The 53,593-nt window shown below is 69.3% G+C and carries 47 protein-coding genes (2 of these 47 cut by a window edge); 27 read left to right on the top strand and 20 right to left on the bottom strand.

Annotated features, from left to right (window positions below):
- Together UC35_RS12065 and UC35_RS12060 are read left to right on the top strand one after the other, a co-directional pair.
- Positions 1-482, top strand: partial view of an ATP-binding cassette domain-containing protein gene (locus UC35_RS12065; protein WP_061499856.1) — the 3' portion only. It extends 1,390 nt beyond the left edge of the window; the window shows 482 of its 1,872 coding nt (coding positions 1,391-1,872); its start codon lies beyond the left edge, outside the window; the stop codon is at positions 480-482.
- 83 nt (positions 483-565) lie between these two features.
- On the top strand, positions 566-2,230 hold the full coding sequence (locus UC35_RS12060) for a phospholipase D-like domain-containing protein (RefSeq protein WP_061499853.1): 1,665 nt from the start codon (positions 566-568) through the stop codon (positions 2,228-2,230).
- Between the two features lie 19 nt (positions 2,231-2,249).
- On the opposite strand, the gene UC35_RS12055 is transcribed toward UC35_RS12060, so the two are convergent.
- A complete protein-coding gene (locus UC35_RS12055) occupies positions 2,250-3,671 on the bottom strand; it encodes a PLP-dependent aminotransferase family protein (protein ID WP_061499850.1) in 1,422 nt (473 codons plus the stop codon).
- A gap of 130 nt (positions 3,672-3,801) precedes the next feature.
- Between UC35_RS12055 and UC35_RS12050 the strand changes: the two genes are divergently transcribed.
- The 8 genes from UC35_RS12050 to UC35_RS12015 all read left to right on the top strand — a co-directional run bounded on the left by UC35_RS12050 (position 3,802) and on the right by UC35_RS12015 (position 9,616).
- The gene (locus tag UC35_RS12050) at positions 3,802-4,698 is read left to right on the top strand and encodes a DMT family transporter (protein ID WP_061499848.1); all 897 of its coding nucleotides are present in this window, start codon (positions 3,802-3,804) and stop codon (positions 4,696-4,698) included.
- A gap of 19 nt (positions 4,699-4,717) precedes the next feature.
- Positions 4,718-5,911 (top strand): PLP-dependent aminotransferase family protein, encoded by a 1,194-nt coding sequence (locus tag UC35_RS12045; protein WP_061499830.1) that lies wholly within the window; start codon positions 4,718-4,720, stop codon positions 5,909-5,911.
- Positions 5,912-5,916: 5 nt separating this feature from the next.
- Entirely contained in the window at positions 5,917-6,537 is a 621-nt protein-coding gene (locus UC35_RS12040; RefSeq protein WP_061499827.1) for a glutathione S-transferase family protein, read from the top strand.
- Between the two features lie 4 nt (positions 6,538-6,541).
- Positions 6,542-7,408: a PhzF family phenazine biosynthesis protein gene (locus UC35_RS12035; RefSeq protein ID WP_061499824.1), complete on the top strand. Its 867-nt coding sequence runs from the start codon at positions 6,542-6,544 to the stop codon at positions 7,406-7,408.
- The gene (locus tag UC35_RS12030) at positions 7,408-8,082 is read left to right on the top strand and encodes a VOC family protein (protein WP_061503811.1); all 675 of its coding nucleotides are present in this window, start codon (positions 7,408-7,410) and stop codon (positions 8,080-8,082) included. The genes UC35_RS12035 and UC35_RS12030 overlap by 1 nt, the downstream gene beginning before the upstream one ends.
- Before the next feature lie 51 nt (positions 8,083-8,133).
- Positions 8,134-8,805, top strand: coding sequence for a histidine phosphatase family protein (locus UC35_RS12025; protein WP_061499821.1), 672 nt, complete (start codon positions 8,134-8,136; stop codon positions 8,803-8,805).
- Between the two features lie 20 nt (positions 8,806-8,825).
- Positions 8,826-9,212 carry a thioredoxin family protein gene (locus UC35_RS12020; protein WP_061499819.1) on the top strand — a complete coding sequence of 129 codons (387 nt, stop codon included), beginning with the start codon at positions 8,826-8,828 and terminating at the stop codon, positions 9,210-9,212.
- Between the two features lie 155 nt (positions 9,213-9,367).
- Complete coding sequence (locus tag UC35_RS12015) at positions 9,368-9,616, top strand: KGG domain-containing protein (RefSeq protein WP_061499816.1); 249 nt, start codon at positions 9,368-9,370, stop codon at positions 9,614-9,616.
- Between the two features lie 82 nt (positions 9,617-9,698).
- Here UC35_RS12015 and UC35_RS23930 read toward each other — a convergent pair whose 3' ends face one another.
- The 3 genes from UC35_RS23930 to mdeB form a co-directional block, all read right to left on the bottom strand.
- Positions 9,699-9,875 (bottom strand): hypothetical protein, encoded by a 177-nt coding sequence (locus tag UC35_RS23930; protein WP_158513888.1) that lies wholly within the window; start codon positions 9,873-9,875, stop codon positions 9,699-9,701.
- Between the two features lie 418 nt (positions 9,876-10,293).
- Positions 10,294-11,130 carry a creatininase family protein gene (locus UC35_RS12010; protein WP_061499813.1) on the bottom strand — a complete coding sequence of 279 codons (837 nt, stop codon included), beginning with the start codon at positions 11,128-11,130 and terminating at the stop codon, positions 10,294-10,296.
- 38 nt (positions 11,131-11,168) lie between these two features.
- Positions 11,169-13,778, bottom strand: coding sequence for an alpha-ketoglutarate dehydrogenase (mdeB, locus tag UC35_RS12005; protein ID WP_061503810.1), 2,610 nt, complete (start codon positions 13,776-13,778; stop codon positions 11,169-11,171).
- A 110-nt stretch (positions 13,779-13,888) separates the two neighbouring features.
- Here mdeB and UC35_RS12000 point away from each other — a divergent pair, with 110 nt between their 5' ends.
- The 3 genes from UC35_RS12000 to UC35_RS11990 are packed head-to-tail and all read left to right on the top strand — an operon-like array spanning position 13,889 to position 17,384.
- On the top strand, positions 13,889-14,632 hold the full coding sequence (locus tag UC35_RS12000) for an alanyl-tRNA editing protein (protein ID WP_061499810.1): 744 nt from the start codon (positions 13,889-13,891) through the stop codon (positions 14,630-14,632).
- 41 nt (positions 14,633-14,673) lie between these two features.
- A complete protein-coding gene (locus UC35_RS11995) occupies positions 14,674-16,764 on the top strand; it encodes a protein-disulfide reductase DsbD family protein (protein WP_061503809.1) in 2,091 nt (696 codons plus the stop codon).
- An 11-nt stretch (positions 16,765-16,775) separates the two neighbouring features.
- Entirely contained in the window at positions 16,776-17,384 is a 609-nt protein-coding gene (locus UC35_RS11990) for a thioredoxin family protein (protein ID WP_061499807.1), read from the top strand.
- Here the strand turns inward: UC35_RS11990 and UC35_RS11985 are convergent.
- Positions 17,381-17,800, bottom strand: coding sequence for a hypothetical protein (locus UC35_RS11985; RefSeq protein WP_061499804.1), 420 nt, complete (start codon positions 17,798-17,800; stop codon positions 17,381-17,383). The two genes, UC35_RS11990 and UC35_RS11985, sit on opposite strands and share 4 nt — an antisense overlap.
- A 68-nt stretch (positions 17,801-17,868) precedes the next feature.
- Here UC35_RS11985 and UC35_RS11980 point away from each other — a divergent pair, with 68 nt between their 5' ends.
- From UC35_RS11980 to glf, 3 genes are all read left to right on the top strand, one after another.
- Positions 17,869-18,360 carry a CoA-binding protein gene (locus tag UC35_RS11980; RefSeq protein WP_061499800.1) on the top strand — a complete coding sequence of 164 codons (492 nt, stop codon included), beginning with the start codon at positions 17,869-17,871 and terminating at the stop codon, positions 18,358-18,360.
- 5 nt (positions 18,361-18,365) lie between these two features.
- Positions 18,366-19,694: an O-acetylhomoserine aminocarboxypropyltransferase/cysteine synthase family protein gene (locus tag UC35_RS11975; protein WP_061499798.1), complete on the top strand. Its 1,329-nt coding sequence runs from the start codon at positions 18,366-18,368 to the stop codon at positions 19,692-19,694.
- Between the two features lie 91 nt (positions 19,695-19,785).
- Positions 19,786-20,940 (top strand): UDP-galactopyranose mutase, encoded by a 1,155-nt coding sequence (gene glf, locus UC35_RS11970; protein WP_061499795.1) that lies wholly within the window; start codon positions 19,786-19,788, stop codon positions 20,938-20,940.
- Here the strand turns inward: glf and UC35_RS11965 are convergent.
- Positions 20,930-22,066 carry a tetratricopeptide repeat protein gene (locus UC35_RS11965; protein WP_061499791.1) on the bottom strand — a complete coding sequence of 379 codons (1,137 nt, stop codon included), beginning with the start codon at positions 22,064-22,066 and terminating at the stop codon, positions 20,930-20,932. The two genes, glf and UC35_RS11965, sit on opposite strands and share 11 nt — an antisense overlap.
- Here UC35_RS11965 and hemE point away from each other — a divergent pair.
- A complete protein-coding gene (gene hemE / locus UC35_RS11960) occupies positions 22,065-23,156 on the top strand; it encodes a uroporphyrinogen decarboxylase (protein WP_061499789.1) in 1,092 nt (363 codons plus the stop codon). The two genes, UC35_RS11965 and hemE, sit on opposite strands and share 2 nt — an antisense overlap.
- A 341-nt stretch (positions 23,157-23,497) precedes the next feature.
- Positions 23,498-25,531: a primosomal protein N' gene (locus UC35_RS11955; RefSeq protein ID WP_145979409.1), complete on the top strand. Its 2,034-nt coding sequence runs from the start codon at positions 23,498-23,500 to the stop codon at positions 25,529-25,531.
- A 77-nt stretch (positions 25,532-25,608) separates the two neighbouring features.
- Here UC35_RS11955 and rsmI read toward each other — a convergent pair whose 3' ends face one another.
- Positions 25,609-26,520, bottom strand: a complete 912-nt coding sequence (rsmI, locus tag UC35_RS11950; protein WP_061499787.1) for a 16S rRNA (cytidine(1402)-2'-O)-methyltransferase — start codon at positions 26,518-26,520, stop codon at positions 25,609-25,611.
- On the opposite strand from rsmI, the gene UC35_RS11945 reads away from it, so the two are divergent.
- From UC35_RS11945 to UC35_RS11930, 4 genes are all read left to right on the top strand, one after another.
- The gene (locus UC35_RS11945) at positions 26,520-26,903 is read left to right on the top strand and encodes a YraN family protein (RefSeq protein ID WP_061499784.1); all 384 of its coding nucleotides are present in this window, start codon (positions 26,520-26,522) and stop codon (positions 26,901-26,903) included. The genes rsmI and UC35_RS11945 overlap by 1 nt on opposite strands.
- Before the next feature lie 97 nt (positions 26,904-27,000).
- Positions 27,001-27,471, top strand: a complete 471-nt coding sequence (locus tag UC35_RS11940) for a hypothetical protein (RefSeq protein WP_145979408.1) — start codon at positions 27,001-27,003, stop codon at positions 27,469-27,471.
- 40 nt (positions 27,472-27,511) lie between these two features.
- The gene (locus UC35_RS11935; RefSeq protein WP_061499779.1) at positions 27,512-28,111 is read left to right on the top strand and encodes a phosphoheptose isomerase; all 600 of its coding nucleotides are present in this window, start codon (positions 27,512-27,514) and stop codon (positions 28,109-28,111) included.
- Between the two features lie 2 nt (positions 28,112-28,113).
- Entirely contained in the window at positions 28,114-28,884 is a 771-nt protein-coding gene (locus tag UC35_RS11930; RefSeq protein ID WP_415752673.1) for a BON domain-containing protein, read from the top strand.
- Positions 28,885-28,923: 39 nt separating this feature from the next.
- Here the strand turns inward: UC35_RS11930 and UC35_RS11925 are convergent, their stop codons facing one another.
- Positions 28,924-29,988, bottom strand: coding sequence for an NAD(P)-dependent oxidoreductase (locus UC35_RS11925; RefSeq protein WP_415752705.1), 1,065 nt, complete (start codon positions 29,986-29,988; stop codon positions 28,924-28,926).
- Between the two features lie 144 nt (positions 29,989-30,132).
- On the opposite strand from UC35_RS11925, the gene UC35_RS11920 reads away from it, so the two are divergent.
- Positions 30,133-30,729, top strand: a complete 597-nt coding sequence (locus UC35_RS11920) for a hypothetical protein (protein ID WP_227820318.1) — start codon at positions 30,133-30,135, stop codon at positions 30,727-30,729.
- Positions 30,730-30,825: 96 nt separating this feature from the next.
- On the opposite strand, the gene UC35_RS11915 is transcribed toward UC35_RS11920, so the two are convergent.
- Positions 30,826-31,962: a PilT/PilU family type 4a pilus ATPase gene (locus UC35_RS11915; RefSeq protein ID WP_061499769.1), complete on the bottom strand. Its 1,137-nt coding sequence runs from the start codon at positions 31,960-31,962 to the stop codon at positions 30,826-30,828.
- A gap of 11 nt (positions 31,963-31,973) precedes the next feature.
- Entirely contained in the window at positions 31,974-33,017 is a 1,044-nt protein-coding gene (locus UC35_RS11910) for a type IV pilus twitching motility protein PilT (RefSeq protein ID WP_061499766.1), read from the bottom strand.
- Positions 33,018-33,090: 73 nt separating this feature from the next.
- Between UC35_RS11910 and UC35_RS11905 the strand changes: the two genes are divergently transcribed.
- On the top strand, positions 33,091-33,783 hold the full coding sequence (locus UC35_RS11905) for a YggS family pyridoxal phosphate-dependent enzyme (protein WP_061499764.1): 693 nt from the start codon (positions 33,091-33,093) through the stop codon (positions 33,781-33,783).
- Between the two features lie 14 nt (positions 33,784-33,797).
- On the opposite strand, the gene UC35_RS11900 is transcribed toward UC35_RS11905, so the two are convergent.
- The 3 genes from UC35_RS11900 to UC35_RS11890 are packed head-to-tail and all read right to left on the bottom strand — an operon-like array spanning position 33,798 to position 36,396.
- Positions 33,798-34,337, bottom strand: coding sequence for a DUF3617 domain-containing protein (locus UC35_RS11900; RefSeq protein ID WP_061499761.1), 540 nt, complete (start codon positions 34,335-34,337; stop codon positions 33,798-33,800).
- A gap of 46 nt (positions 34,338-34,383) precedes the next feature.
- On the bottom strand, positions 34,384-35,877 hold the full coding sequence (gene glpK, locus UC35_RS11895) for a glycerol kinase GlpK (protein WP_061499758.1): 1,494 nt from the start codon (positions 35,875-35,877) through the stop codon (positions 34,384-34,386).
- A gap of 39 nt (positions 35,878-35,916) precedes the next feature.
- Positions 35,917-36,396 (bottom strand): winged helix-turn-helix transcriptional regulator, encoded by a 480-nt coding sequence (locus UC35_RS11890; RefSeq protein ID WP_061499755.1) that lies wholly within the window; start codon positions 36,394-36,396, stop codon positions 35,917-35,919.
- Between the two features lie 101 nt (positions 36,397-36,497).
- On the opposite strand from UC35_RS11890, the gene UC35_RS11885 reads away from it, so the two are divergent.
- The gene (locus UC35_RS11885; protein WP_061499752.1) at positions 36,498-39,461 is read left to right on the top strand and encodes an L-glutamate gamma-semialdehyde dehydrogenase; all 2,964 of its coding nucleotides are present in this window, start codon (positions 36,498-36,500) and stop codon (positions 39,459-39,461) included.
- Between the two features lie 6 nt (positions 39,462-39,467).
- On the opposite strand, the gene UC35_RS11880 is transcribed toward UC35_RS11885, so the two are convergent.
- From UC35_RS11880 to UC35_RS11865, 4 genes are all read right to left on the bottom strand, one after another.
- A complete protein-coding gene (locus UC35_RS11880; protein ID WP_227820531.1) occupies positions 39,468-41,663 on the bottom strand; it encodes an amylo-alpha-1,6-glucosidase in 2,196 nt (731 codons plus the stop codon).
- Positions 41,660-42,721, bottom strand: coding sequence for a glycosyltransferase family 4 protein (locus UC35_RS11875; protein ID WP_061499749.1), 1,062 nt, complete (start codon positions 42,719-42,721; stop codon positions 41,660-41,662). The genes UC35_RS11880 and UC35_RS11875 overlap by 4 nt, the downstream gene beginning before the upstream one ends.
- Positions 42,722-42,876: 155 nt before the next feature.
- Positions 42,877-44,244 (bottom strand): glutathione-disulfide reductase, encoded by a 1,368-nt coding sequence (gorA, locus tag UC35_RS11870; protein ID WP_061499747.1) that lies wholly within the window; start codon positions 44,242-44,244, stop codon positions 42,877-42,879.
- Between the two features lie 77 nt (positions 44,245-44,321).
- Positions 44,322-48,920 carry a CheR family methyltransferase gene (locus tag UC35_RS11865; protein WP_061503806.1) on the bottom strand — a complete coding sequence of 1,533 codons (4,599 nt, stop codon included), beginning with the start codon at positions 48,918-48,920 and terminating at the stop codon, positions 44,322-44,324.
- A gap of 202 nt (positions 48,921-49,122) precedes the next feature.
- Between UC35_RS11865 and UC35_RS11860 the strand changes: the two genes are divergently transcribed.
- Positions 49,123-49,473 carry a hypothetical protein gene (locus tag UC35_RS11860; RefSeq protein WP_061499744.1) on the top strand — a complete coding sequence of 117 codons (351 nt, stop codon included), beginning with the start codon at positions 49,123-49,125 and terminating at the stop codon, positions 49,471-49,473.
- A gap of 34 nt (positions 49,474-49,507) precedes the next feature.
- Here UC35_RS11860 and rocF read toward each other — a convergent pair whose 3' ends face one another.
- Positions 49,508-50,416 (bottom strand): arginase, encoded by a 909-nt coding sequence (rocF, locus tag UC35_RS11855; protein ID WP_061499742.1) that lies wholly within the window; start codon positions 50,414-50,416, stop codon positions 49,508-49,510.
- A 185-nt stretch (positions 50,417-50,601) separates the two neighbouring features.
- Here rocF and UC35_RS11850 point away from each other — a divergent pair, with 185 nt between their 5' ends.
- Positions 50,602-50,940, top strand: coding sequence for a four-helix bundle copper-binding protein (locus UC35_RS11850; protein ID WP_061499739.1), 339 nt, complete (start codon positions 50,602-50,604; stop codon positions 50,938-50,940).
- Between the two features lie 54 nt (positions 50,941-50,994).
- Here the strand turns inward: UC35_RS11850 and UC35_RS11845 are convergent, their stop codons facing one another.
- Together UC35_RS11845 and UC35_RS11840 are read right to left on the bottom strand one after the other, a co-directional pair.
- Entirely contained in the window at positions 50,995-51,498 is a 504-nt protein-coding gene (locus tag UC35_RS11845) for a YcnI family protein (protein ID WP_061499736.1), read from the bottom strand.
- Positions 51,499-51,509: 11 nt separating this feature from the next.
- On the bottom strand, positions 51,510-53,593 hold the 3' portion of the coding sequence (locus UC35_RS11840; protein WP_061499733.1) for a TonB-dependent receptor. Its footprint extends 232 nt past the window's final position; the window shows 2,084 of its 2,316 coding nt (coding positions 233-2,316); its start codon lies off the right edge, out of view — the gene reads right to left on this strand; the stop codon is at positions 51,510-51,512.

The raw sequence follows: 53,593 nt of genomic DNA, 5'->3' as shown, positions 1-53,593 counted from the left end.
TCGAACTGCTGGAGGACTTGCTGCAGAACTACGATGGCACCGTCTTTCTGGTGAGCCACGACCGCGCTTTCCTGGACAACGTGGTGACCAGCACCGTCGTTTTCGAGGGCGAGGGCCGCTGGCGTGAGTACGAGGGCGGCGTGCAGGACTGGCTCACCCAGTCGCGGCGCGCCCGGGCGCTGGCAGCGCCCGCCCCCGCCCCGGCCGCGAGCGCGCCAGCGCCCAAGGCCGCCACCACGCCCGCGCCGCCAGCCGGCAAGCGAAAACTGAGCTACAAGGAGCAGCGCGAGCTCGACGCGCTGCCCGCCCTGATCGAGGCGCTGGAGCAGGAGCAGCAGTCGATTCATGACGAGCTCGAGGACGGCAGCCTGTATGCGCGCGACGGCGCCCGCGCGGCATCGCTGCTGCAGCGCAGTGCCCAGATCGAGGACGAATTGATGACAGCGCTGGAGCGCTGGGAAACCCTGGGCAGCGGCGCTTGAGCATTTGTCTGTCAGGTACAGGCGTGCACCGCTGACTTGAGCGGCGTCCCGACGGCCGGCTTGCAGGCTAGAGTGCACCTGACATGGTCGCCATCGCCACTCGCTGGTCGCTGCGGCATGCAGCTTCGCCACACGCGTGGCGCTCGCTGCTGGCCATCTTGCTCCTCGGCTGGGCGGCCGGCTGTGCCAGCCTGCCGGCCAACGACCAACGCACACCCTCCCAAGCCTTCGCCGCGCCCGACCAGACCGCCCTGGGCCGCCTGGTGGCCCAGGGCCGCGCCCAGGCCGGCGCGCAGCAGGGCTCCGGCTTCATGCTGCTGGATGGCGTGGAGGCGGCGTTCGCGGGACGCCTCGCCCTGATCGAGGCTGCGCAACGCAGCCTGGACCTGCAGTACTACGCGGTTCACGCCGATGCCAGCACGGAGCGGCTGCTGCAGGCACTGCGGCAGGCGGCACGGCGCGGCGTGCGCGTGCGCCTCCTGCTGGACGACTTCAACACCGTGGGCAAGGACGCTCAGGTGCTCAGGCTGGCGTTCGAGCCCCACATCGAGATCCGCCTGTTCAATCCGCTGACCGGATCGCGCGCATCGCTGGTCGGGCGGCTGGTCACCTCGCTCAACGACGCCTCGCGGATCCAGAAGCGGATGCACAACAAATTGTTCATCGCCGACAACGCGATCGGAATCACGGGAGGCCGCAACCTCGGGGACGCGTATTTCGGCGGTGATGACAAGAGCAGCTTTGTCGACCTCGATGTGCTGGCGGCCGGCCGCATCGTGCGCGACATGTCGGCCAGCTTCGACCGCTACTGGAACGACGAGCTCGCCTACCCGATGCACACGCTGGTGTCGGCCGCCGATCTGGAGCGGCTGCGCGACACGGCCACGCCGAGCGGAACCCCTGGCGCGCTCCCTGCGATAGCGTCGCAGGCCGCAGCCTCGGCGCCGGTGCTGCCGAACGTCACGCCCGCAGCGGCGGCCCCACCACTGCCTGCATCGCTGGACCTGGCGCGGCTGCGCCTGGTGTGGGCGCCGGCCGTGCTGATGCAGGACCATCCCGACAAGATCGGCCCCGGCGACGACGAGCTGGCCGCGGGCGACACCGTGGTCGACGGCCTGCTGCAGCTGATGGATGGCGCGCGGGAGGACGTGCTGATCGTCTCGCCCTACTTCGTCCCGGGCACCGCGATGATGGATCTGTTCCGGCGCCTGAAGGGCCGGGGCGTCAAGGTGCGGGTGCTCACCAATTCGCTTGCCTCCAACGACGCGCTGGCGGCCCATGCGGGGTATGCCCGGTACCGCAAGGACCTGCTGGCGCTCGGGATCGAGCTGTACGAGATGCGGGCCGGGCCCGAGGCCAACGGCGCCAGCGGCTCCGCCGGCGGGGAATCATCCGCCACCGGCTCCCGCAGCGGTTCCTCTCGCCCCAGCCTGCACTCGAAGGCGGTGGTGATCGACGGCCGCCTCAGCGTGATCGGCTCCATGAACCTGGACCTGCGCTCCCAGCGCAGCAACAGCGAGGTGGCCCTGCTGATCCGCAGTGCCGCGCTCGCGCGCGCGACGCAGGGGCGCATCGAGGCCATGATCAAGGCCGGCGCCTACCGGCTCGAGCTGGCCGGCGGCGGCTTGGCGTGGCGCGCGCCGCAGGGCGCAGCCTTCCAGGACGCGACCAGCGAGCCCGAAGCGAGCACCACGCGGAAGATGCTGGTGCGGCTGATCGCGCCTTTCGCGCCGGACGAGATGCTCTAGGCCTTGGCCGACATCGGCATCACATCGTCCGCACGAGTTCCGAATAGCGCTTCCAGAACGCCGCCTCCTGCGTGGTCGCGAAGTTGATGCGCATCAGCGTCGAGGGCTTGCGGTCGGCATGGAACAGCGCGCCGGGCGCGAGCAGGTAGCCGTCGTCCAGCATGCGCTGCGCCAGGGCATCCGTGTCCACCCCGGTGTCCACCCAACCGAACAGGCCGGCGGGCTCGGCCGCGAAGCGGCATCCGGCCTGCAGCGCCAGCTTGACGCTGCGGCTGCGGGCGGCGTCCAGCCGGGTGCGGATGCGCTCGGCGTGCCGCCGCAGCTGGCCTTGCTCAATGCACAGCGCCAGCGCCCGCTCCAGCAGTGCCGGCGTGGTCAACGTGGTGAGCAGCTTGGTGTCCAGCAGCCGCTCGATCAGCGCCGGGTTGGCCGCCAGGAAGCCCACGCGCCAGTTCGGCGCCAGGATCTTGGCGAAGCCGCTCACGTGGATGGTGCGCTGCAAGCCGTCGAGCGCGCACAGGCGCGTGGCGTGCTCGGGCGCGATGTGGCTGTAGGTGTCGTCCTCGACGATGTGGAAGTCGTGCCGGCTTGCCAACTGCAGCAGGCGGTGGGCGCTGCCGGGCGTGAGGCAGTGACCGGTGGGGTTGTGCAGCACGCTGACGCTTACGTACAGCTTGGGCTGGTGGACTTCGCAGTAGCGGGTCATCACTTCCAGGTCGGGCCCGTCCGGACGCCGCGGCACCGGCAGCAGGCGCATTCCAAGCGCCGTGAGCCGCGCGAACTCCACCGCCCAGCCCGGCTCTTCGACCATCACGTGATCGCCGGGACGCAGCAGGGTGCGGCTGACGATGTCCAGCGCATGCGTGGCGCCAACCGTGGTGATGATGTTCTCGGGCGCCGCCTGCACATTGATGTTCGCGAGCTTGTTCGACAGCGCGCGCCGCAAGCCGCCATCGCCGTGCGGTTCGCCGTACTGCAGCGAGAAGTCCAGCAGGGCGCGCGTGCCCGTCACCTTGCGGACCGCGGCCGGCATGAAGGTGGACTCCAGCCAGTCCGGCGGAAAGACGCCCATGCCCGGCTGCGGCTTGTGGCTGATCTTGTGGAACATGCCGCGGATCAGCGCCGTCGCGTCGACCGGCACGTGGCCGCGCGACGCGGGGGACGCCGGCTCGGTGCCCGCCGCCACCCGCGCCCCGGCGGGCCCTTCGATGCGGCTTTCGCGCACGAAAAAGCCGCGGTTCTTGCGCGCCTCCACCAGGCCCTGCGCCAGCAGCTGGTCGTAGGCCGCGACCACGGTGGACGGACTCACGCCCTGCTGCAGGGCGCACTGGCGCACCGAGGGCAGCCGCGCGCCCGGCGCCAGCAGCCGGTCGCGGATGCGCTGCGCGAAGCGCGCCGACAGCTGCTCGGTGAGCGATTGCGAGGAGGCCTTCATCAGCATGGCGAGCTTTCGTGTATTGCCGCGGGCAGCAGTACAGGACGCCGAGTGACTGGATCAACTGTACTGCTCGTGTATTGACGCCGAAGATTACAGTGGGCCGCATGACACCGCAAGCACGAAAGGCCGCCCGATGAGATCCAGTGAGATCCGGGGCCTGTGGCTGGGCGCAGCTGGCGTCGCCATGTTCGCGCTGACCCTGCCGATGACCCGGCTGGCCGTGGGCACGGCCGAAATGCCCCAGCTGTCGGGCGGGTTCATCGCGATCGGCCGGGCCGCCGTCGCCGGCCTGCTGTCCGCACTGTTCCTGCTCGCCACGCGCGCGCCGCTGCCCCGGCGTGGCGACTGGGCGCCGCTGGCGATCGTCGCCGGCGGGGTGGTGTTCGGCTTTCCCCTGCTCACCTCCATCGCGATGCGCCATGTGGAAGCGGTCCACGCCAGCGTGATCCTGGCCGTGCTGCCGCTGGCCACCGCCGTCACGGGCGCATGGCTGCATCGCCAGCGGCCTTCGGCGGCTTTCTGGGCCTGCGGCGCGCTGGGCAGCGCCCTGGTGGTGGGCTTCGCGCTGATGCACTCGGGCGCCGGCGCTTCGCCGGTGCAGGCGGCCGACCTGATGCTGCTGGCCGCCATGGCCTGCGCCGCGGTCGGCTACGGCTGGGGCGCGCTGCTGTCGCAACGCATGCGCGCCGAGCATGTGATCTGCTGGGCGCTGGTGATCGCGCTGCCGGTCACGCTTCCCGGCGCCTTGGTGCTGCGGCCCGCGGCAGCGGTGCCCGCCGCCGCCTGGTGGGCCTTCGGCTACGTCGCCGTGTTCTCGATGTGGATCGGCTTCTTCGCCTGGTACCGGGCGCTGGCCCTCGGCGGCACGGTGCGCGTGAGCCAGGTGCAGCTGATCCAGCCTTTCCTCAGCATGCTGTTCGCCGTGCCCCTGCTGGGCGAAAGCATCGATCCCATGACGCTCGGCTTCGCCGCGGCGGTCATGGCCACCGTCATCATCGGCCGGCGCATGCCGGTGCGCTCCCTTGCCTGACATCCTCCCGGAACGACCCATGAAACTGAACGAGCTCCCCCAGACGAACTGGCGCCTGGCCAGCCGCGCGCAGCGGATGAACCCCTCCTTCATCCGCGAGATCCTCAAGGTCACCGAGCGGCCCGGGATCATCAGCTTCGCCGGCGGGCTGCCCTCGCCCAAAACCTTCCCCGTCGCAGCCTTCCAGGAGGCCTGCGCCAAGGTGCTGCGCGACGATGGCCAGGCGGCCCTCCAGTACGCCGCCAGCGAAGGCTATGGCCCCTTGCGCGAGATGGTGGCGGCGATGCTCCCGTGGCAGGTCGACCCCGCGCAGGTGCTGATCACGACCGGCTCGCAGCAGGGCCTGGACCTGGTCGCCAAGGTGCTGGTGGACGCCGGCTCGCGCATCCTGGTCGAGACGCCGACCTACCTCGGCGCGCTGCAGGCCTTTGCCCCCATGGAGCCGGAGGTGATCGGCGTCGCCAGCGACGCCGGCGGGCTGGACCTGGACGACCTGTCGCGGCAGGCCACCGATGCGCGATTCCTGTATGTCCTGCCAAACTTCCAGAACCCGACCGGCCGCACCATGAGCGAGGACCGCCGTGCGGCGCTGTCGCAGCGCGCCGCTGCGCTGGGCCTGCCGATCGTGGAGGACAACCCCTACGGCGAGCTGTGGTTCGACGCCGCGCCGCCGCCGCCGCTGACCAGCCGCAACCCGGAGGGCTGCGTGTACCTGGGTTCCTTCTCCAAAGTGCTGGCGCCCAGCCTGCGGCTGGGGTTCATGGTCGCGCCGGCCGCACTCTACCCGAAGCTGCTGCAGGCCAAGCAGGCGGCCGACCTGCACACCCCCGGCTTCAACCAGCGCGTGGCCGCCGAAGTGATGAAGGAGAGTTTCCTGGCGCGGCACGTGCCGGCGATCCGGTCGCTCTACAAGTCGCAGCGCGATGCCATGCTCGCGGCGCTGGCGCGCGAGATGCAGGGCCTGAGCCTCGAGTGGAACGCGCCCGACGGCGGCATGTTCCTCTGGGCCCGGCTGCCGCAGGGCATGGATGCGATCGAACTGCTGCCCAAGGCCGTGGCCCAGGGTGTCGCCTTCGTGCCCGGTGCGCCGTTCTACGCCCAGCAAGCGGATTCGAGGAGCTTGCGCTTGTCCTTCGTCACGGCCACAGTGGAGCAAATCGATGCCGGCATCGCCGCGCTGGCGGCCAGCATCCGCGCATACGCCCGGGAGTAGTCGCCATGCTGAAGATCTGGGGCCGGATCTCGTCCATCAACGTGCGCAAGGTGGTCTTGACCGCCCAGCTGCTGGAGCTGCCCTTCGAGCGCATCGATGCCGGGGCGGCCTTCGGGATCGTCAAGACCCCCGAGTACCTGGCGCGCAACCCGAACGCCCTGGTGCCGACGCTGGAGGACGAGGGCTTCGCACTGTGGGAGTCGAACGTGATCGTGCGCTACCTGTGCGCGAAGCATGAGGCGGGTGACCTCTACCCGCAGGACCTGCGGCAGCGATTCGACGCCGAGCGCTGGATGGACTGGCAGCAGACCACCTTGAACCCGGCCGGGCGCGAGGCCTTCATCCAGTTGATTCGCACGCCGGCGGACCGGCGCAACGCCGATGCGCTCGCCGCGTCGGTGAGCGCGACCGAACCGCTGCTGGCCACGCTCGATGCGCGGCTCGCCGCACGCCCGTTCATGGCCGGTGAACGCCTGACCATGGCCGACATCCCCATCGCCTGCGAGATGCACCGCTGGTGGGGGCTCCCGCTCGCCCACCGCGAGCACCCGCACCTGCGCCGCTGGTATCAAGTCCTGCGCGCCCTGCCCGCCGCCCGCGGCGTCCTCGACCTTTCCCTCAGTTGACACCATGCGCCAGCGCCCTTTCAAGCAAGTCGACGTCTTCACCGCGCAGCCCTACCGCGGCAATCCGCTGGCTGTCATCCTCGACGGCGCCGGCCTGTCCGACGAGGAGATGCAGCACTTCACGAACTGGACCAACCTCTCGGAGGCCACCTTCTTCCTGCCGCCCACGATGCCCGGGGCGGACTACCGGGTGCGCATCTTTTGCCCGGGGCGCGAGTTGCCGTTCGCCGGCCATCCGACCCTGGGCAGCTGCCATGCCTGGCTGGAAGCGGGCGGCCAGCCGGCGGGCGAATACGTGGTGCAGGAGTGCGGCATCGGACTGGTCAAACTGCGGCGCGATGGCGCGCGGCTGGCGTTCGCTGCGCCGCCGTTGCGCAAGGGTGGCCCGCTGCCCGAAGAGGACGTCGCGCTGATCGCCCGCGGCCTGGGCATCGCCCGCGCTGACATCGTGCAGCACGCCTGGTGCGACAACGGACCCAACTGGCGCGGCGTGATGCTCAGGTCCGCCGAGCAGGTGCTCGCCCTGCGGCCCGACGCCACCCTCTTGGCCGGGCTCGACGTCGGCGTGGTGGGCCCGCGCGGCAAGGTCGGCGTGGTCGCACCGCGCGCACCGGCCGATGACTGCGCGTTCGAGGTGCGCGCCTTCTTCCCCGGGAACAACGGCATGGCCGAAGACCCGGTGACCGGCAGCCTCAACGCCGCGTTGGCGCAGTGGCTGATCGGCGCGGGCCTCGCGCCGCCGCGCTATGTGGCCAGCCAGGGCACGGTGCTGGCGCGCGCCGGCCGCGTCCATGTGGAACGCGATGCCCAGGGCGAGATCTGGATCGGCGGCGATTCGGTCACCTGCGTCGACGGGACGGTGCTGCTGTGATCCAGAGTCAGGTCGATCACCTCGTCGTCGCTGCGGCCAGCCTGGCGCAAGGCGCGGCCTGGTGCCGCGACACCCTGGGGGTGGAACCCGGCCCCGGCGGCGAGCATGCCCTGATGGGCACGCACAACCGGCTGCTGCTGGTCGCCTCGGCGGCCTACCCGCGCGCCTACCTGGAGATCATCGCCATCAATCCGGCGGCACCGGATCCCGGGCGCACGCGCTGGTTCGACCTCGACGGCACGGCGATCCGACAGGCTGTGGCCCAGGGCCCGCGCCTCGTGCATTTCGTCGCGCGGACAAGCGATGGCGCCGGCGCTGTAGCAGCCCTCGACCGCTTGGGCATCGCGCGCGGGCCGCTGCTCCGCGCTGAGCGGGCCACCCCGTCCGGGACGCTGCGCTGGAAGATCAGCGTGCGCGACGACGGCCAGCGCCTGTTCCACGGCGCGCTGCCCACACTCATCGAATGGGGCCAGGCCCATCCCTGCGACGGCATGCCGGACGCCGGGCTCTCGCTGAAGTCCCTGCATGCCCGGTCGCCGGAGGCGGCGCAGTTGCGAGCCGCCTATAGCGCCGTCGGCCTGTCCGGCGTGCCGGTGCAGGACGGCGCCCCCGAGCTCATCGCGACGCTGGCGACCCCCAAGGGTGAAGTGCGGCTGACCTCCGGCGGACTTTGAGGCGTCGCTGCGGCGACTTGCCTGCGGCGCGCCGGACGACAGAATCCGTGCATGGGAACCCTCTACCTGGTCCGGCACGGGCAAGCCTCCTTCGGCGCTGACGACTACGACCAGCTCAGCGAACTGGGGCGCAAGCAGAGCGTGCGCCTGGGCGAATACTTCGCGTGGAAAGGCATTCGCTTCGACGCGCTGATCGCCGGCACCTTGCGCCGGCACAAGCAGACACTCGCAGGCATCCTCGAAGGGATGAATCACGCGAGCGAACACCTGTCCTGGGACGGCCTGAACGAGTACGACAGCCAGGCCGTGATCGCCTGCGTGCACCCCGAGCCGCTGCAAAAGCCCACCTCGCCCGAGATGTACCGCCATCACTTCCGCCTGCTGCGTGGCGGCCTGGCCCAGTGGATGGCCGGCGCCGTCGCGCCGCAAGGGATGCCCAGCTACCGTGACTTCGTGGCGGGCGTGGCGGGCGCGCTCGATCACGTGCGCGCCAACCACTTTGGCCAGAGCGTGCTGCTGGTCTCCAGCGGCGGCCCCATCGCCACCGCGGTGGGCCTGGTGCTGGGCGCCAGCCCGGACACGACGATCGAACTGAATATGCGGATCCGCAACAGCGCGATCACGGAGTTCGCCTTCACGCCCAAGCGCCACATGCTGGTCAGCTACAACGCCATTCCGCACCTGGAAGACCCGCAGTACGCGAAGTGGGTCACCTACGCCTGAGTCGCCGCTAAACTGCGGTCATGACGCGCCCCGCCTCCAGCACGGCTTCTCCCTGGTGGGTGGTCTGCCTCTGCGCCGAATGGTGCAACGTCTGCCGCAGCTGGCGCGCGGCCTTCGATGAGACAGCCGCTTCGCATCCGCAGTTGCGCTTCGCCTGGGTCGACGTCGAGGACGAGGCCGATGCAATGGGCGATGTGGAGATCGAAACCTTCCCGACGGTGCTGGTGGCCCGGGGGAGCCAGCCGCTGTTCTTCGGTCCGGTGCAGCCCTCCGCGGCACAGCTTTCGCGCCTGCTGGCGAGCCTGAAGCATACGGGCACAGATGAAGCAGTTTCCGGTCATGCTGTATCAAGCGAGGCGGGCCCGCTGCTTGCGCGGCTGCAAGGTTGCGTGCTACCGAAACCATAGCAACCGCACGTAACCCGGCAAGGCTCCGTCCTACAACTGACGACTTGTCTTTCCTGACGAGCGGGGCTTCGTTATGCACGCCCAATGGGGCCCATGGCTGCGGCACAAGCAGTCATGCATTCCCCAGCAGTTTTTTGAACCAGGAGTCTCCGATCATGGCATCCAGCACCCAGGGCAACGAAGGCAAGCGCTCCAATCGCGGCTTTGCATCGATGGACCCGCAGCGCCAGCGCGAGATCGCCAGCGAAGGCGGACGCGCGGCCCACGAAAAGGGCACGGCGCACGAGTTCACTTCCGAAGAGGCACGCGAAGCGGGCCGCAAGGGCGGCATGGCGCGCAGCCAGAGCAACAAGGCCCGCAATGCGGCCGGCGGCAGCTCGGGCGGCTCCGGCGGCGCTCGCTGACCTCAAAAACAAAAAGAGCGCCGAGGCGCTCTTTTGACGCGCCGAAGCGCTGTTTCCTGCGCGGCGCGGGGCTACTGCCCGCCTACCACTCGCCGACGAGCCGCACACGCTGGTCCAGGTCCAGCGGCGGCTCCGGCGATTTTTTCGCGTCTTGCTGCGCTTCGGCCGATTTGCCTTCCCCGCCCACCAGCCGGCGGACGACTTCTGCTGCGCTCGGGCGGGTCTCGGGCGTGCGCGGGGATACAGCGGCAAATCTCATGTTCGTTCCTCTCTTGCCGCCAGTGTAGGAATCGTCGAGTGACCTGTGTGTGACACACAGCACAGGTCCGACAGAGCCCCTGCGCAACCTCATGCAAACCAGGCTGGTGCGTGAAATACGCACGGATGAGCTGTTGCTTTTTTTCAGCGCGGCGCTTGACGGCGGAGCTTGGCGGCACCGCCGCCTGCGCTGCCGCTGGGCCGCGACGGGCTCGAGCGGTCCGGCTCCGCCGGTGCCGAGATATCGCCGAGCGAGAGGCCGACGTCTCTTCTTCGTTCTCGGGGACTTTGGCGGCGATGTCGCCGATCGACACGATGCCCACCAAGTGCTGCGGGCCGTCGACCACGGACTTGCGGCCGGATAGCGCCGGTCGTGACCGGCATGCATCTCAATCTGCGCAGGGAGGCGCCCAGCGCCATCAGTGGCCTTGCGGGCCCCCCGCAGGACCTTGCTGATGATCGACGCGGGTAGACAGCGGCAACAGCGAGAGTTCCTGCAGCAGCAAGGCCAGCTGGCGCCCAGCGGCCTCGACCAGCGCGCGCCCCTTCTCCGGCGTGGCGGCGGCGGCATTGCCAGCCGCGCCCTGTGCGTTGTAGTCCTGCATGTGCCAGCCCAGCTTGGCGCTCACGCCGTTGCCGAGAATGGGATAGGCGGCGGCGCGCTGGCGCGAAGTGGAATCGAAATCGCGCGCCTGCGCCATGGCCACCGACTGCGGCCGCAGCGCCAGCACCATCGAGGTCTCGATCTCGCCGGCGTGGATCCCGAAGCGGTGTTCGTCGGCGGTGAACAGCCCCTTGACCTCGTCGCCCAGCGGCAGGTTCCACCAGCTGCAGCTGTAGGCGACCAGGCCGCGCGCGCGCAGTTCACGCGCGGCGATGTCCATCAGGCTGGCCTGGCCGCCGTGGGCGTTGAACAGCAGCAGCTTGCGCACGCCGGCACGCGCCACGCATTCGCCCAGCGCGACCCAGCTGGCCAGCACGGTTTCGTAGGGCAAGGTGAGGGTGCCGGCGAAGGCCGTGTGCTCCGGGCTGTAGCCGACCTGCTGCGTGGGCAGCACCAGCACCGGCAGGTCCTGCGGCAGCGCCGGCAGCGCGGCGCCGACGATCGCGTCCACCAGCAACCGGTCCACCGACAGCGGCAGGTGCGGCCCGTGCTGCTCGGTAGCCCCGAGCGGCAGCAGGGCGACGGTGCGCGCCGCATCGAGTTGCGCGAAATCGGTGGTCTTGAGATCGTCCCAGAAGCGGGGGATGGCCATGGGCGCATGTTACAGCGCGGGCCCGGGCAACATGCGCCCTAGGACAGCAGGCGCCTGGCCGTCCAGGCGATATGCGCGGCGTCCACGCCAAACAGCTGCCGCAGCGCGGCCCGCGTGTCGCTGCGGCCGAACCCATCGGTGCCCAGGGCGACGTAGCGCCGCCCGGGTGGCAGCCAGGGCGCGATGCTTTCCGGCAGCGCCCGCACGTAGTCGCTGGCCGCCACCATGGGCACCGAGCTGCCGGCGAACAGCCGGTGCAGCCAGGGCTCGGTGTGCCCTTCGCCGCGCAGCGCCCGCTGCTCGCAGTGCAGGCCGTCGCGCGCGAGCTCGCTCCAGCTCGTGATGCTGAACACCTCGCTGGCGACGCCCTCTTCGGCCAGCTGCCGCGCCGCCTTGATCACTTCGGTCAGGATCGCGCCCGACCCGAGCAGCGTCACCCGCGGCGCCCCTTCGCCGAATGCGCCGAAGCGGTAGCCGCCGCGCACCACGCCCTGCTGCGCATCCGCCGGCAGGTCGGGCTGCGCGTAGTTCTCGTTCATGAGCGTGAGGTAATAGAACACGTCCTGCTGGTCGACCAGCATCTCGCGCATGCCGAAGTCGATGATCGCGGCCATCTCGCCGGCAAAGGCCGGGTCGTAGGCCTTGCAATTGGGGATGGTCGCCGCCACCAGGTGGCTGCCGCCGTCCTGATGCTGCAGCCCTTCGCCGCCCAGCGTCGTGCGGCCCGAGGTCGCGCCCAGGAGGAAGCCGCGCGCGCGCTGGTCGGCCGCAGCCCAGATCGCGTCGCCCACGCGCTGGAAGCCGAACATCGAGTAGTAGATGTAGAAGGGCAGCATCGGAAAGCCGTGCACGCTGTAGCTGGTGGCCGCGGCGGTCCAGCTGGCGATGGCGCCGGCTTCGCTGATGCCTTCCTCCAGGATCTGCCCGTCCAGCGCCTCGCGGTACGACAGCACCGAGCCGATGTCCTCGGGCTCGTAGCGCTGCCCCACGCTCGAATAGATGCCCACCTGCTTGAACAGGTTGGCCATGCCGAAGGTGCGCGCCTCGTCGGCGACGATGGGCACGATGCGCGGTCCCAGCCGCTCGTCCTTCAGCAGGTTGCCCAGCAACCGGACGAAGGCCATGGTGGTGGACATCTCCTTGCCGCCGGCGCCGGTGGCGAAGGCCGCGTAGCTGGCCAGCGCCGGCACCTGCAGGGCGGGCGCGCCCGCTTGCCTTCGCGGGATGGAGCCGCCCAGCCGCTCGCGATGCTCGAGCAGGTAGCGCATCTCCGGCGAATCGGCGGGCGGCTTGAAGAACTCGAGCCCCCGGGCCTGCTCGTCCGACAGCGGCAGGTTGAAGCGGTTGCGGAACTCGATCACCGCCGCCTCGTCCATCTTCTTCTGGCTGTGCGTGGTCATGCGGCCCTGGCCCGCCGCGCCCATGCCGTAGCCCTTCTTGGTGTGCGCCAGCACCACGGTCGGCTCGCCCACATGCCGGCTGGCTGCCGCGTAGGCGGCATGGATCTTCACCAGGTCGTGCCCGCCGCGCTTGAGGCGGTCGATCTGTTCATCGGTCATGCCCTGCGCCAGCCGCGCCAGTTCCTCGTTCTGTCCGAAGAAGTTGTCCCGGTTGAAGCGGCCGTCCTTGGCGGCGAAGGTCTGCATCTGGCCGTCCACCGTATTGGCGAAGGCGCGCGCCAGCGCCCCGGTGAGGTCGCGCGCGAACAGCCCGTCCCAATCGCTGCCCCACAGCAGCTTGATCACGTTCCAGCCGGCGCCGCGAAACAGCTTCTCCAGTTCGTCGACGATGCGCCCGTTGCCGCGCACCGGGCCGTCCAGGCGCTGCAGGTTGCAGTTGACCACCCACACCAGGTTGTCCAGCCGCTCGCGCGAGGCCAGCGTGAGCGCGCTCATGCTCTCGGGTTCGTCCATCTCGCCGTCACCGAACACGCCCCAGACCTTGCGGCCGCCGCAGTTGAGCAACCGGCGGTGCGTGAGGTAGCGCATGAAGCGCGCGTGGTAGATCGAGCTGATCGGGCCGATCCCCATCGAGCCGGTCGGGAACTGCCAGAAGTCCGGCATCAGCCAGGGATGCGGGTAGCTCGAAAGTCCTCGGGCGCCGTGCTGGGGCGCCGTGATCTCCTGGCGGTAGTGCGCCAGATCGGCTTGCGTCAGCCGGCCCTCGAGGAAGGCCCGCGCGTACACGCCGGGCGCGCTGTGCGCCTGGAAGAACACCAGGTCGCCCCCCTGCGCCTCGCTGCGCGCCCGGAAGAAGTGGTTGAAGCCGACTTCGAACAGGTCGGCCGCGCTGGCGTAGCTGGCGATGTGGCCGCCCAGCTCGCCGTAGGCGGTGTTCGCGCGCGCCACCATCGCCAGCGCGTTCCAGCGCATCAGCGAAGCCAGCTTCTCCTCGATCGCCAGATCGCCCGGGAAGGCCGGCTGCTGGTCGACCGGGATGGTGTTGACGTAGGGCGTGGCCAGCTCCGGCGACCAGGCGACGTGCGGATCGCGCGCCAGCGCCGCCAACTGGTCGAGGATGAACCGCGCCCGCGCCGGGCCTTCGGCGGCCACCAGTGACTGGAAGGCCGCGCGCCACTCGGCGGTCTCGGCCGGGTCGGCGTCACCGCCCTCGGGGGCGAGGAAGCGGGTGAGGCTCTGGTCGGTCATGCATTCACTGTAGGCCAGGCGCGCCGGGCACGCCAGCCGGGGCGCCGGCGCCTCGAATGCCAACAATTTCCGCACGGAGCGCCGGTTTCCAAACCCGCGACAATTCGGTCATGACCCAAGAGTTATTTCGCCAGGACGCCTACCTGAAGGAGTGCAGCGCGACCATTGCCTCGGTGGGGGAGCAGGGCATCGTGCTGGACCGCACGGTGTTCTATCCGGTCGGCGGCGGCCAGGCCGGCGACAGCGGTGTCCTGGTGCTGGCCGATGGCCGGCAACTCGCCGTCGCGGATACGCGCAAGTGCAAGGACGCCGAGGGCCGCGCCACCGCCGACATCGCCCACCTGCCGGCGCCCGGCCAGGATGAGCTGGTGGCCGAGCTGAAGCCGGGCGACGCCGTGACCGCGCGCGTGGACTGGGCGCGCCGGCACCGGCACATGCGCTTCCACACCGCCACCCACCTGCTGTGCCACCTGGTGCCGCAACTTGTGAACGGCTGTTCGATCACAGCGGAATATGCCCGGCTGGATTTCAACATGACCGACCCGCTCGACAAGGACGCGCTCACGCAGGGCATCGCGCGCCTGGTGGCCGCAGGCCATCCGGTGCAGATCGGCGCGATCAGCGACGCCGAGCTCGATGCCAACCCGGCGCTGGTCAAGAGCATGTCGGTGCAGCCGCCGCGCGGCACCGGCCAGGTGCGCACCATCCGCATCGGCCAGGGCGAGCAGATCGATTTCCAGCCCTGCGGCGGAACGCACGTGGCCAACACCGCCGAGATCGGCGCGGTCGTCGTCACCAGGATTGAAAAGAAGAGTGCCACCACGCGGCGCGTGGTGCTGGGGTTTGCAGAATGAAGTTTGGAATGGATTCGCTGCGCCGGTTTGGCGTGTTGGCCATGGTGGCCCTGCTGCCGCTGCTGGCCGCGGCCCAAGGCGGGGCCAAGAGCGTGGTCACCACCGATCGGGTGCGCGCCGAGTTGCTGGCCCACGCGCCGGACGGCATCGCGCCCGGCAGGCAAGTGTGGCTGGGCCTGCAACTGGCGCACAAGCCGGAGTGGCATACCTACTGGAAGAACTCGGGTGATTCGGGCCTGCCGACCCAGCTGACCTGGACGCTGCCGCGCGGCGTGGAGGCTGGCGAGATCGCCTGGCCGGTGCCCCGGAAGATCCCGATCGGCGCGCTGGCCAACTACGGCTACGAGGGCACGGTGTTGCTGCCGGTGCCGCTCACCATCACGCCGGAGTTCAAGGCCCCGCTGGCGGGCGACCTCGAGGTGCGCCTCAAGGCCAACTGGCTGGTGTGCAAGAAGGAGTGCATCCCGGAAGAAGGCGACTTCGTGCTCAAGGTGCCGGCGCGCAGCACCACGGCGCTGAACGCCGCGCAGTTCCAGCAGGCGTTCGACGCCCAGCCGCGGCCGCTGGACGGCGGTGGCAGCACCGCGCGCATCGAAGGCAGCGCATTGGCCATCACCGTGCAGGGCCTGCCGGCGACCTTGCGCGGCAAGCCACTGGAGTTCTTCCCCGAGACCGGTGAAGTGGTCGAGACCGGCGCGCAGTGGACGCAGGCCTGGAAAGGCGAGGCCTGGACGGCCCAGGTGCCGCTGTCGCCACAGCGCGCCGCGAGCCCGACGGCGATGCCGGTGGTGCTGGCCTCGAATGGCCAGGGCTGGCGCACCGAACTGAAGGTGGTCGGCGCCTGGCCGGCCGCGCAGGCGGCGCCGGCCGGCCTGCCGCCTTCGCTGGAAGCGGCGCTGCGCGAGAACGCGCGAGCGCCGGCGACGCCGTCCATCGGCTTCGCCGCCGCGCTGCTCGGCGCGCTGCTGGGCGGGCTGATCCTCAACCTGATGCCCTGCGTGTTCCCGATCCTGGCGATCAAGGTGGTGGGCTTCACCCGCCACGCCGACGACCACCGGGGCCACCGCATCAGCGGGCTCGCCTACACGGCCGGGGTGGTCGTCTCATTCGCCGGGCTGGCGGCGCTGATGCTGGCGCTGCGGGCGGCCGGCGAGCAGCTGGGCTGGGGCTTCCAGCTGCAATCGCCGGCGGTGGTGGCCGTGCTGGCGGCGCTGTTCACCATCATCGGCCTCAACCTGGCCGGCGTGTTCGAGTTCCGCTCTTTCCTGCCCAGCCGCTGGGCCACCATGCAGGCCAAGCACCCGGTGGCCGACGCCTTCCTCACCGGGGTGCTGGCGGTCGCGGTCGCTTCGCCCTGCACCGCGCCCTTCATGGGCGCCTCGCTCGGCCTTGCCATCGCGCTGCCGGCGGCCGAGGCGCTGGCCATCTTCGCCGTGCTGGGCCTGGGCATGGCCCTGCCCTACCTGGTGGCCAGCTGGGTGCCGCCGGTGGCGCGCTGGCTGCCGCGGCCCGGGGCGTGGATGGAGACCTTCCGCCGCCTGATGGCTTTCCCGATGTTCGGCACTGTCGTTTGGCTGGTCTGGGTGCTCGGCCAGCAGAGCGGCATCGATGGCGCCGGCGCGCTGCTGGCGCTGCTGGTGGCGCTCAGCATGACGGTCTGGGCGCTCACCTTGCGCGGCCGCGTCCGGCTGGCGCTGGGCGCGCTGGCGCTGGCCAGTTTCGGCCTGCTGGCCTGGACGGCCGGCGGCGCCATCACCCGGGTGGCGACGGCGCAACCGGCCGGGGCGCAGGAGCGCTGGCAGGCCTGGGCGCCCGGCCGCGTGGACCAGCTGCTGGCCGAAGGCCGCCCCGTGTTCGTCGACTTCACGGCCGCCTGGTGCGTCACCTGCCAGTACAACAAGAAGACCACGCTGACGGATCGGGAAGTGCTGGCCGACTTCGAATCGCGTAACTTCGCCTTGTTGCGCGCCGACTGGACTCGCCGCGATCCGGCGATCACCGAGGCGCTGGCGCAACTGGGTCGCAGCGGCGTGCCGGTCTACGTCGTGTACCGCCAGGGACGGCCGCCGGTCGTGCTGTCCGAAGTGATCGGGGTCGAGGAAGTGCGTTCCGTCATCAACAACGAGCTCTAAGGAGTGCTGCCATGCTGCGTCGTGCCCTGCTGGCCCTGACTGCCCTCGCCTGCCTGCCGGCGGCCCAGGCCGCACCCGCGGTGGGCCAGGCAGCGCCCGACTTCACGTTGAAGGACACCACCGGCCGGACCGTAAAGCTGAGCGACTACCGCGGCAAATACGTGGTGCTGGAGTGGACCAACCCCGGTTGCCCGTACGTGAAGAAGCACTACAACAGCAGCAACATGCAGGCGACGCAGCAGGACGCCATCGGCAAGGGCGCGGTGTGGCTGTCGATCAACTCCACCAACGAGACCGCCTGGGACTACATGGAGCCCGGCAAGTTCGTCGCCTGGCAGCAGGAGAAGAAGGCCCGGCCCACGGCGACGCTGATGGACGAGGAAGGCACGGTGGGCCGCGCTTACGGCGCGCGCACCACGCCGCACATGTACATCGTCGACCCGCAGGGCGGGCTGGTGTATGCGGGCGGCATCGACAGCATCCCTTCGAGCAGCCCGGACGACATCCCGAAGGCCGTCAACTACGTGAAGCAGGGCCTCGGCGAGGCGATGGCCGGCAAGCCGGTCTCGCAGGCGACGACGCGGCCCTACGGCTGCTCGATCAAGTACAAGAGCGCCTAGAGCCGCAGCAGCGTCAGGCTCAAGGCCAGCGTCAGGAGCTGGGCGGCGTTGAGCACCATGCCGGCGATGTGCAGCCGGCGGAAACGGGCGATGGCATCGGCGTCGGTGGCCGTCATCGTGGCACGCACGGCATCCATCTTCGCCAGGAAGAATCGGCGCGCCACCAGCGTCAAGACGCCGATCGCCGCCATCTCCGCCGCGAACCCCGGCTTGCCCGCCAGCGCGTAGCTCACCGCACCGAATCCGGCGACGATGGGCAGTGCGCGGTAGTAGACATTGAACAGGCCGCGGATGAAGCGCGAGTCCAGCGGCGTGTCGTGGTTCAGCACCAGCAGGGGCAGGGATCCCAGCATGAAATACGCCATGCACACCAGGGCGAACACGGTGGAGAACAACGCAAGGATCGTGAAAAGCATGGGCGAGGTCCCTCTCCGGCCATGCTGCGCGACCCAGCTTTCACGAACTTGACATTAGACTGGTCGCCATGAACACGATCAGTGAGCTGCGCCGCATCCTGGGCGCGGCCCGGACCATCGCCGTGGTGGGCCTGTCGCCCCAATGGCATCGCCCGAGCTTCTTCGCGGCCAAGTACATGCAGTCGCATGGCTACCGGATCGTGCCGGTCAACCCGACGGCCAGCAAGATCCTGGGCGAACGCAGCTACCCCAGCCTGAGCGCTGCGGCCGAGGCGCTGGCCCGGGAAGGCGTGGGGATCGACCTGGTCGACTGCTTCCGCCGCACCGAGGAGATCGGCCCGATCGCCGACGAGGCGATCGCCATCGGCGCCAAGTGCCTGTGGCAGCAGATCGGCGTCCTCAACGAGGCCGCGGCCGCCAAGGCGCGCGCCGCCGGCCTGGACAGCGTCATGGACCGCTGCGTCAAGATCGAACATGCGCGGCTGTTCGGCGGGCTCAACTGGGCCGGCGTCAACACCCGGGTGATCTCCTCGCGCCGGCCGCACCAGCTCTTTTACTGACGGCGATGGCAAGCAGCGACCAGGACCACGAGTACGGTTTCGGCACCCGCGCCGTGCATGCGGGCGCCACCCCGGACCCGGTCACCGGCGCGCGCGCCACGCCGATCCACCAGACCACCAGCTTCGTGTTCGACTCCGCCGAGCACGCGGCCAGCCTGTTCAACCTGCAGACTTTCGGCAACGTCTACAGCCGCATCAGCAACCCCACGGTGGCGGTACTCGAGGAGCGCGTGGCCTCGCTCGAGGGCGGGCGCGCCGCCCTGGCCTGCGCCACTGGCATGGCTGCCCAAATGACCGCCCTGCTGGCGATCCTGAAGGCCGGCGACCACATCGTGGCGGCCAGCACGCTGTACGGCGGCACCGTCGGTCAGCTCGGCATCGGCTTCTCCCGCCTGGGCATAGAAACCACCTTCGTCGACCCGCAGGACCCGGACAACTTCCGCCGCGCCATCCGGCCCTCCACGCGCGCCCTGTACGGCGAGACGCTGGGCAATCCGCTGGTGAATGTGTTCGACATCGAGCCGGTGGCGCAGATCGCGCACGAGCATGGCCTGCCGCTGGTGATCGACAACACGGTGGCCAGTCCCTACCTGTGCACGCCCTTTGACTTCGGCGCGGACATCGTGGTGCACAGCGCCACCAAGTACCTGGGCGGCCACGGCACGACCATGGCCGGCGTGCTGGTGGAGTCCGGCAAGTTCGACTGGGCCGGCCCGCTGGCACGCGACAAGTTTCCCGAGATGCTCGAGCCCAGCCGCGCTTATCACGGCGTGAAGTTCTACGAGACCTTTGGCGACTTCGGCTACACCATGAAGGCGCGCATGGAAGTGAACCGCACCTTCGGCGGCTCGCTTTCGCCGCTGAACGCCTGGCTGATCCTGCAGGGCATCGAGACGCTGCACCTGCGCATGCAGGCGCATTGCCGCAACGCGCTGCGCGTCGCGCAGTTCCTCGCCGAGCACCCCCTGGTCAGCTGGGTCAACTACCCCGGCCTGGACAGCTCGCCGCACTACGCGCTCGCCAAGAAGCAGTTCCGGCTGATCGACGGCGCGCCGGGCGCCTCGGGCATCCTGACCTTCGGCATCAAGGCGGCCGATCCGGCCCGGGCCGGCGAGCGCTTCATCGACGCCTGCGAGTTCCTGAGCCACCTGGCCAACATCGGCGACGCCAAGACGCTGGTGATCCACCCCGCCTCGACCACCCACCGCCAGCTCGACGAGGCCGAGCTCGCGCGCGCCGGGGTGCGCCCCGACATGATCCGCCTGTCGGTCGGCATCGAGGACGTGGAAGACATCCTCTGGGACATCGACCAGGCACTGCGTCGAGCGACGTAAGCGCGAACGCCGCCGTTTCGGGCCTCTTGGCCGACGCCGCCACCCCCGGGGCCCATGTGAGACTGCCCAGCGCCCGAACGCGCGCTGGCTCATGGACAACATCAGCAAGGACCCCGGATTCGACTACCTGGTGGTAGGCGCCGGCTTCGCCGGCAGCGTGCTGGCGGAGCGGCTGGCCAGCCAGCTGGGCCTGCGCGTGCTGGTGGTGGAAAAGAGAAGCCACATCGGCGGCAATGCCCACGACCGCTTCAACGACGAAGGCATCCTCATCCATCCCTACGGGCCCCACATCTTCCACACCAATTCCGCCGAAATCTTCGGCTACCTGTCCCAGTTCACCCGCTGGCGCGCCTACCAGCACCGCGTGCTCGCCAGCGTCGACGGCCAGCTGGTGCCCGTGCCGATCAACCTCGACACGATCAACAAGCTGTATGGGCTGGACCTGTCGCCGGAGGAGGTCGAGCACTATCTGGCGGGCGTGGCCGAACGGGTCGATCGCGTGCGGACCTCCGAGGATGTGGTCGTGAGCAAGGTTGGCCGCGACCTCTACAACAAGTTCTTCCGCGGCTACACGCGCAAGCAATGGGGGCTCGATCCCTCGCAGCTGGATGCCAGCGTCGCGGCCCGGGTGCCGGCCCGCACCAACCGCGACGACCGCTACTTCACCGACACCTACCAGGCCATGCCGCTGCACGGCTACACGCGGCTGTTCGAGAACATGCTGGGGCACCCGAACATCCGGGTGCTGCTGGGAACGGACTTCCGCGAGGTCGCAGGCGCCGTGGCCTGGCGGCACATGATCTACACCGGCCCGATCGACGCCTACTTCGACCACCGCTTCGGCAAGCTGCCCTATCGCAGCCTGGAGTTCCGGCACCTGACGCTGCCGCAGGCGCAGTTCCAGCCGGTGGGCACGGTGAACTATCCGAACGAGCACGGCTACACCCGGATCACCGAGTTCAAGCACCTCACCGGCCAGAGCCACCCCAGCACCGCGGTCGTGTACGAGTTCCCGCGCGCCGAGGGCGATCCCTACTACCCCGTGCCCCGGCCGGAGAACGCGCAGCTCTATCGCCGGTACGAGGCGCTGGCCGAGGCCGCCGCCGACGTCACCTTCGTCGGACGCCTGGCCACCTACAAGTACTACAACATGGACCAGGTGGTGGGGCAGGCGCTGGCCACCTTCAAGCGGCTGCGGCAGGAGTGGGGGCAGCGCGCGGACGAGCGGCGGCGACTCAGGGCTTGAGCAGCCACACGAACAGCCCCTCGATCGGGACGCCCTGGTCCTCGCGAATCGGATGCTGGGCGCTTGCCATGAGCTCGAGCCCGTTCTGCCGCGCCAGCGCGTCGCTGTAGGCGCGCGAATGGGCATAGCGCAGGCTGGCGCGCAGCTCCATCGGCGCGGTGCCATCGGCAAGCTCCACGGTAAAGGCGAACAGACCCTGCGGCACCAGCGCTTCGCCGACGGCAGCGAACACCGCCTCGAGCGCGCCCACATAGACCAGCACATCGGCGGCGATCACCAGGTCGTGCTGCGCGCGCCGGCCGGCCAGGGCTTCGAGCAGGTCCGCCTGCAGCACCTCGTCGTACACCCCGCGCGCGCGGGCCTGTTCGACCATGTTGGCCGACAGGTCGACGCCGGTGATGCGCCGGCTGAGTGGCCGCAGTTGCTGGCCGCACAGGCCGGTGCCGCAGCCCAGGTCGAGGACGTGGTCGAAGCGGCGCGGGCCCAGGCCGCGCACCAGGATTTCCGGCGCGCGGTAGCGCAGCACCTGCACCAAGTGGTCCTCGAAGCCCTGGGCGTAGCCGTCGAACAGACCCTGCACGTAGCGGCGCGGCGGCGCGGCCGGCGCTTGGTCGCCCCGCAGGCCGGCCAGGAAATAGCGATTGAGCTCGGCATCGCCGCCGTGGTCCAGCGCGTTCTGGAAGGCCTGCGCGGCCTCTTGCGGCCGCCCCAGGTCCTTCAGCAGGTTGCCGCGCAGGGTCCAGAGCGCGCCGACTGCGGGCGCGACGCGCAGCGCCGTATCCACGCGCTCCAGCGCCTGCCGGTGCCGGCCGAGTTCGGCCAGGGCGGTGGCGAGGTGCCCGAGCGCCTCGGCATCCGCGGGTTCAGCACGCACGACCTCTTCCAGCACCTCGGCCGCGTCCTCGAACCGGCCCAGCCGGATCCGCGTGGCGCCCAGGTTCATCAGCGTCGAGGGGCGCCCCGGCACCAGCGAGAGCGACGCCACGAATTGGAGCTGGGCCTGCTCGAAGCGCCCGGCCTCGAAGTGTTGCACGCCCTGCAGGAAAAAGTTCTTGGCCTGTTCGAAGTTGCTGTCCATCGCCGCGGAATCATAGGGGCCGGCGGGCGCCTGCGACAATTCGGGCATGACTTTCGCGCCGCTTGAGAACGACTGCTTTTTGCGCGCCTGCCGGCGCCTGGCGACCCCCCACACCCCGGTCTGGCTGATGCGCCAGGCCGGCCGCTACCTCGCCGAGTACCGCGAGACCCGCGCCCGCGCGGGCAGCTTCATGGGCCTGGCGACCAACGTGGACTTCGCGACCGAAGTCACGCTGCAGCCGCTGGAGCGCTACGAACTCGATGCGGCGATCCTGTTTTCCGACATCCTCACCGTGCCGGACGCCATGGGCCTGGGCCTGAGCTTCGCCCTCGGTGAAGGGCCGCGCTTCGCACATCCGGTGCGCGACGAGGCCGCGGTGGCGGCGCTGCGCGTGCCCGAACTGGAGAAGCTGCGCTACGTGTTCGACGCGGTGAGCTCGATCCGCAAGGCCCTGAACGGGCGCGTGCCCCTGATCGGCTTTTCCGGCAGCCCCTGGACGCTGGCCTGCTACATGGTCGAAGGTGCCGGCTCGGACGACTACCGGCTGGTCAAGTCCATGCTGTACGGCCGGCCCGACCTGATGCACCGCATGCTCGAAATCAATGCGCAGGCGGTGGCCGCCTACCTCAACGCGCAGATCGAGGCCGGCGCGCAGGCGGTGATGATTTTCGACAGCTGGGGCGGCGTGCTGGCCGATGGGGCGTTCCAGGAATTCAGCCTGGCCTACACGGCGCGCGTGCTGGCGCAGCTCAAGCGCGAGCACGAGGGGGCGGACATCCCGCGCATCGTCTTCACCAAGGGCGGCGGCCTTTGGCTGCAAGAGATGGCGCAGCTCGATTGCGAGGTGCTCGGCCTGGACTGGACGGTGAACCTGGGCCGCGCGCGGGAGATCGCCGGGGCGAGCAAGGCGCTGCAGGGCAACCTCGATCCGGCCGTGCTGTTCGCGCCGCCGGCGCAGGTCGAGCGCGAGGCCCGGCGCGTGCTCGATAGTTTCGGCGCGCCCCATCGCGGCGCCGGCAACGGACCCACGCACATCTTCAACCTCGGTCACGGCATCAGCCAATTCACGCCGGCGGAGCACGTCAAGGTGCTCGTCGACGCGGTCCACGAGCATTCCAAGCGGATGCGTGCGGCATGAGCTCCCGGCTGTCACGAGGGATTCCACTTAATACTACGGAAGAGCTATGTGCATATTGCTGCGCTGCACTTATGCACAAAAAAGGTGAAGCGGGGCGGTTTACAGGCCTCCATTCGCTACAAAACCGATAGCGCAGCTAAGTCGTTGATTTTGAACAAGTTCCTGCCAGGAGATTTTTTCCGGAAACGCGTCCAACTCCTTGATTTTTCAGGGCAGGCCGGGCTCGACGGCCCGTGTATCAACAAAGTTATCCACAGGAATTGTGGATTCTGCGCAAAAGCTTGCGAAATCAAAGACTTAGCGGGCTTACTTGAAGAAACACTGAAGCCCGGGGACTGAAGGTGGGAACCCTGGTTTCGGTCGTCGTTCCCACCCCCGCGCACAGCAGCTTGGGGGGCACCCTCAGTTATGTGAGTGAGTCGCCGCTAGCTTCCGGTCAACTGGTGCGGGTGCCCTTGGGCCGACGCGAAGTGCTGGGTGTGGTGTGGGACGCGGCCGAGGCGCCGGCGGACATCCAGCCCAAACCGATCGCCGGCGTGCTGGACGGCCTGCCCCCGCTCGCACCGGGTTGGCGCCAGCTGGTGGGCTTCGCCGCCGGCTACTACCAGCGCAGCCTGGGCGAAATCGCGCTGGCGGCACTGCCGCCGCAGCTGCGCGCGCTGGATGCCACCCAGCTCGCGCGGCGCCTGAAGCGCGCGCCCGCCGACGGCGCGAGCGCGCCCTGCGCGCAGCGCCCGGCGCTCACCGTCGAACAGCAGGCGGCACTGGCGACGCTCGAGGACAGCGCGGGCACCCACCTGCTGTTCGGCGTGACCGGCAGCGGCAAGACCGAGGTATACCTGCAGGCCGTGGAGCGCCTGTTCGCGCGCGAGCCGCAGGCGCAGGCCCTGGTGATGGTGCCGGAGATCAACCTCACGCCGCAGCTGGCGGCGCGCTTCACCGAGCGCTTCGGCGAAGCGGCGGTGGTGGCGATGAACAGCGGCATGACCAACCCGCAGCGGCTGAAAAGCTGGATGGCCGCGCACATGGGTAGCGCACGCATCGTGCTGGGCACGCGCATGGCGGTGTTCGCCTCGATGCCGCAGCTGCGCCTGATCGTGGTCGACGAGGAGCACGACCCGAGCTACAAGCAGCAGGAAGGCGCCCGCTACTCGGCGCGCGACCTCGCGGTCTGGCGCGGGCGCAACGAAGGCGCGGCCGTGGTCCTGGGCTCGGCGACCCCGTCGCTCGAAAGCTGGCAGGCCGCCGACCGGGGCCGCTACCGGCGGCTGGACATGCCCTCGCGGGTCGGCCAGGGCGCGCTGCCGCAGGTCCGGCTGGTGGACATGAACCTGCAGCCCAAGCGTGCGGTCCTGTCGCCGCCGCTGCTGGAGGCGATCCAGCAGCGGCTGAGCCGCGGCGAGCAGTCGCTGGTCTTCCTCAACCGCCGCGGCTACGCGCCGGTGCTGGCCTGCAGCGCCTGCGACTGGAAAAGCGAGTGCCCCCATTGCAGCGCCTACCGCGTGTTCCACAAGAACGACCGCAGCCTGCGCTGCCACCACTGCGGCTGGAGCGAGCGGGTGCCGCGCGCCTGCCCGGAGTGCGGCAACGTGGACATCGCCACCGTGGGCCGCGGCACCGAGCGCATCGAGGAACACCTGGCGGAACTGCTGGCGGGCGTGACGCGGCCCGGCGGCGCACCGGTGCGCATCGCCCGCATGGACGCCGACAGCACGCGCGCCAAGGGTTCGCTGGAGCGCCAGCTGGCCGACATGCATGCCGGCGAGGTCGACGTGCTGGTGGGCACCCAGATGGTGACCAAGGGCCACGACTTCCGCCGCATCACGCTGGTGGCTGCGCTCAACGCCGACGCCGCCCTGTTCTCCAGCGATTTCCGCGCGCCCGAGCGGCTGTTCGCCCTCTTGATGCAGGCTGCCGGCCGGGCCGGGCGCGACGCCGCGCAGGCCGGCCACAGCGAGATGTGGGTGCAGACCTGGCATCCGCAGCATCCGCTGTTCGGCGCCCTGCGCCGGCACGACTACCCCGCCTTCGCCGCGCAGCAGCTCAAGGAGCGCGAGCAGGCCGGCATGCCGCCCTGCGGCTTCCAGGCGCTGCTGCGCGCCGAAGCGAGGACGCAGGAAGTCGCGCAGGCCTTCCTGAGCGCGGCGGCCGAAGGCGCGCAGCAGCTGCCCGATGCCGGCCAGGTGACGATCTATTCGGCGGTGCCGGCCGGCATCCAGCGGGTGGCCAATGTCGAGCGCGCCCAGCTGCTGGTCGAAAGCGGCTCGCGCCTGGCGCTGCAGCGCTTTCTGGCGAGCTGGCAGCCGATCTTGCAAGCCGCGCGCAGCAAGGGGCTGATCCGCTGGGCCGTGGATGTGGATCCGTTGGTGATCTGAGACCAGCGCCCCCACTCCTGCCCTCCCCCGGAGGGGGAGGGCGTTTCTTTCTGGCTCCCTTACCCACCGGGAGTGGGTCAGGGTGGGGGCGCTTTACCGCCCTTGATCCTCAGCGCCGCCTCATAGAGTTCGTTGCGCGGCGCGCCGGTGATCTCGGCGGCGAGCTTGACGGCGCTCTTGACCGGCAGCTCCTGCAGCAGGACGGCGAGCACCCGCGTGCCTTCGTCGGCGGCGCGGGCCAGCGGCTGCGCGTGCAGCACCAGCACGAACTCGCCGCGCGAGCGCTGCGGGTCGGCTTGCAGCCAGGCGGGCAGGGCGGCGCACTCCAGGGTCGCCACTTCCTCGAACTGCTTGGTGAGCTCGCGCGCCACTGTCAGGTGGCGGCCGCCGAGCGCGGCCAGCGCGCGCGCCGCGCTGTCGATGCGGTGCGGCGCCTCCATCAGGACCACCACCCGCGGCTCCGCGGCGAGAGCGGCCACCGCGTCCTCGCGTTCGCCCGCCTTGGCGGGCAGGAAGCCGGCGAACACGAAGCTCGCCTCCTCGGCCACCGCGCCGGCCACGCTCAGCGCCGCGGTGACGCTGCTCGCGCCCGGCAGCGGCACCACGGGCCGCCCCGCTTCACGCACGGCAGCGACCAGGCGCGCGCCGGGGTCGCTGACGGCCGGTGTGCCGGCGTCGCTGGCATAGACCACCCTTTGCCCCTGCTGCAGGCGCTCGACGACCGCTTGCGCGGCCTCGGCTTCGTTGTGCTGGTGCACCGCGATCCAATTTGCCTTGTCGATGCCGTAGGCGCGCAGCAGCGCCTGCGTGTGGCGGGTGTCCTCGCAGGCCAGCGCATCGGCGATCTGCATCACGTGCAGCGCCCGCAGGCTGATGTCGCCCAGGTTGCCGATCGGCGTGGCCATGACGTAGAGCGCGCCTTGCGGATAATGCTGCGCAGCCGCCGCATCGCGCGCGCCCGCCAGGGCCGAAGCAAAAGAAGCGCTCAATGGAAATTCCCCGCAGGAAGGAGCCCGTCACCACCAAGCAGTCCGGCGATGCCGCCGAGGACCGCGCGCTGGCGCACCTTGCCGCCGGCGGGCTGACGCTGCTTGCGCGCAATTATCGGACCCCGGGCCGGGGCGGCGGCGAAATCGACCTGGTGATGCGCGAACGCGACGGCACGCTGGTCTTCGTGGAAGTGCGCCAGCGCGCCCGCCGCGACTTCGGCGGCGCAGCCGCCAGCGTGAATGCGGGCAAGCAGCGCCGCATCGTCTTCGCCGCCCGCCACTACCTGCTGCGGCTGGCCAGCCCGCCGCCGTGCCGCTTCGACGTGGTGACCGTCGAAGGCAGCGAAGTCCGCTGGCTGCGCGCCGCCTTCGACGCGTCATAGACAGCGACAGCGTTGAGCTTGCCCGCCGGCGGACGGCGGCCGAACATGTGCCTTGCGCCGCGGCGAGGCTGCGGCCGATTTGATGGCAGGAGACCCTATGAACCGTGGAACTTCAATGTCCGCCGGGCTGGTGGCGATTGCCGCGACGCTGTGCGCGCATGCGGCGGAGGCACCGCCCGCCGCAGACCCTTCACCGCGACCGCCGATGGCGCGCGTGGACCTGCAGGGCAACTCGCCGACCACGAGCCGTGCCGGCCACGCCCACCTGGTGCTGCGCGCCGACAGCACCGACGTGGTGGTGCAGGTGCCCCCGGCCAACGGGATGACCCTGCCCATGCACCTGTACACCTATCTGCACCAGGGGTCCTGCGGCAGCCTGGGGCCGGCCACGGCGGAAGCCACGCGCCGCGTCCTCGGCTATCGCGAACCCTCGGGCCTCTGGACGGTGCGCAACACGCTGCCGGTCGGCGCGAACACGCTGCGCGCGAGCCCGCATGCGCTGGCGGTGCGCTCCGGCCCGGCAGATGGTAACCAACTGCTTTATTGCGGCGATTTGCGCCTAAGTTGAAGCCTGAGCCCCGTAACTGCCGAGTTATCATTCCCCGGCTATGCTCGAACAGCGCATCCAACAGCACTTCATCGACAGTGCCGACCTCAAGTACCAGGCCGCGCAGTCGCTGAGCAAACCCATCGCGGCGGCCGTCCAGGCGGTGCTCGCCTGCGTCACCAGCGGCGGCAAGGTGCTGGCCTGCGGCAACGGCGGGTCCGCCGCCGACGCGCAGCACTTTTCCGCGGAGTTCGTCGGCCGCTTCGAGCGCGAACGTCCGGAACTCGGCGCCATCGCGCTGACCACCGACAGCTCGATCCTCACCGCGATCGCCAACGACTACGACTACGAACGCGTGTTCGCCAAGCAGGTGCGCGCGCTCGGACAGGCCGGCGACGTGCTGCTCGCCCTGTCCACCAGCGGCAACTCCGCCAACGTGCTGGCCGCCATCGAAGCGGCGCACGAGCGCGAGATGACCGTGGTGGCGCTCACCGGCCGCGGCGGCGGCAAGATGGGTGCGGCGCTGCGCGAAACCGATGTTCACATCTGCGTGCCGCACGAACGCACGGCGCGCATCCAGGAGGTCCACATCCTCGCACTGCATTGCATCTGCGACGGCGTGGACGCTCAACTACTCGGAGATCAGGAAACCCCTACATGACGATGAACCGCAAACCCCTGCTGGTGGCCCTGGCCGCCCTGTCCCTGGCCGGCGCCTTGTCCGCATGCGCGCCGCTGGTCATCGGCGGCGCCGCCGTGGGCGCCATGGTGGCCGTGGACCGGCGCAGCTCGGGCGCGCAGCTGGACGACGAAGCCATCGAATTGCGCGCCGCCGGCCGTGTGCGCGAGGCGCTGGGCGACCGCGCCCATGTCAACGTCACCAGCTACAACCGGCAGGTGCTGCTGTCCGGCGAAGTACCGAACGAGCAGGCCAAGCAGCGCGCCGAGCAGGCGGTGGCGCGCGTGGAGAACGTCAAGGGCATCGTCAACGAACTGGCGGTGATGACCGCCACCACGCTGACCCAGCGCTCCTCGGACACCATCGTCACCGGCAAGGTGAAGGCATCGCTGGTGGATGCCAGCGACCTCTACGTCGGCGCCTACAAAGTGGTGACCGAGCGCGGCACCGTGTACCTGATGGGACGCGTCACCCAGCGCGAAGCCGACCGGGCGACGGATCTGGCCCGCACCGTCGGCGGCACGCAGCGCGTGGTGCGCATCTTCGAACTCATCACCGAAGAAGACCTGCGCAGCATCGCCCCGCACACCACCGTCGCACCCGTGCCGGTGACGGCCGCTTCCCGCGCGCCCGCGAGCGTCGCGCCGCCGCCCGCGACTTCCGCCCAGGCGACCCCGGTGCCGGCACCGGCAGTCACCACCGCCCCGGCGTCGACCTCGTCGGTGACGGCCACGCCGCTGCCGCCCGCGCGCTGAAACGCAGGCCCTGGGGCTGCCCTGCCGCAGCCCCGGTCCCTATCGCACCCGCTTGATCAGGCTGGAGGTGTCCCAGCGCCGGCCGCCCATGGCCTGCACGTCGGCATAGAACTGGTCCACCAGCGCCGTGACCGGCAGCCGCGCGCCGTTGCGCTTGGCTTCCTCGAGCACCAGGCCCAGGTCCTTGCGCATCCAGTCCACGGCGAAGCCGAAGTCGAACTTGTCGTCGATCATGGTCTTGCCGCGGTTGTCCATCTGCCAGCTCTGGGCCGCACCCTTGCCGATGACCTCGAGCACCTGCGGCATGTCCAGCCCGGCCTTCTGGCCGAAGGCGATCGCCTCGGCCAGGCCCTGCACCAGCCCGGCGATGGCGATCTGGTTGACCATCTTCGTCAACTGTCCCGCGCCGCTCGGGCCGAGTAGCGTGAAGGCGCGCGAATAGGCCATCGCGACCGGTTTCACGGCATCGAAGGCGGCGGGCTCGCCGCCGCACATCACGGTCAGCATCCCGTTCTGCGCACCGGCCTGGCCGCCCGACACCGGGGCGTCGATGAATTTCAGGCCCAGCTTCTGCGCCATGCCGTCCAGTTCACGCGCCACATTGGCCGAGGCGGTCGTGTGGTCCACGAAGACCGTGCCCGGCTTCATGCCGGCCAGGGCGCTGAGTTCGCCGAGGACCACCGAGCGCAGGTCGTCGTCATTGCCGACACAGCAGAAAACGAAGTCGCAGCCCGCGACCGCTTCGCGCGGGGTCGGCGCCGCGCGGCCCTTGAACTCCTTGAGCCAGTCCCGGGCCTTGGCCGCGCTGCGGTTGTAGACCGTCACCTCATGCCCGGCCAGCGCCAGGTGCCCGGCCATGGGAAAGCCCATCACGCCCAAGCCAAGGAAGGCGACCTTGCGTGCGGGGCTGGGTTCGTATTGCCGGGGATTGGTGCTGGCCATGCGCGTGTTCCTGAGGTGATCGGCGCATTCTAGGAGTGCAGCCCATGGCGACGAAGGTCCGCAGGAAGAACCCTTAAGGGAAGACCCATTTGGGGAAGGTCCCCAAGGGAAGAACCCTTGGAATCGCCAGCGGCGACAGCGGCTTTTCCAGAATCGAGGGATTCACAGCGCACCGGGAGACCTGCCATGAACAAGCTCGCCGCAATTTCTGTCGCCGCCGCCACACTCACGCTCGTGGCTGCCTGCACCTCCCCCTCGACTTCAAGCTCGAGCTCGAGCTCGACCCCGCCCGCGCCCACCGGTCCGATGAGTTTCTTCATCACCAGCGCAGGCAGCGGCAAGGGCGGGGATCTCGGTGGCATCGAGGGCGCCGATGCGCACTGCCAGCGCTTGGCCACCGCTGCCGGCGCCGGCAACCGGACTTGGCGCGCCTACCTGAGCGTGCCGAACGTTACGGCATCCGGCACCAACCCGGCCGTGCCTGCTGTGAATGCGCGCGAGCGCATCGGCAAGGGTCCGTGGTTCAACGCCAAAGGGGCGCTGATCGCGCGCGACGTGGAACAGCTGCATAGCGTCAACAGCATCAACAAGGAGACAGCCCTGGACGAACGCGGCAACAGGGTGCCCGCGCGCGGCGACGGGCCGACTTTCGAGCACGACATCCTCACCGGCTCGCGCTCGGACGGCACGGCCTTCGCGCCGCATACCGACACCAGCTGCCGGGCCTGGAAGTTCAACGGGCCGGACGGCTCGGCCATCGTCGGCCACCACGACCGCCTCGGACCGACCCAGGACAGCTGGTCCACATCCTGGAACTTCTCGCACCAGACACCCGGATGCAACCAGGAGGCGCTGGTGCGCGTTGGCGGCGCCGGGCGCTTCTACTGCTTCGCGCCCAACTGAACGAAGGCCCAGAACGAAAAAAGGGACCGCACCGGTCCCTTTTTTCTTGCAGCTGCGCTGGCGCCGCGGTCAGGCGGGTCAGGCGGGTCAGGCGGGTCAGACGATCGCAAAGTGCTCGGTGCCCGCCGCCAGGTCCGACGTCTTGGCGCGCTGGCTGTTCAGCTTGATCTGCAGGCGCAGGTCGTTGAGCGAGTCGGCGTTGCGCAGCGCGTCCTCGTAGGAAATGATGTTGTTCTCGTACATGTCGAACAGCGCCTGGTCGAAGGTCTGCATGCCCAGGTTGCGGCTCTTCTTCATGATCTCCTTGATCTCGGTCACCTCACCCTTGAAGATCAGGTCGGACACCAGCGGGGTGTTCAGCATGATCTCCACCGCGGCGCCGCGGCCCTTGCCGTCCTGCTTGGGCACCAGGCGCTGCGACACCATGGCCTTGAGGTTCAGCGACAGGTCCATCAGCAGCTGCGCGCGGCGCTCTTCGGGGAAGAAGTTGATCACGCGGTCCAGCGCCTGGTTGGCGCTGTTGGCGTGCAGCGTCGCCATGCACAGGTGACCGGTTTCGGCGAAGGCGATGGCGTGCTCCATGGTCTCGCGGTCGCGGATTTCGCCCATCAGGATCACGTCGGGCGCCTGGCGCAGCGCGTTCTTCAGCGCCGCTTCCCAGCTGTCGGTGTCCAGTCCGACCTCGCGCTGGGTCACCACGCAGTTCTTGTGCGGGTGCACGAATTCCACCGGATCCTCGATGGTGATGATGTGGCCGTGCGAATTGTCATTGCGCCAGTCGACCATCGCGGCCAGTGTGGTCGACTTGCCCGAGCCGGTGGCACCGACCAGCACGACCAGGCCGCGCTTGGTCATCACCACTTCCTTGAGCACCTGCGGCACGCCCAGGCCATCGATCGTCGGCAGCACCTGCGGGATCACCCGCAGCACCATGCCGACCTTGCCCTGCTGCACGAAGGCGTTGACGCGGAACCGGCCGATGCCGGGCGGCGAGATCGCGAAGTTGCACTCCTTGGTGCGCTCGAATTCGGCCGCCTGCTTGTCGTTCATGATCGAGCGCGCCAGCGCCAGCGTGTGCCCGCCGGTCAGCGGCTGCGGCGACACCTTGGTCACCTTGCCGTCGACCTTGATGGCGGGCGGGAAGTCGCCGGTGATGAACAGGTCGCTGCCATTGCGGCTGACCATGAGCTTGAGCAGGTCGTTGATGAATTTCGATGCCTGATCGCGTTCCATGACGCCACTCCTTATCCGGGGAAATTCTCGGGAATCTTGGCCTTGCCGCGCGCTTCGGCGGGGCTGATCACGTTGCGCTTGACCAGGTCGGAGAGGTTCTGGTCGAGCGTCTGCATGCCGAAACTGTTGCCGGTCTGGATCGCCGAGTACATCTGGGCGACCTTGGCTTCGCGAATGAGGTTGCGGATGGCCGAGGTGCCGATCATGATCTCGTGCGCGGCGACCCGGCCCGAACCGTCCTTGGTCTTGCACAGCGTCTGTGAGATCACCGCCTGCAGCGATTCGGAAAGCATGGCCCGGATCATTTCCTTTTCCTCGGCCGGGAACACGTCGATGATTCGGTCGATGGTCTTGGCGGCGCTCGAGGTGTGCAAGGTGCCGAACACCAGGTGGCCGGTTTCCGCCGCCGTCATCGCCAGCCGGATCGTTTCCAGGTCGCGCATTTCGCCCACCAGGATCGCGTCCGGGTCCTCCCGCAGCGCCGACTTCAGCGCGTTGGCGAAGGACAGCGTCATCGGCCCGACCTCGCGCTGGTTGATCAGGCACTTCTTGGATTCGTGCACGAACTCGATCGGGTCCTCGACCGTCAGGATGTGGCCGTACTCGGTCTCGTTCAGGAAGTTGATCATCGCGGCCAGTGTGGTCGACTTGCCCGAGCCGGTCGGGCCGGTCACCAGCACCATGCCGCGCGGCTTGAGCGCCAGGTCGCCGAAGATCTTGGGCGCGTTGAGCTGCTCCAGCGTGAGGATCTTGGAAGGAATCGTCCGGAACACGGCGCCGGCGCCGCGGTTCTGGTTGAACGCGTTGACGCGGAAGCGCGCCAGGCCGTCGATCTCGAACGAGAAGTCGCACTCCAGGAACTCTTCGTAGTTCTTGCGCTGGGTGTCGTTCATGATGTCGTACACCATGGCGTGCACGGCCTTGTGGTCCAGCGCATCGACGTTGATACGCCGCACGTCACCATGGACGCGAATCATGGGCGGCAGGCCGGCGGACAGATGCAGGTCCGAGGCCTTGTTTTTGACGCTGAATGCCAACAGCTGGGTAATATCCACGAGTCCCTCTTTTGCGCAACGAGTGCCCCTGGGCGGCCGCGCAGCGCGTTGTCCGGCCCAAGCTCAGCCAATTATGACGACGATTCCCGCCAAGCTCCAACTAGTTCACGAACGGATCGCGAGGGCCTGCGCGCAGGTGCGGCGTGACGTGAACGAAGTCACGCTGCTGGCGGTGTCGAAAACCTTCGGCCCGGATGTGGTGCGCGAGGCCTCCGCCGCCGGCCAGAAGGCGTTCGGCGAGAACTACATCCAGGAAGCCGTCGAGAAGATCGATCTGCTGCGCGACCTGCCGCTGGAATGGCACTGCATCGGCCCGATCCAGAGCAACAAGACGCGGCTGGTCGCGGCGCACTTCGACTGGGCACACACGGTGGACCGCCTGAAGATCGCGCAGCGCCTGTCCGAGCAGCGTCCGCCGGAGTTGCCCGCCCTGCAGGTGTGCCTGCAGGTCAACATCGACGGCGGCGCGAACAAGTCGGGCGTGGCGCCGGCCGAAGCGCTGGAACTGGCGCGCGAGGTCGCCCGGCTGCCGCGCCTGAAGCTGCGCGGGCTCATGACCATCCCCGAGCCGCAGGACGATCCCGCGGCGCAGAAAGCGGTGCATCTGCGCGCGGCGGCGCTGTTCGACGAGCTGCGCGACGCCGGCCTGGCGATCGACACGCTGTCGATGGGCATGACCGCCGATCTCGAGGCCGCAGTTGCCGCGGGCAGCACCATGGTGCGCATCGGCTCGGCGATCTTCGGCGAGCGGCCGGCGCGCCCCTGACGCGCGGACGCGGTCTACTTCGCCGCGACCGGCTTGATGTTGCCGCAGTCGGCGCCCAGCCAGCGAGCGGAGGTGTCCATGCTCACCTTCTGCGGCTGGCCCGCCGCCGTGGTATTGACCTTCATCTTCATGCTGTAGGCCTCGGGGCTGGTGAAGGTCATCTGGCCTTCGCCGGAGGACGGCGGGTTAGCGCAGCTGAAGCTCATCTTCATGGTGTTGCCGCTGCGCGGCTGCACGGTGGTCTTGCAGTCGCCCTGCGGCGGCTGCGTCACCTGGTTGCGCTCGACCATCTCCTTGGTCATGCACATCTTCACGGTCATGCCGGCGCCTCCGCCACCCATGCCCGCGCCCTGGCGCGCCATCATGGCCTCGACCATCTTGCGCTGGTCCGGCGGCATGTTGGCCATCTCCTTTTGCATCTGCGCCATGGCATCGTTCATCTGGCCGCCAGCCTGCGTCTTCTGCGTGACCTCCCACAGGCCCGGCTTGAGGCTTTGCGCGCCGGCCGCGCACGACAGAGCCAGCAGGCCCACGGCGATGACTTGCTTGTTCATGACGACCCCTCCGTAATAAAAGAAAACCGATTTTGCTTTATGTGACTCAATTCAGCGACGCCTGGCGCACCGCGTGTTCCCAGCGCGCCATCAGTTCCGTAGCGCGGCCGGCATCGAGTGTGGGCAGGAAGCGACGCTGCGGCTGCCACATCGCCGCCAGTTCCTCCGTACTCTTGAACACGCCGCAGGCCAGGCCCGCCAGGTAGGCGGCGCCCAACGCAGTGGTCTCCGTCACCGCCGGCCGCACCACCGGGACCCCGAGCAGGTCGGCCTGGAACTGCATCAGCAGGTCGTTCACGCAGGCACCGCCGTCCACCCGCAGTTCGCTCACCGGCGCCGCGCCCGCGGCCACGGCGTCGCGGCTCATGGCCTGCAACAGGGCCGCGCTCTGGTAGGCGATGCTCTCCAGCGCCGCGCGGGCGATGTGCGCGAGCGTGGTGCCGCGCGTCAGCCCGGTGATCGTGCCGCGCGCATCGGGCTTCCAGTAGGGGGCGCCCAGCCCGGTGAAGGCCGGCACCAGCATCACGCCGCCGGCGTCGGGCACGCTTTCGGCGAGCGCCTGCACCTGGGTGCTGTGCTCGATGGCGCGCAGGCCGTCGCGCAGCCACTGCACCACCGCCCCGCCGACGAACACGCTGCCTTCCAGCGCGTATTCCGGCCGGGCCGAGCGCTGCGCCGCGCTGGTGGTGACCAGGCCATTGGTGGACATCTGGAACTTGCCGCCGGTGTGCATCAGCAGGAAGCAGCCGGTGCCATAGGTGTTCTTGGCCATGCCGGCCTGGAAGCAGGCCTGGCCGAACAGCGCGGCCTGCTGGTCCCCGGCCACGCCGCCGATCAGCACCGGCGCACCCAGCAGCGATGCGGCGGTCTCGCCGAAGCGCGCCGAGGATGGCAGCACCTGCGGCATCAGTTCGACCGGGACGTCGAACAGGCGCAGCAGCTCGGCGTCCCATTCGTTGCGGTGCACGTCGAACAGCATGGTGCGCGAGGCGTTGGTGACGTCGGTGGCATGCAGCGCGCCTTCGGTCAGCTGCCACATCAGCCAGCTGTCCACGGTGCCGAAAGCCAGCTCGCCGCGCCGCGCGCGCTCGCGCGCACCCGGCACGTTCTCCAGCAGCCAGCTGATCTTGGTGGCGGAAAAATAGGAGTCGACCAGCAGCCCGGTGCGCGACTGGATCAGCTTGTCGTGGCCGGCGTCTCGCAGGCGCGCGCACATCGGCTCGCCGCGGCGGTCCTGCCAGACGATCGCATGGTGGATCGGCCGGCCGGTGGCGCGCTCCCAGATCACGGTGGTCTCGCGCTGGTTGGTGATGCCGATCGCGCCCAGCGCCCGGGCATCCAGCCTGGCTTGTGCCAGCGCCTCACGCGCGGTGGCCAGCTGCGTGCGCCAGATCTCCATCGGGTCGTGCTCCACCCAGCCCGGGCGCGGGTAGATCTGCGGCAGCTCCTGCTGCGCCATCGCCACGATGCGCCCGCCGGCGTCGAACACGATGCTGCGCGAACTGGAGGTGCCCTGGTCGAGTGCGAGGATGAAGCTCATGGCGCTGTTGTATCGGAACCCTGGCGCGGCTTGCAGCGCTCAAACCCTGAGCGCCAGCCGCGCCGTGTTCTTCACTTCCTCCATCACCGCGTAGGTGCGCGTCTCGCGCACCCCGGGCAGCTCCCACAACACCGTGCCGGCGAATTCGCGGTAGGCCAGCATGTCGGCCATCCGCGTCTTGAGCAGGTAGTCGAAGCCGCCCGCCACCATGTGGCATTCCAGGATTTCGCTGCGCACCTGCACCGCGGCGTTGAAGGCCTCGAACACATTGGGCGTGGTGCGATCCAGCAGCACCTCGACGAACACCAGCAGGCCGGCGCCCAGCTTGCGCGGATCGAGCCGTGCCTCGTAGCCCAGGATGTAGCCCTCGCGGGTGAGGCGCTGCACGCGCGCCAGCACCGCGGTGGGCGACAGCGCCACCGCCTCGGCCAGCTTGAGGTTGGAGATGCGGCCGTCCTGCTGCAGGACATTCAGGATCTTGAGGTCGATGCGATCGATGCTGGCGCTGGTCGGGTCCATGGCTAGTGAATTATTCGTCCAATCAGCCAAATTTAGCGGGAAATTCACGGCGGAAAGCGAAACCATGGCGGCATTCACACTCATCGACAACAGCAGCCACCATGTCCCCTCCCCCGCCGCAGCGCCTGCCCGCACCCTACCGGCCCGAAGCCGAAATCGTGCGGCACCGGCTGCAAAGCCTGGAACACACCCTGGACTGGGACGCGGCGGCGCATGCCGCCACCCCCTGGGTCGCCGCCGTGCGCCGCCATCCGCCGCCGTTCTGGGCGATGGAAAGCCTGCTCAAGGAATACCCGATTTCCAGCGCCGAGGGCCTGGCCCTGATGCGCCTGGCCGAGGCGCTGCTGCGGGTGCCGGATGCGGAGACCGCGATCGCGCTCACCGCCGACCAACTGGCCCGCGCTGATTTCGAGGGCTCGGCCGATGGCGCGCTGGCGCGCCTGTCGCAGGCGGCCCTGGCCATGTCCAAGCGGCTGCTGCCGCATGAAGCCGAACCCGGCCTGCTGGGGAAGTTGGGGGCGCGGACGGTGGTGGCAGCGGCCTTGCGGGCGGTGCAGCTACTGGGACGCCAGTTCGTGCTGGGCCAGGACATCGCCGCCGCGCTGCGCGAGGCGCAGGATGCCGCCCGGGCGCAACCGGGGCTGCGCTTTTCCTACGACATGCTGGGCGAAGGCGCCCGCACCGGGCAGGATGCGCAGCGCTACCTGGCCGCTTACCGCGAGGCGATCGAGGCCATCGCCGCGAAGGCGCGCGCCGACGTGCCGGTGGAACGCAACGACGGCATCTCGATCAAGCTCAGCGCCCTGCATCCGCGCTACGAGGCCCTGCAGGCCGAGCGCGTGCTCGCCGAACTGGTGCCGCGCGTGTGGTCGCTGTGCGAGCAGGCCGCGCGCGCCAACATCCACCTCACGATCGACGCCGAGGAAGTGGACCGGCTGGAGCTGTCGCTCGAGGTGTTCGAGCAGCTGGCGGCGCGGGTGGCGCAGCACCACCCGCAGTGGCAGGGCTTCGGCCTGGCGCTGCAGTCCTACCAGACTCGGGCGCTGGAACTGATCGACTGCGTGGCGCAGATCGCCCGCCGGCACGGCCTGCGCCTGATGTGCCGCCTGGTCAAGGGCGCCTACTGGGACGCCGAGATCAAGCGCGCGCAGGAGTTGGGGCTGCCGCACTACCCGGTGTTCACGCACAAGCACCACACCGACATTTCCTACCTCGCCTGCGCGCGCGCGCTGCTGGCCGCGCAGGACGTGATCTACCCGCAGTTCGCCACCCACAACGCCGGCACCATCGCGGCCATCCTGCAGATGGCCTCGGCACAGCGCAACGCGCAGTTCGAGCTGCAGCGGCTGCATGGCATGGGCGAGGGCATATACCGCGAGGTGCTCAAGCAGGAAGGCATCGCCTGCCGCGTCTACGCGCCGGTGGGACGGCACCGCGACCTGCTGGCCTACCTGGTGCGCCGGCTGCTGGAGAACGGCGCCAACTCCTCCTTCGTGCACCAGCTCGCCGACGAGTCGGTCGGCATGGACCAGCTGCTGCGCTCGCCGCTACGCCTGGAAGCCATGCCCGGGCTGCCGCTGCCGCCGGCGCTCTATGGCGCGCAGCGCCAGAACAGCCTGGGCCTGGACCTCGCGGTAGATGCGATGCGCGCGCCCCTGCTGCAGGCGCATGCCGCCACCCCGGTGCCGCCCGTCGCGCTGGCCGAGACCGCGCAGGTCGACGCGCAGGTGCGGCGCGCCCTGGCCGCGCATCCGGCCTGGGACGGCCTGCCGGTGCCCGAGCGCGCGCAGCGGCTGCGCAGCGCGGCCGACCGCATGCAGGACGCGTTGCCGCGGCTGGCGGCGCTGCTGGTCAAGGAAGCCTTCAAGACCTGGGGCGACGCGGTGGCCGAAGTGCGCGAAGCGGTGGACTTCCTGCGCTACTACGCCGATGAGGCCGTGCGCATCATGCAGCCGGTCGAACTGCCGGGGCCGACGGGCGAGAGCAACGAGCTGCGGCTGGCTTCGCGCGGCGCCTGGGTGTGCATCAGCCCCTGGAACTTCCCGCTGGCGATCTTCACCGGCCAGGTGGCGGCGGCGCTGGCCACCGGCAACACGGTGCTGGCCAAGCCGGCCGAGCAGACGCCGGCCATCGCCGCCGAGGCCGTCGCCCTGCTGCATGCCGCCGGCGTGCCCGCCGACGCGCTGCAGCTGCTGCACGGCCCGGGCGAAACCATAGGCGCGGCGCTGGTGGCCCACCCGCGCATCGCCGGCGTGGTGTTCACCGGCTCGACCCCGGTCGCCAAGGCGATCAACCTCTCGCTGGCGCAAAAGGACGGGCCGATCGTGCCGCTGATCGCCGAGACCGGCGGCATCAACGCCATGATTGTGGACTCGACGGCGCTGCCCGAGCAGGTGGCCGACTGCGTGGTGCAGAGCGCCTTCCGCTCGGCGGGCCAGCGCTGCTCGGCGCTGCGCCTGCTGTGCGTGCACGAAGGCATCGCCGACGCCGTGATCGAGATGATCCAGGGCGCGGCGCGCGAGCAGGTCACCGGCGACCCGCACGAATGGCGCACCGACGTCGGCCCCGTCATCGACGGCGAGGCCTACGAGAACATCCAGCGCCAGCTCACGCGGCTGCACGCGCAGGCGCGGCCCCTGCTCCCGCCGGGCGACCAGCCGCCCGCCACGCGGCTGGTGCCGCCGCAGGCCTTCGAAATCGCCGACATCGGCGAGGTGCGGCAGGAGATCTTCGGCCCGGTGCTGCACGTCGTGCGCTGGCGCGGCGACCCCAAGGGCGTGGTCGACCAGCTCAATGCGCTCGGCTACGGGCTGACGCTGGGTATCCAGAGCCGCATCGACACGCGCGCGCTGGCGCTGGCGGCGCGCGCGCACATCGGCAATGTCTACGTCAACCGCAACATCATCGGCGCGGTGGTCGGCGTGCAGCCCTTCGGCGGCGAAGGGCTGTCGGGCACCGGTCCCAAGGCGGGCGGACCGAATTACCTGCTGCGCTTCTGCGCCGAACGCACCCTGACGATCAACACCACCGCCGCCGGCGGCAACGTGGCGCTGATGACAGCGTGATGCGATTCACATGCGCACGCGCACGTCGAGGTCACCCAGCTTATGGGCGACGTCGATGCCCACATGCTTGCCGTAGCGCTGCAGGCGCAGGTCGGCGGTGCGGTTGCCGATGCCCAGGCGCAGGATCTCCATCGACTCGATGAAGGCCGGCAGGCGCGGCGACTGCAGGGAGATCTCGGCGCGCTGCGCGCTCACTTCCAGGCCCAGGCAGGCCTGCAGCAGCGCGTAGACGCAGGCCGCGGCCCAGGCCTGCGGCGAGCACGCCACGGGATAGAGCGTGGGCCCCTCGGCGTCGCGCCGCGAGAATCCGCAGAACAGCTCGGGCAGGCGATGCTGGCTGAAATGCACGCTGGCATCGAACAGGCCGCTGAACACCTGCAGCGCGGCCAGCGTGTGGCCGTAGCGCGCCATGCCGGCGGCGATCATCGCGTTGTCGTGCGGCCAGATCGAGCCGTTGTGATACGACATCGGGTTGTAGCGGGCCTGCCCGCGCGCCACCGTGCGAATGCCCCAGCCGCTGTAGAAGTCGGGTTCCAGGTAGCGGTCGGCCATGCGGGCGGCGTGCTCGGGCGCCGCGATGCCGCTCCACATCGCATGGCCGGCGTTGGAAGTGGCCACCTCGCAGCGCTTGCCGTGGCCATCGAGCGCCAGCACGTACATGCCGATCTCGTCCGACCAGAAGCGCGACAGGAAGGCCAGCTTCAAGGCCTGCGCCTGGGCCTGGAGCCGCCGTGCCAGGCTGCCGTCGCCCAGCGCCTGCGCCATCTCGGCGGCCAGCAGCCTGGCCTCGTACACGTAGCCCTGCACCTCGCACAGCGCGATCGGGGTGTCGGCGTCGCGGCCGTCGGCATGGAACACCGAATCGTGCGAATCCTTCCAGCCCTGCTGGATCAGCCCGTCGCTGCTGCGCCGCGCGTAGCGCACGAAGCCCTCGCTGTCGGCGTTGCCGTCGATCCACTGCAGCGCGATCAGCACATGCGGCCACAGGCTGGCGATGAACTCCAGGTCGCCGGTGCGCTTCCAGTAGGCGCCGGCCAGCGCCACGAACAGAGGCGTGGCGTCGACGCTGCCGTAGTAGCGGCCGAAGGGCACCTCGCCGGTGGCGGCCATCTCGCACTTGCGCGCCTCGTGCAGGATCTTGCCGGGCTCGGCATCGCGCGCCGGGTCGCTCTGCCGCGCCTGGGTCTGCGCCAGGAAGGCCAGCACGCCACGCGCCGGCCGCGGGTCGATCCACAACAGCTCGCGCGCGGTGATGATGCCGTCGCGCCCGAAGGTGGTGGAGTACCAGGGCACGCCGGCGTAGGGATAGGGCCCCATCGGCATGTTGGTGGACAGCATCGCCACGTCCGAGCCGGAACGCCGCAGCCACAGGTTGGCCAGCGTGTTGGAGGTGGTGATGGCGCAGGCATCCTCCTGCGCGCTGCGCCGCGCGTCCTCGTTCTCGCGGTAGGCCTGGTCGTAGTGGGAGCGGTGCGGCGCGCGCTGCGCCGCCCCCTCGCCGCGCTCGCAATCGATGCTGCAGTACAGGTGGAACTCGTCGTCGGGCTCGACGCCGATCTCGAACACCGCCTCGCGCTCGCTCAGCGCGTGGGGCCGCGGATGGAAGCGCAGCCGGGTGCGGCGCAACACCCCGTCCAGGCCCTCGTAGGCGTAGGTCACCTCGCCGTCGCGGACCTCGGTCGCCAGCCGCCGGCCGCGCCGCGCGCGGGCCGAGCCGCGGACCTCGAACAGGTCCACGAAATCGGCGGCGAAGGCCAGCGCGATGCCGAAGCGCGCCGCCTGATCGCCGTGGTTCACGATCCGGATGTGCTCATGGCAGCATTGCTGCCACAGCAGCTTGGCGCGGAAGATGTGCACCGTGCCCTTGGGCACGTCGTGCCGCGCCAGGTCGGGGTTCATGAACTCGGCGATCAGCAGGCTGTTGTCTTCCTTGACGTTGGAGCCCAGGAACATGGGCCGCACGCCTTCGACCGTGAGCCGGTATTCGCTGAGGTAGCGGGTGTCCTCGTGGTACAGCCCCTGCTCGCCCAGCCCGGTGCCGTCGACATCGCCATAGCGGTCGGCGACGAGAAAGCTCTCGTCGTGCTTGAGCACGTGCGGGGTCTCGTCGGCACGGGCAGCGCTGGCGGCCACGTACCACCGGTCGCCGACGCGAATGCGGTCGCCGTTCATGACGGTGAAGCCTTCTTCCTGCCCGTTCATTTTGCGCCTGCCGATGCGAAGTCCATGCGCCGGTGCGAGTCGATCAGGGTGCGGTACACCGCCAGGTAGCGCCGGGCCATCACCTTGGCCGTGAAGCGCTCGTCAAAGATCTGCCGGCAACGGCGGCGGTCGATCCGGTCGATGTGACGGGCCGCATCGATCGCGGTGCGCTGGTTGGACACGATGAAGCCGGTCACGCCGTGCTCCAGCAGCTCCGGCACCGAGCCATGCGGGTAGGCGATCACCGGCGTGCCGCAGGCCATGGCCTCGATCAGCACCAGGCCGAAGGGCTCGGGCCAGTCGATCGGGAACAACAGCGCCTTGGCGCTGCCCAGCAGGCTGTTCTTTCCGGCGTCGTCCACCTCGCCGACGAACTTCACCAGCGGATGCCCCAGCAGCGGCCGGATCTCGCGCTCGAAGTAGCCGCGGTCGGCCGCGTCCACCTTGGCGGCCACCAGCAGCGGCGTGTCGCAGGCCAGCGCGATCTCGATCGCGCGGTCCAGACGCTTCTCGGGCGAGATGCGGCCAACGAAGGCGAAGTACCCCAGCGGCTCGGACGTGAAGCCGTACAGTTCGGCGGGCAGGCCGTGGTGGACGGTGGCGACGAAGTGGGCATCGGGCAACTGGCGCCGCTGGTGATTGGAGATCGCCACCAGCGGCAGGTCGGAGAAGTGCCGGTGCAGGGGCGGCAGGTGGTTCAGGTCCAGCCGGCCGTGCAACGTGGTCAGGCAGGGCGTGGCGCAGTGCCTCGCCATGGGGTAGTGCAAGTAGTCCACATGGAAATGGATCACATCGAACCGGTCCGCGCGGGCGAACACCTCGTCGAGCATCAGCGTGTGCCAGGCTGTCCAGTCGGTGTTGTCGGTCCGGCCGCGGAGGCTGCGCTGGCAAACGGCCACCAGTTTGGCCGAGGTGACCGAGTCGCCGCTGGCGAACAGCGTCACCTCATGGCCCAGGTCGACCAGGGTCTCGGTGAGATAGGAAACGACGCGCTCGGTCCCGCCGTAGCCGCTGGGCGGCACGCTTTCGAACATGGGGGCCACCTGGGCGATTCGCATGGGCTGTGGACCTGATGCGCCTGAAAAGCAGGCGCTGTAGTGCCACATCCTCGGCCAAGCAACTCGGGGGCTGGGTAGTACGGCCCGCCGCAGCACGGGCAGTGCATTCCTACACCCGCGCGCAGCGTAGTGCCGTTTGCGGCCCGGTGCGAACTTCAGTGAACAACCGGCTGGCGCATGGTCACGAACTCCTCGGCCGCGGTCGGGTGAATGCCCAGCGTGGCATCGAACTGGGCCTTGGTGGCATGGGCCTTGAGAGCGACCGCGAAGCCCTGCACCACCTCGCCCGCATCGGGGCCGACCATGTGCACGCCGACCACGCGGTCGCTCGCGCGGTCAACCACCAGCTTCATGAAGGTGCGCTCGCTGCGGCCGCTCAGGGTGTGCTTGAGGGCCCTGAACTCGCTGCGGTAGACGGTCACCTCGCCGAAGGCCTTGCGCGCCTCCGATTCGGTATAGCCGACCGTGGCGACGTTCGGGTGCGTGAACACCGCCTTGGGGACAAACTCGTAGCTCATCTCGCGCCGGCGCGGGCCGAACAGGCGATGGACCACCGCCATCGCCTCGGCCAGCGCCACCGGCGTGAGCTGCAGCTTCGCGGTGACATCGCCGATCGCGTGGATGCCCGGCACGTTGGTCGTGTGGTGCGCGTCCACGATGATCGCGCCGTCCTTGCCCTGCGCCACCCCGGCCGCCGGGAGCCCCAGGCCGGCGACGTTCGGGATCCGGCCGGTGGCATAGAGCACGGCGTCGGCCGTGACATGGCGGCCGTCGGCGAGCGACACCCACAGCCCGCCGGGGCGGCGCTCGATCGCGGAGACGTCGGCGTGGGTGTGCAGGTCCACGCCGTGCTTGCGCATCTCCTGCGTGATGAAGCGCCGCAGCTCGTCGTCGAAGCCGCGCAGGATCAGCTCGCCGCGATACAGCTGCGTCACGCGCGCGCCCAGGCCGTTGAAGATCGAAGCGAACTCGCAGGCGATGTAGCCGCCGCCCACCACCAGCAGCCGCGCCGGAAAGGGGCGGATGTCGAACATGCCGTCCGAGGTGACCACCCGCTCGCAGCCGGGAAACTTCGGCACGCTCGGGCGCGCGCCGGTGGCCACCAGGATATGCCGGGCGCTGAAGTGATGCCTGCCGCCCGCGGTCTGGACCAGCACTTGGTGCGGGCCCTCGAACTGCGCCCAGCCGGTGACGATGCGCACGCCCGCTTCCACCAGCATCTTGCGATAAACCCCGTTGAGCCGGGTGATCTCGGCGGCGCGGTTCGTCCGCAAGGTGGCCCAGTCGAAGCGCGGCTCGCCGACCCGCCAGCCGAACCCGACGGCGTCGCGGAAATCATCGGCGAAGTGCGCGGCGTAGCTGTACAGCTTTTTCGGAATGCAGCCGACGTTGACGCAGGTGCCGCCGAGTTGCGCGGCCTCGGCCAGGATCACGCGCGCGCCGAGCTGCGCTGCCAGCCGGGCGGCGCGCACGCCGCCTGAGCCGGCGCCGATGACAAACAGGTCGCAGTCGTGGTTGGCCATGCGGGACCCCATCGGGAATCGATGGGGTCATTCTGCGCATTTGGCGCGAAGGGCGACGCTGAATCAGCGCCGCCTTCTTACTTGAGTGAGGTCTTGCTCGACAACAAGGTTTCCAGCATTTTGCTGAGCTCGCGCGCGTCCAGCGGCTTGGTCATGTGGGCGTCGAAACCGGCTTCCAGCGCCGCGCGCTGGTCTGCTTCCTGGCCCCAGCCGGTCGCCGCGATCAGCACCATCTCGCGGCCCCAGGGGGCGGCCCGGACCTGCCGCGCAACCTCGTGGCCGTTCAGGTCCGGCATGCCGATGTCGACAATGGCGGCCTGCGGCCGGCGCAATCCGATCTCACGCACCGCTTCCACGCCACCAGTCACACGCACGGTCTTGAACCCAGCCATCTCCAGCAGACTGGCCAAGCCCCAGCCGGCGTCCGCGTTGTCGTCAGCGATGAGGATCTGGCCGCGGTCTTCGCCCATGGTCAGTGGCTCAGGTGCTGCCGGCAATCGGGTCGCGGCACGCGCAGCCGCCACCGGTCTGGCGCCGGGCAGGAGCACCCGGAACTCGCTGCCTTTGCCGCGGCCCTCGGAGCGCGCGCTGATCTGTCCGTCATGCAGGTCCACAATGTTCTTGACCAGCGCCAGGCCAATACCCAGCCCGCGGCCACGGTCGCGCGTGTCTTCCTGGGCAAACATGTCGAACATCGCAGGAATGCGCTGCGGCTCCATGCCGATGCCCGTGTCCTTGACCGACAGTTCGAGCTGGTCGCCCGTCAACCGGGCCGTGACGTCAATCGTGCCGTCACGCGGCGTGTACTTGATCGCGTTGGACAGCAGGTTGGACAGCACCTGCACCAGGCGCAGCGGGTCCCCGTCGAGCTCGACATCCCCCTCGCCCAAGTCGAGCTTGAGCGCATGCGGCGCATCCACCAGCAACGGCCGGGTAACCTCCAGCGCCGAGGCCATGACAGCCGAAAGTCGCACCCGTTCGCGTTTGAGTTCCAGCCTTCCGAGCTTGAGGCGCGAGACATCAAGGAGGTCGTCCAGCATCGCCTTCGTTGCCAATGCCTGGCGCCGCACCACTTCGGCGGCGGCCTGCGAATCGGCGGCGGGCACGCCGGCGGTCAGCATCAATTCCGCGGCACTGTCGATCGAGGCCAGCGGATTGCGCAGCTCGTGCGACAGCACCGCCAGGAACCGGTCCTTGGCGACGTCGGCGGCCTGCAGTTCGGCGCGTGCCCTTTCGTTCTCGGCCAGAACCTCCAGCAGTTCCGTGCGGCTGCGCTCCAGCGCCTCGCGGGCCTCCTGCGCCACCGTCTGGTCGCGCAGGATCTTGACGAAACCGACGGCTTCGCCCTTGCCGTCGCGCATCAGCATCACGACGCCGCTGGACCAGAAGCGGCTGCCGTCCTTGCGCAGGTGGTAGCGGTCGTCGCTGGCGCGTCCTTCGGCCAGGGCCGTGCTCACCTCCTTCTGCGGGATGTTCTGCTCCCGGTCCTCCGGCGTGAAGATGATGTCCGCCGCCTGGCCGATGATCTCCTCGCCGGCATAGCCCAGCAGCCGCTCGGCGCCGGCGTTCCACATCGTCATCCGCCGTTGCAGGTCCATCGACAGGATCGCGAACTCGATGGCGTTGTCCATCACCAGGCGCATGCGCTCTTCGCTCTGGCGCATCGCTTCCTCCGCGCGCTTCGCGGCGGTGATGTCGCGCGCGATCACCGTCCCCGCCATCACGTGCCCGGACTCGTCGCGGATGGGTGACACCGTGAGCGCCACCTGCAGTTCGCTGCCGTCCTTGCGCAGGCGCACGGTTTCGTGGCTGTCGATCGGCTCGGCCAATGCGATGCGGGCGAGCAGCCGCCCTGGGTCGGATTCCCCGTCGGGCGTCAGGATGGACAGCGGCTGGCCGACCGCTTCGGCGGGCGTGTAGCCAAAGATGCGCTGGGCACCGGGATTCCAGGACCGGATGGTGCCGTCCAGCGAGAAGCTGATGATCGCGTCGGTGGAAGCGGTGACCACCGCCGACAGCCACAGGCGCATCTCCTCTGCCTGTTTGCGTTCGGTGACGTTGATGAAGGAAAGCACCACCCCGGCGATACGATCCTCGAGTGTGCGGTAAGGCAGCAGCCGGGCCATGTACCAGTTGCCATAGTGGCTGCCGACTTCGCGCTCCACCGGGACCAGCTTTTCCAGCACCCGGGCCGCGTCGGCCCCGAGTTCGGGGTAGCGCAGCCGGCTCTTGAGGTCCGTCAGCGGGCGCCCGATGTCGGTGGCGATCAGGTTGAACAGCGAGACGGCCGCTGGCGTGAAGCGCGTGATGCACAGCTCGCGGTCCAGGAACACGGTGGCGATCGCCGTGGCGTCCATCAGATTCTGCATGTCGCTGTTGGCATGCCCGAGTTCATCGATATTGTTCTTGAGCTCCTGGTTGACCGTCGTCAGCTCCTCATTGATGGACTGCAGCTCTTCGCGGCTGGTTTCGAGCTCCTCGGAGGCCGAGCGCAGCTCCTCGTTCATCGCCTGCAGCTCTTCGTTGCTGGCCTTGAGCTCCTCGGTCGAGGCTTCGTATTGTTCGACCGTGTCGCGCAGGTGGGACTTGAGCGTTTCGAGCTCGCGGTCCAGCTGCCGTGCCACGGCATCGTCCTGCACCCGTTGCGGCTGCGGCCCTTCATTGGGCGTGGCCTCGGGGGCCATTGCCTGCAGCACGACCAGGAACAGGTCCGAGCCGACTTCCCTGGATGGCAATACACGGATGGTGAGCGACACGCGCTCGCCGTTGAATTCCACCGGCACGCCCGGGAGCTCGGCCACTTGCTGGTTCTGGGCCGCACGGTACAGCGCCGCACGCAGTTCGATGCGCACGCTCGGATTGACCGCGCGCAAAAGGTTGCGGCTGGGCTCACCGCCGGCGAACTGTAGGAAGCGGCCTGCGGTAGGAGAAAGATGGACGATGTCGTATTCGGAATCCACCAGGATCGAAGGCGGACCGAGTTGCTCGAGCAGTCGCAGGTGAATCTCGCCCCAGGAAGGCCTCGAATCCTGGGAGGCCTGCACCGCCCCGACGCCAGGGAAGGCGTTGCCGGCAACCGCCGATGCTTCGCCGGAAGCGTTGCGCGCGTCCATCATCCTGGTCAGCGCCCCGCGGCCCACGGGCATCGGTAGGCCGGTGCGCGGCCCCGGGCGCTGCTGGTAGATGCGGTGCTTCTTGTCCACCACCCCGAACAGGTCGTTGCCTTCCTCCACCGACTCCGACGAGCCGAGAAACAGGCGCGCACCGGGACGCAGCGCGAAATGGAAGGTGTCGAGCACCCGGGCTTGCGCGTCGCGGTTCAGGTAAATGAGCAGGTTCCGGCACGAGATAAGGTCCTGGCGCGAAAAGGGCGAGTCCTTGAGCACGTCGTGCGTGGCAAACAACACCATCTCGCGCAGCTCCCGCCGCACGCGCCAGCCGCGATGTTCCTCGATGAAGAAACGTTTGAGCCGTTCCTCGCTCACATCGGCCGCGATGGCGGTCGGGTACACGCCCTCACGCGCGAACTGCACGGCCGCATCGTCCAGGTCGGTGGCGAAGACCTGCACCAACGGCGGCGCGTCGATCGCCTGGGCGTGTTCGGCCAGGAGCATCGCGACCGAGTACGCCTCCTCACCGGTCGCGCAGGCGGGCACCCACACGCGCACGACCTCGTTCGGGCCCTTGTCGGCCAGCAGCGCCGGGATTTCGCGCTCCAGCGCCTCGAAACAGTCCGCGTCGCGGAAGAAATTGGTGACGCTGATCAGCAGGTCCTGGAGCAGCGCACCGGATTCGCCGGGGCGCGTGCGCAGGCAGTTCAGGTACGCGTGCAGGTCGTGCAAGCCGTTGACCTGCATGCGGCGCGCGATCCGCCGCACGATGGTGGCGCGTTTGTAATTGGAGAAGTCGCGGCCAGTGCGCGTTCGCAGGAAGCCGAGCACATCGCGCAGCGAGGCCTCTTCGACCGCCTGCGCCTGCGCCTGCGTCGGCTGAGCCGCAGTGCGCTCCTCTTCGGGCGGCAACTGGAGCTTGACCTCCAGCTTGAAGTAGTCGAGCACGCGCTGCGGGATCTCTGCCGTCGGCAGCACCCAATCCACCATACCGGTGGCAATCGAGGCCCGGGGCATGCCGGTGTGCTCGGCCTCGCCCGGATCCTGCGCGATCGTCAGGCCGCCGCGCTCCTTGATGCGCTTGATTCCGATGGCGCCGTCGCTGTCGGCGCCCGAGAGCACCACGGCAGCCGCGTGCGGCCCATGCGTATCGGCCAGGGTGCGGAAGAACAGGTCCACGGTGAAGTGACGGCGGCGGTCGCCAGGCATGGCTTCCAGTTCAAGCCGGCCATCGGCCACCTTCAGGGCATGGCGCGGCGGGATCACGTAGACCGTGTTCTTCTCGATAGTGACAGGCGCGGTCACCTGCACCACCGGCATCCTGGTCGAGCGCTGCAGCAGTTCCGCCAGCGTGCTCTCGTGCTCGGGCGACAGGTGGAGCACGACCGCGAAGGCCAGGCCCGGGTCCGGCGGCAGCGCGCGGAAGAAGGTGGTGAGCGCCGAGATGCCTCCGGCCGACCCGCCCAGGCCGACCAGCGGATGGAGATCGTAACCACCGCTGGGGATCAGGTTGTCGCTCTGATCGGAGGCAGTGTGATTTGCATGACCCGGATCTGTGTCCGTCATCTCGCCCTCGTACGCGTCTTCGGGCAATTATGCGATGCTGCTGCAGGCTTCAGCCATTCGAGTCGTCCCGCACCGCCTGCTCGACCGTCAGTGCTCGTAGGGCTCGTCCGACAACCGCGGGGCATTGAATACGACTGCCCCCGGCCGGGCTGCGCCACAGACTTATTCATCGGCCCAGTGCCAACCGTCCGGAGGACGCAACATGGCTTACAGCAGCATCCTGGGCGCCGACGTGGCGCCGGTCCATCCGAGTGGCCGTGATTCCGATGCGCTCGGCCCGAGCGACAACTCGGACAGCGGCAGCGACGCCGCGGGCACCTTCGAGGCGATTGCCGACAGCGATGCGGCGGGCACCGGCGAGCGCGGTTCGGCCGATCACCGCGAAACGCCCGAAGGCGCTGACATCCTGCCCGATCACGTGGTCGCGGTGAGCGAGGAAGAAGAAGCGCTGGCCACCGGCGAAGGCTTCCCCGACAGCGACCCGGACGCCAACGAATACACGGACCTCGGCGCGGACGACGTCGAGGACGACCTGGACTCGGACAGCCGCTGAGGCCCGCGCGCGCCGCAGCCGGCGCAAGCGGTGGTTACCTCGCGAGTGTCGAGGCCCCGAACAGGCTGGCGACGAACTCCACCGCGAGTTCCGCGGTGCGATTGCGCACATCGAGGGCGGGGTTGATCTCCACCACGTCCAGCGAGCCCATGCGGCCGGTGTCGGCGATCATCTCCATGCACAGCTGCATCTCGCGGTAGGTCGGCCCGCCGCGCACGCCGGTGCCCACGCCGGGCGCATCGGTCGGGTCCAGGCAATCGAGGTCGAAGCTGACGTGCAGGTGCGTATCCTCGTCGACGTCGTGCAGCGCCTCCAGCATGGTGTTGCGCATGCCGTGCTCGTCGATGTGGCGCATGTCGAACACCTGCAGCCCGAGTTGCGCGATGGCCTGCTTCTCGTGGGCATCGACGCTGCGGATGCCGATGAAGTCGATGTCTGCCGGGGTGATGGCGGCCGGCTCGCCGCTCCATCCCACCAGCGGCTTGGGGCCGTCGCCGAGCAGGCAGGACACCGGCATGCCATGGACGTTGCCCGAAGGGCTGATGTGGGGGTTGTTGACGTCGCTGTGCGCGTCCAGCCAGATCACGCGCAGCTTCTTCTTCGCATAGCGGCAATGGCGCGCCACGGCGCTGACCGAGCCGATCGCCAGGCAATGGTCACCGCCCATGAGCAGCGGCACCTGGCCGGCCGCCAGCACCGCCGCCACGCGGTCGAACACCGCGCGGTTCCACGCGACCACCTCCTCGAGGTGCCGCACGCCGGCCGTCGGCGGCGTCCACGGCGTGGGCGGGCCGGCGAGGTTGCCGTGGTCGATCACGTTGAGTCCGTGGCCGCGCAGCATCTCGTACAGGCCAGCCACGCGCAGCGCGTCCGGGCCCATGCCGGCGCCGCGCACGCTGGCGCCCACATCCGTGGGTGCACCGATCAGGCTGACAGTCTTCATTTCGTCGTCCTTCCCCCGGCTCAGTGCAGGAATTGTCTCAGCTTGGCGCCGCGCCGTGGGGCCCGGCCGCGCCGGATGCCGGGGCCGTGGTGTCGGTTGCTACAGGTTGCGTCCCTCCTGCCCGCGCTGCGGCCGGCCTGCCCAGAATGAAAGCCTTCCGAGCTCCAACCCAAGAGGAGGAAACCATGTCATCCGACCGGCTTCAGCGCTACCTGGAATGCATTGCGGCCTGCAATGCCTGCGTGGTCTCGTGCCAGCACTGCGCCTCGCTGTGCCTGCAGGAACCCGATGTGAAGATGATGACGCGCTGCATCGCGCTCGATTTCGACTGCGCCGAGATGTGCTCGGTTTCGGTCGCGCTGATGGCCGGCGGCAGCGAATTGGCCGACGCGATGTGCGGGCTGTGCGCGCGCGCCTGCCGGATGTGCGCGGAAGAGTGCGGGAAGCACTCGCACGACCACTGCCAGCAGTGCGCGGAGGCTTGTCGGGTGTGTGCGGAGGCTTGCGAGCGGGTGGCGGTCTAGAAGCCGGAGCGCCCTCACCCCTGCCCTCTCCCGGAGGGAGAGGGAGTAAGTCCTTCAGTGTTTGTGGCCAGGGCCGGCTTTGGACGGCATGACTTCGAGCAGCGCGGCCGGTGACTTCAAGTCCGAAAGTTTCTGGCCCGGCCCGGGCACCTCGGTCCAGTTGCCACGGCCTTCGTCGCAGACCTGCACCACCGGCCAGTACACCGGCCCCGGCTGGGCCGGGGTGCGCGCCACCAGCACGAACTCGTCGTAGAAGCCGTTGGCCAATTTGTCTTCGGGCGTGCGGGCCGTCCAGGAAATGCGGGTCACCTTGTCGCCGGCCTTTTCGATGTCGATGCGCCAGCCGGGTTTGGGCATGGGCTTGGGCGACTGCATGGCCGCCGGGATGTCGACGATCAGCTGGCGGGTCGGCGAGTCGCCGCAGCCGTGGCCCACCTTGAACACGGCCTTGTAGCTGCTGGCCGCCGGCGCGGCCTGCTGGTCCAGCACCACGTGCGCGTGCGCGTGGACGGCGGCAAGGGCGAGGCAAAGGGGCGCCAGGGCAATGAGTTTGCTCATGATGTTCGCTTTCAGAAATCGGCCTTCAGTTCCGCGACGTAGCTGCGCTGCGGATAGGGATGGAAGTTCCAGTACTTGTCGTTGTTGACGTTGTCGATGCCGAAGGAAGCCGTGAGGTGCTTGGTGGCCTTCCACTGGGCGCGCAGGTCCACCACGAAGTAGCGGCTGACGCCCATGTAGGTGAAGCCGTTGACGTCGCTGTTGTCCAGCGTGCGGAACTGGTCGCTGCTGTAGCGCGCGCCGATGCTGGTGCTCAACGTAGGCGTCCAGTGGTAGGCGGCCAGCGCATTGGCCCGCCAGCGCGGGATGTTCGGCTGGCGCTTGCCGATGGTGTCGCCGGGCACGCTGACGAAGCCGGCGTTCTCCTTGATGATCGAGTGCGCGAAAGTCACGCCACCGGAAAGGTCCAGGCCCTTGATGGCCACGTCCGCGCCGGAGAACGCGAGCTCCAGCCCCTGGGTGGCGATGCGCCCGACGTTGCTGACGCGGCTGACGTTGCGGTTGGCCTGCGCGTCGAAGGTGGTCTGCGAATACAGCGCATCGCGCGTGTCCTCGGCGAAGAAGGTCAGGCGCAGCAGGCCCACGCCCACGTCCTTCTCGCCCGAGAGTTCGCCGGTCCAGGAGCGCTCCGGCCGCAGGTTGGGGTCGTTGATGAACTGCGCGTTGACGGTGGACGTCGCCCCGTACAGCTCGGCCACGGTCGGGTAGCGCACGGCGCGGCCGAGCGAGGCCTTGAGCACCGTGTCGTCCCGCCACTGCCAGGAGATCGCCGCCTTCGGCGACAGGTCGTCTTCGCTGCGCTGCGGCCAGGCCGTGTTCACCGTGGAGTTGATCTGCGTGTGACCGTTGTACGCGGTCCAGTGCTCGGCCCGCAGGCCCAGCACTGTCTTCCAGTCGGGCGCGAAGCGCCAGCTGTCCTGCGCCCACAGGCTTTGCAGCTGCGTGCGCCCGCCCACGTCGCTGGCCACGGCGCCGCCCGGGTCGCTGCGCCAGTTGCCCGGGATGGCCGAGGTCAGGTAGCTCAGTTTCCAGCTGTCCTGCTGGACGCCGAAGTCGACGATGTGCGGGCCCTTGGTGCCCGCGGGCCGCCAGGTCCCGCGCGCCGCCAGGGTGTTCCAGCCGGTGCCGCCGCCGTCGGCGATCGTGCCGGGGCCGCCCGACTCGGCGCCCGGGGGCGTGTTGGCCAGCGCGTTCTGGCGCTTCTGGTCCTTGGCGTAGTCGTACAGGCTGGCGGCGATCTCCCAGTCCCAGGTGCCCTGGGTGTGGCTCTTGAGCGAAAAGCCGTGCATGTAGTGCGTAAGGCTTTCATCGGTGAGCGGCAGGTCGGCGCCGGTGACGGCCGCGTAGTTGGCGCCGTTGATGTTGATCGGGCCGCTGGTCACCGGTGCGCCGGCGGCATTGCTCAAGTACGAGGTCGGCCGGTTGGTGGACGTGTTCTGCCAGGCGCCGAACACATAGGCCGCCCGCAGCACCGGTGTGATGTCGTAGGCCAGCTTGACCTTGGCGTGATCCTGGATCGTGTGGTACTGCGTCTGCGCGGCGATGTAGTAGATGGGCGCATTGGTCGGGTCTCGCTCGGGCACGGCGCCGGTCACCGGAGTACCTGGTGTCGATGTCGTTGTACTGACGAAGCGCCTTGCGAAGGTGAGCGGCTGGCCCTGGCTGTCGGTGCGGTTGACGTTGAACCACCAGGTCCAGTCACCCGCCTTGCTGCCGATGGAGGTGCTGGCCTGCCAGGCGGGGAAGGTGTCCTTGGTGCCGTAGAGCTTGAAGGGCTGCCACACGTAGCCGATGCTGGCGTGCCCCTCCAGCTGGGTGGGCATGCGCGTCACGTAGTCCACGACGGCGCCCACCGAGTTGCCGGGGTAGGCCGCCGAGAAGGGTCCGTACATCACGTCGACCCGCTCAATCTCCTCGGGCGTGACCAGCCCCCAGCGGGGCGGGAAGCTCAGGCCGCCGACGCCGTTGCCCAGGTAGTTGGACAGCAGGATGCCGTCGGCGTACACCGCCGAGCGCGCGCTGTTGCCGGTGCCGGACGCGCGGCTGGAAAGGATGGCGTGGTTGTAGTCGCCGATGTAGCGCTTGCGCACCAGCA

It is taken from the genome of Ramlibacter tataouinensis (assembly GCF_001580455.1).
GTDB lineage: Bacteria > Pseudomonadota > Gammaproteobacteria > Burkholderiales > Burkholderiaceae_C > Ramlibacter > Ramlibacter tataouinensis_B.
Note: the sequence above shows the minus strand (reverse complement) of the source record. Positions and strands in the feature narration are given on the sequence as shown.

Excerpts from the sequence above, each read along its gene's own strand:
- UC35_RS12060 (WP_061499853.1), top strand. The coding sequence starts at position 566 with ATGGTCGCCATCGCCACTCGCTGGTCGCTGCGGCATGCAGCTTCGCCA.
- UC35_RS12055 (WP_061499850.1), bottom strand. The coding sequence starts at position 3,671 with ATGCTGATGAAGGCCTCCTCGCAATCGCTCACCGAGCAGCTGTCGGCG.
- UC35_RS12050 (WP_061499848.1), top strand. The coding sequence starts at position 3,802 with ATGAGATCCAGTGAGATCCGGGGCCTGTGGCTGGGCGCAGCTGGCGTC.
- UC35_RS12045 (WP_061499830.1), top strand. The coding sequence starts at position 4,718 with ATGAAACTGAACGAGCTCCCCCAGACGAACTGGCGCCTGGCCAGCCGC.
- UC35_RS12040 (WP_061499827.1), top strand. The coding sequence starts at position 5,917 with ATGCTGAAGATCTGGGGCCGGATCTCGTCCATCAACGTGCGCAAGGTG.
- UC35_RS12035 (WP_061499824.1), top strand. The coding sequence starts at position 6,542 with ATGCGCCAGCGCCCTTTCAAGCAAGTCGACGTCTTCACCGCGCAGCCC.
- UC35_RS12025 (WP_061499821.1), top strand. The coding sequence starts at position 8,134 with ATGGGAACCCTCTACCTGGTCCGGCACGGGCAAGCCTCCTTCGGCGCT.
- UC35_RS12020 (WP_061499819.1), top strand. The coding sequence starts at position 8,826 with ATGACGCGCCCCGCCTCCAGCACGGCTTCTCCCTGGTGGGTGGTCTGC.
- UC35_RS12015 (WP_061499816.1), top strand. The coding sequence starts at position 9,368 with ATGGCATCCAGCACCCAGGGCAACGAAGGCAAGCGCTCCAATCGCGGC.
- UC35_RS23930 (WP_158513888.1), bottom strand. The coding sequence starts at position 9,875 with ATGAGATTTGCCGCTGTATCCCCGCGCACGCCCGAGACCCGCCCGAGC.
- UC35_RS12010 (WP_061499813.1), bottom strand. The coding sequence starts at position 11,130 with ATGGCCATCCCCCGCTTCTGGGACGATCTCAAGACCACCGATTTCGCG.
- mdeB (WP_061503810.1), bottom strand. The coding sequence starts at position 13,778 with ATGACCGACCAGAGCCTCACCCGCTTCCTCGCCCCCGAGGGCGGTGAC.
- UC35_RS12000 (WP_061499810.1), top strand. The coding sequence starts at position 13,889 with ATGACCCAAGAGTTATTTCGCCAGGACGCCTACCTGAAGGAGTGCAGC.
- UC35_RS11995 (WP_061503809.1), top strand. The coding sequence starts at position 14,674 with ATGGTGGCCCTGCTGCCGCTGCTGGCCGCGGCCCAAGGCGGGGCCAAG.
- UC35_RS11990 (WP_061499807.1), top strand. The coding sequence starts at position 16,776 with ATGCTGCGTCGTGCCCTGCTGGCCCTGACTGCCCTCGCCTGCCTGCCG.
- UC35_RS11985 (WP_061499804.1), bottom strand. The coding sequence starts at position 17,800 with ATGCTTTTCACGATCCTTGCGTTGTTCTCCACCGTGTTCGCCCTGGTG.
- UC35_RS11980 (WP_061499800.1), top strand. The coding sequence starts at position 17,869 with ATGAACACGATCAGTGAGCTGCGCCGCATCCTGGGCGCGGCCCGGACC.
- UC35_RS11975 (WP_061499798.1), top strand. The coding sequence starts at position 18,366 with ATGGCAAGCAGCGACCAGGACCACGAGTACGGTTTCGGCACCCGCGCC.
- glf (WP_061499795.1), top strand. The coding sequence starts at position 19,786 with ATGGACAACATCAGCAAGGACCCCGGATTCGACTACCTGGTGGTAGGC.
- hemE (WP_061499789.1), top strand. The coding sequence starts at position 22,065 with ATGACTTTCGCGCCGCTTGAGAACGACTGCTTTTTGCGCGCCTGCCGG.
- UC35_RS11965 (WP_061499791.1), bottom strand. The coding sequence starts at position 22,066 with ATGCCCGAATTGTCGCAGGCGCCCGCCGGCCCCTATGATTCCGCGGCG.
- UC35_RS11945 (WP_061499784.1), top strand. The coding sequence starts at position 26,520 with ATGGAAATTCCCCGCAGGAAGGAGCCCGTCACCACCAAGCAGTCCGGC.
- UC35_RS11940 (WP_145979408.1), top strand. The coding sequence starts at position 27,001 with ATGAACCGTGGAACTTCAATGTCCGCCGGGCTGGTGGCGATTGCCGCG.
- UC35_RS11935 (WP_061499779.1), top strand. The coding sequence starts at position 27,512 with ATGCTCGAACAGCGCATCCAACAGCACTTCATCGACAGTGCCGACCTC.
- UC35_RS11930 (WP_415752673.1), top strand. The coding sequence starts at position 28,114 with ATGAACCGCAAACCCCTGCTGGTGGCCCTGGCCGCCCTGTCCCTGGCC.
- UC35_RS11920 (WP_227820318.1), top strand. The coding sequence starts at position 30,133 with ATGAGTTTCTTCATCACCAGCGCAGGCAGCGGCAAGGGCGGGGATCTC.
- UC35_RS11915 (WP_061499769.1), bottom strand. The coding sequence starts at position 31,962 with ATGGAACGCGATCAGGCATCGAAATTCATCAACGACCTGCTCAAGCTC.
- UC35_RS11905 (WP_061499764.1), top strand. The coding sequence starts at position 33,091 with ATGACGACGATTCCCGCCAAGCTCCAACTAGTTCACGAACGGATCGCG.
- UC35_RS11900 (WP_061499761.1), bottom strand. The coding sequence starts at position 34,337 with ATGAACAAGCAAGTCATCGCCGTGGGCCTGCTGGCTCTGTCGTGCGCG.
- glpK (WP_061499758.1), bottom strand. The coding sequence starts at position 35,877 with ATGAGCTTCATCCTCGCACTCGACCAGGGCACCTCCAGTTCGCGCAGC.
- UC35_RS11890 (WP_061499755.1), bottom strand. The coding sequence starts at position 36,396 with ATGGACCCGACCAGCGCCAGCATCGATCGCATCGACCTCAAGATCCTG.
- UC35_RS11885 (WP_061499752.1), top strand. The coding sequence starts at position 36,498 with ATGTCCCCTCCCCCGCCGCAGCGCCTGCCCGCACCCTACCGGCCCGAA.
- UC35_RS11880 (WP_227820531.1), bottom strand. The coding sequence starts at position 41,663 with ATGAACGGGCAGGAAGAAGGCTTCACCGTCATGAACGGCGACCGCATT.
- UC35_RS11875 (WP_061499749.1), bottom strand. The coding sequence starts at position 42,721 with ATGCGAATCGCCCAGGTGGCCCCCATGTTCGAAAGCGTGCCGCCCAGC.
- gorA (WP_061499747.1), bottom strand. The coding sequence starts at position 44,244 with ATGGCCAACCACGACTGCGACCTGTTTGTCATCGGCGCCGGCTCAGGC.
- UC35_RS11865 (WP_061503806.1), bottom strand. The coding sequence starts at position 48,920 with ATGACGGACACAGATCCGGGTCATGCAAATCACACTGCCTCCGATCAG.
- UC35_RS11860 (WP_061499744.1), top strand. The coding sequence starts at position 49,123 with ATGGCTTACAGCAGCATCCTGGGCGCCGACGTGGCGCCGGTCCATCCG.
- rocF (WP_061499742.1), bottom strand. The coding sequence starts at position 50,416 with ATGAAGACTGTCAGCCTGATCGGTGCACCCACGGATGTGGGCGCCAGC.
- UC35_RS11850 (WP_061499739.1), top strand. The coding sequence starts at position 50,602 with ATGTCATCCGACCGGCTTCAGCGCTACCTGGAATGCATTGCGGCCTGC.
- UC35_RS11845 (WP_061499736.1), bottom strand. The coding sequence starts at position 51,498 with ATGAGCAAACTCATTGCCCTGGCGCCCCTTTGCCTCGCCCTTGCCGCC.